The sequence below is a fragment of the Mesobaculum littorinae genome (assembly GCF_004011175.1).
GTDB classification, from domain to species: Bacteria; Pseudomonadota; Alphaproteobacteria; order Rhodobacterales; family Rhodobacteraceae; genus Tranquillimonas; species Tranquillimonas littorinae.
On record NZ_RQXX01000006.1, the window covers coordinates 113,789 to 167,315 of the forward strand.

The following is a 53,527-nucleotide window of genomic DNA, read 5'->3' on the forward strand; positions in this document are numbered from 1 at the left end:
ATCCGCTCGAACCTCTCGCTGAAAGAGATGAAGGCCTCCAGCAAGCTGCCGGTCTCAACTCCGTTCGTGTCGTGACCAAGAGTATCCATCTTATCGGTGAGGCCCAGGCGTCGTGCGTACGACGGACGTCATGACTGCCGGCTTTGACCCGCACACAGACCGTTCAGGCAAGGCGCGGCGGTTGCCTGGAAAGCCCCCTCTCTGACTGTAGAGAAGACGAACAGCGGCGGCGTCAGTCATACGCGCGTTCCGTCTTTTCGACGCTTGCCTGAAGTATGATGGAAGTTTCCAGGATCGCATGCGGACTGCATGCCTAAAGCGTCCTACAGTTCGGGTGTAGGCATCCGCTTCGCCGGAGACCTACACACCATTGGTGTTCCGCTACCGAGCTCCGTGCGCAAGAGACACCGCCTCGGGGCGGGCGCGCAGGACCAGCATGGCCCAGGTCCCAACGACAGGTCCCGGCAACAGGAAGAGGAAGGCCCACTGCCATCCTCCGATCCAGTCCGCAAAAAGCGGCAGGGCCCAGATCGAAATGACCGTCAGGCCGAAGCCGATACCCATCTGCAAGGCGAGAGCCGTCCCGACGAATGCGCTGTCGGCCAGTTCCGTCACCGCCGCCGAGAACTGGGCGCTGTCGCCGATCACGGTGATGCCCCACAGGAGTGCGAACAGCCCCAGCATGAGAGGGGGGCCGTCGAAGAAAACCCCCATGAGTGCTGCGCAGGTCCCCGAGATTATCATCATGCCGGCGCAGGTCAGACAACGACCGATCCGGTCAGAGAGCCAGCCGCCGGCGAGGCATCCGATCACCCCCGAGGCGACCACCACGAAACTCAGCATCGAGGGCGAGCCGAAAGGGAACGGGTGCATACCTGCCTCGGCCGCGGCGGCGAAGGCGAGAATCCAGGCCCACATGGCGTAGAGCTCCCACATGTGACCGAAATATCCAATATTGGCGAGCAGTAGGGGGCGGTCGGTGAAGACGGCCAGGGACTGGCGCGGGTTGAAGGTGGCGCGGCCGAAAGGGTTCGGTCCCTCGCGCACCAGAAGACCGAACACGACCGCTCCGCCGAGCGCCGTCGCGGACGTCGCCCACACGACCACGTGCCAGTCGATCCCCTCGGCCATCGCCCGCACGAGATGGGGCATGGACGACCCGAAGGTCAGCGCGCCGATGAGGAAGCCCAGCGCGAGCCCCCTACCCTTCACGAACCATGTCGCCATCAGCTTGAGTGCGGGCGGATAGACGCCGGCCAGCGCGACACCCGTCACGAAACGGGCGATCACCGCGCCTTCGGGGCCGACCACCAGAAGCGCCGCATTGGACAAGGCCGCAAGCAGTGCGGCTGCCGTCATGAGGCGGTGCATCGGCGCGATGTCGGGCAGGTTGACCAGGGAAGCCCCCACCGCGCCTATGACGAAACCCAGCTGAACGGCGTTCGTCAGCCATGCCGCCTGCCCCGGCGTGAGCTGCCAGACGCGGATAAGTTCGGGCACGATGGCGGTTGCCGAAAACCAGGTCGCGAGGACCCCGACGACACCGAGGCAGATAACCGCCAGCATCCGCCAACGGCCGATGGCCGGCGGCATCGTCGCAGCTTCCGTCACCTCAAAGCCCTTCGAGCGGCATTGTGTAGGTCGTGGCCTCGCCCTCGACGCAGACCGCGCCCTCGGCATCGACGACACTGACCTTGAGGGTACACAGCGGCTTGTCCTCGCGCACCGTGACCACCTCGACCCGGCCGGTGATCGTCTCGCCGACCCCCACCGCCTTCTTGAAGTCGAGATTGGTGTTGAGGAACACCGTACCCGGCCCGGGCAGATCCTCGGCCACGCAGGCGTTGAGGATCCCCGTCGTCACGCCGCCCTGCACGATCAGCTTGCCGAAAGACGTCTTCTTGGCCAGCTCCTCGTCGTAGTGGACCGGGTTCCGGTCGCCGGTCATGGCGGTGAAGGCGTGAATGTCCTCCAGCTGTGTGGTGCGGCTGCGCTCTGCTGACTGGCCCTCGTGCGGCATCCCGTTGACGGTTCCGGTCCATCCGTTCTTGTTATTCATGGTCCTCTACTCCACTCCGTGTTCGGGGCGGAAACAGGGCAGAACCCGTCCGCCTATGTTGGTAGGGGCCAATGTCAGCTTCATGCCGACCTCGGGCGTCTCGCCGAGAATATGGCTGAGCATGGTCGGCCCCTCGGCCAGCTCGACAAGGCCCACCGTGTAGGGCACCGCCGGTATCCAGCCCGGATGGCCGGGCTTCCAGATGGTGCTGAATGTCTTCAACCAGCCCGTCCCGCTCGCCTCCTCCCACGAAAGGGCGTCGGCCCAGCAATGCGGGCAGATTTCGCGCGGATAGAACACCGCCTCGCCACAGGCGCCGCAACGCTGGATGACAAGGCGCCCCTCGGCGGCCGCCTCCCAAAACGGCTCGGTAAGCGGGATCACGGTGGGCCCGGGCACCTTCAACGTCGAGAGATCGGTCATGCGTCGGTTCCCAGGACAAGGGCTACTGCTTCGGACATGGTGGCCCCGTTGCCCGTGACGAGAGCGAATTCGGGGTCCGCGATCTGTCGTCCCGTGGCGGCTCCGCGCAGCTGCCGGACTGCCTCGGTCACATGGGTCATGCCGCCCGCGAGGTCGGGCTGACCATAGCCCAGCTGCCCGCCGTGGGTGTTGAGCGGCATGTCGCCAGCCGGCCCGAAATCATGCGCCCGCATGAACTCTCCGAAGCCTCCCGGCGTGCACAGACCCGCGTCTTCCAGCGTCGTGGCCACCATGATCGTGTAGCAATCGTAGAGAGACAACAGCGACATCCGTTCCACGCCGAGGCCCGATTGCGCAAAGGCCCGGTCCATCGACGGCTTCAGCGGTCCCGACGTCAGGTCAGGGGCCTGGCTGACCGCCCGGTGCGTGATCTTCTCGCCAGCTCCAAGGAGCCAGGCTGCTTGACGCCCCCTGGCCCGTTCCGCCGACGTGACGATGCCGGCCTCCGCCCCCGCGACCGGCATGACGATCTCGAAGAGATGCAGCGGGCTTGCGATCATGGGCGAGGCCAGGACGTCGTCCACGCTGGCGGGGCTGCCGTGAAAGATCGCCTCGGGGCAGTTCTGGGCATTGGCCCGGGCCCAGTGCGCGATCAGCGCGAAATCCTCGTCCGTTGTCCCGTAGCGCGCCATGTGGGCCTGCTTAAGCAACGCATAGGAGACGTTGGCGCCCGAGGCACCGAAAGGCACGTCGAACTCGCGGATCGGGTTGCGGTTGGGGCTGCGCGGCGGCTCGGGGTTGCGGTGGTTGCCGATCACGCAGAGCACCGTCTCGCACATTCCCGCCTGGATGGCGGCGGCGGCGCGCCAGACCATACCGGGACCGGAGGCGCCGCCGAGATCGACGACGTTGGACATCACGGGCTGGAGGCCGAGGTATTCGGACACCGTCGCGGGGACGTGCTGCGGCGTTTCGCCGACCTGCGGACCGACGAGAAGGCCGTCGATCTCGGCCTTCTCCATCCGGGCGTCGTCGAGTGCGGCCTTGGCGGCGCGGGCAAGCATCCCGAGGGTCGATGCACCCTCGGTGCGGCGCTGCGGGGCGAGCGAACCGGCCCCGACGATGGCGGCGTGGGGTCTCATAAGGCGGTCCTTTCCGACAGGTCAGCATATTCATCCAGGCAGTCCGCATTCGCCAGCGACCCGCGGTTGGCCACTGCCTTGCCGGAAACCACGGACCGGGCGGCCCCCTCGACGCGTTTTCCGTTCACCGTCATGGGGATGTCGCGCACGCAGTAGATCGCGCCGGGAACATGACGCGGCGAACACTCAGTCCTGAGCCTGCCGCGGATGGTTCTGGCCAGATCGGCGTCGGCGCGCGCGTCATCGGCCATCTTGATGCAAAGCACGATCTCTTCGTCCCCTTCGACCGGCCGCCCGAAGACGATGAAGTCTTCCAGCTGGGGAAACTGCGCGCAGACGTTGTAAATGTCGGCGGTCCCGATACGGACGCCGCCGGGGTTCAGTGTGCAGTCCGAACGCCCGTGGATCACAGCCGTCCCGTCCGGGTTCAGCGTCGCGTGGTCGCCGTGCGTCCAGATCTCGGCGCGCTCCGAGAAATAACTCTTGCGGTAGCGCGCATCTCCGCCCGGCCCCCAGAAGGTCCGGGGCATCGAGGGGAAGGGTTCGGTGCAGACAAGTTCTCCGGGTCGGCCCAGAACGGGCGCGCCACGCTCGTCGAAGACGTTCACCGCCATGCCGAGCCCCTTCACGGTCAACTGCCCGCGGCGTACCGGGTGAAGCGGAGAGCCGAGCAGGAAGCACCCCATGATCTCGGTGCCCCCGGAAATCGAGGCAAAGCCCATGTCGCCGCTCACCGCGTCGTACATCCAGTCGTATTGCTGCGGAGAGACCGGGCTGCCGGCGGACATCAGCCACCGCAGGCTCGACAGGTCGTACGCCTCGCCGGGGCGGTAGCCCTGCTCCATCACGGAGGACAGGTACTTGGGCGATATGCCGAGATGCGTGAGCCTTTCGGTCTCGACCGCCTTCCACAAGGGGCTGCAATCGAGGCCGTCCGCGGCTTTCAGGATGGGGGCCCCGTCGTAGAGCACGGTGGTCGCGCCGCATCCCATACCGGCGACCGCCCAGTGATACATCATCCAGGCCGTGTTCGTGTACCACAGGAAACCGTCACCGGGCCTGAGGTCGCCGTGAAGCATGTGTTCCTTGAGTTGCTGAAGCAGGACGCCCCCGGTGCGATGGACGATCGCCTTCGGCGCGCCGGTCGTGCCCGAGGTGTAGAGAATGTAGCACGGGTCGTCGAAGGCGAGAGGCTCGAAGACCAGCGGACCGTGTGAGCCGAAATCCTGCCATCCGATGACGGGCACGGGCACCTGCAAGTCGCCCTCTCCGATCACGACGAGGCTTTCCAGCCCCTCGATCCGGCCGACGACGTCGGCGAGACCTTCGGTCAGGTCGATCTCCTTGCCACCATAGCGCACGCGGGGTTGCACGAACATGACTTTGGGATTCACCTGGCCGATCCGGTCCAGGATCCCCGTCGGTCCGAAATCGGGGGAACACGAGGTCCAGACCGCACCGACGGCGAGGCTCGCGAGATGCGTGACCAGGCAGCCGATGCGGTTGGGCAGAACGACACCCACGCGGTCGCCCGGCACTACACCTGCCGCGCGCAGGCCGCGCGCGACGCGGGCAACTTCGGCCCTCAGCGCGTCGGCCGACAGCTCGTCGCGGGCGCCCGTCTCGTCCAGCGCCACCACGGCGCGATCGGGATGCGCCCCCGCCAGCAAAGTCTCTGCGATGTTGAGCCGCGCTTGCGGGAAAAATCGCGCGCCGGTCATCTCAGCGGCCGGATCGCGTTCGAGGGCGACGGCCCCCCTCTCTCCCTTCACCCCGGCGAACTCCCACAGACGGGACCAGAAGGCGCCGGGATCGGCGATGCTCCACGCATGGAGTTCCTCGTAGTCGGCAGGATCGAACCCGCAGTGCCGCGCGAACCGCGCGAGCGCACTTTCCCGAAACGCCGATTCCTTCGGTCGCCAGAGTACCGATCTGTCCATACATCCCCTCCTCCCCCGATCGCCAAGCGGCGGCCCGGTAGATCTGTACTAATCGGTATACCACGATTTCCGCAAGGGTCTTCGCTGCATCACAGCCGGATCATGCTTGAGGGAAGCGCAAGAGACTGCGACCACCGCAATGGAATATAGCTATTTAACAGGGCGATATGACGTATCTGGACGAACAAACCAAAAGTCCGGTTTTGTCTCCCGTCACAAAGAGCCGGGAGCGCCCCAACGCTCGCAGACCTTTGTATACCGTTCGGTATATATTGCCCCGGAAGAAAGTCGCCTTCAGAATGGCCTTGACCGAATGGTCAAAAAAACCGGGCCAAGGCCTTCTGGGAGGAAAGGTATGCTCTATTGATCGGGCGTCGCGTGCTCGTCATTCACCCGCGCATTCATACCAAATCCATTCGTCTTCGCCATAATCCTGACGGGCCTGACGGCCCTCATCGCCATTCTCATGACGCCGACCGGCCCCCTCGAAGTGGTCGGAATGTGGTACGGTGGATTCTGGAACCTGCTTTCCTTCGCGATGCAGATGACCGTGATCCTGCTCTTCGGCTACGTCCTCGCGTCATCTCCCCCCGTCGAGCGCGGGATCGACCGCACTGCCCGCATTCCGAGATGTGCGACGCAGGCCATTGTGATGATTAAAGCCCCCGCGGTCATCTTCAGGGCGCTCAGTTGGGGGCTCGGGCTTATCGTCGGCGGCATCTCGGCCCGCAAGATCAGCAAGAACTGCCTCGAGCGCGGGATCAAGGTCCACTACCCGCTCGTCGTCCTGGTCGGTCTTGGCTACACCGCGGTGATGATGCTGTTCACGACCGTCATCTTCGGCGCGGGCGTCACGATCCTTCCGCTCATCCTTTGAGCGGACGCCCCGGCGCCGCCAGTGTGGCGCCGCGATGTTGGTGCCGGAGCCACTGGTCCGACCGGTCATCCGGTGATAGGTCCGGCGCATCATCACTGACGAGGATATCTCGATGCCGGTGCCTGCCACCGAGATCAGCGACGGCAAACGCGCCATCATGAAAACCGCCGCGGTCCTGTTCGCCCGAAAGGGCTACAGCGGCGTCGGCACGGCCGAACTATGCGCCGAGTCGGGCTACGGCAAGGGCGCGTTCTACCACCATATCCGATCGAAGGAGGATCTCCTCCTCGACATCATGACCCTCTACCTCCACGAACTCCTCGCCGATGCCGAGGCGATCCTCGCGCGCGAAACGGGGGCCGAAGCGCGGATCACCGCGCTTTCGCTCTCGCTCATGCGGGCCATAGTGCAGGATCACGACCAGATGACGGTGTGCTTCCGCGAGGTCCACGCACTGTCCCCAGACCGCCGACGCGGCATCCTGAGGCTCCACGGCGACTACTTCCGCCTGTGGGAGAGGATGATGAACGAGGCGCGGGACGCAGCACAGCTTCGATCAATAGACGCGGACGAATTGAAGGGGATCCTGGGGATGTACTTCTACTCGTTCCTCTGGGTCGGCCCCGGCCGGGAGGGCGACATCGAGGCTCTGGCCGCCAAGTTCGCAGCCCTCGTGCTCAGGGCCTGCCGCCGGGATTGACGGGGGGATTGAGGCGGGGCTGGACGCAGGGCACGCAGGCTTGTACCGTTCGGTCCATCGGACCGGAGGAGACTTGCCATGACCGAAGCCGCATACATAGTCGCCGCGCGCCGCGCACCCATCGGCCGCCTCTGCGGGGCCTATACCGGGATCGCCGCGGCCCGGCTTGGCGCACAGGTGATGCGGGCCGTGATCGAGGATGCCGGGATCGATCCGGGCATCATCGACGAGGTGATCGCGGGGCAGGTCCTGCAGGGCGGCGCGGGCCAGAACCCGGCGCGCCAGGCCGCGATCCACGCAGGCATTCCCGACCATGTCCCTGCCATGACCATCAACAAGGTCTGCGGCGCGGGCCAGAAATCCATCCATCTCGCCGCGCAGGCGATCCGCGCAGGGGACGCCCACGTCATCCTCGCCACCGGGCAGGACAGCATGACCGAGGCCCCGCACCTACTGCCGGGGGTACGTACCGGCCGCAAGATGGGCGACATGACTGCGAAGGACATGATGATCGTCGACGGCCTGTGGGACGTTTTCAACGACGTGCACATGGGGACGACCGTGGAATCCCTCGCACGCCGCTACCAGATCACCCGAGAAGAGCAGGACGCCTTCGCGCTCGCCTCCCAGGAAAAGGCCCTGGCCGCGCAATCGGCCGGTATCTTCGAGACCGAGATCACGCCGATCACCATACAGGACCGCAAGGGCGACCGGACGGTTGAGCGCGACGAGCAGCCGCGCGAGACCACGATGGAGCGCCTTGCTGGCATGACGCCCGCGTTCGACCGCGCGGGGACGATCACGCCCGGCAACGCCTCCGGCCTAAACGACGGTGCCTCGGCGGTACTGGTGGTATCGGAAAGCAAGCTTCGCGAACTGGGCCTTACGCCGATGGCCCGCATCGCCAGCTACGCGGCGGCCGCGCTCGAGCCGATGGACATGGGCCTGGGCCCGGTCGAGGCGTCGCGCAAGGCATTGGAGAAAGCGGGCTGGACCGCGAAGGACCTCGACCGCATGGAGATCAACGAGGCTTTCGCGGCGCAGTCCCTCGCCGTGAACCGCGAGATGGGTTGGGACCCGTCGGCGATCAACGTGAACGGCGGAGCGATCGCGCTCGGCCACCCGCTGGCGGCCAGCGGCAACCGCATCGTGACGACGCTTTTGCACGAGATGGCGCGCTCGGGGTCCGGCAAGGGGCTGGCCTCGCTGTGCATCGGCGGCGGCATGGGCGTCGCGATCTGCCTGGAACGGGCCTGATCACAGCCCGTCACCCGTCGTTTCCCGGCTTCGGGCGTACTCAGGTCGTTCTAAAACACTGCCCGGCGGATACACGCGCAAAAGCGTTCGTCCGTCGGGACAGGCTCGTTTTCGACGGGGCGTGCCAGCGCCAACTGCGCCGTCGATTGTCGGGCCCTGCGGCCGCTTCGGCGTCATCGGCGCGACAGGGCACCAACCCGCAGTGCCTTTCGGACGGAGCTCGGTGACGGCGGCCTGACATCCTTCCGAGACGTGCCGAGGCGCCGGACGTCACTCCGCGCCTCGGCGCACGATCGCGGTCAGGTCCAGCCGGCGGTGGACTTGACCTCGAGATAGTCGTGCAGGCCCCATTCGCCGTGCTCACGTCCGTTGCCCGACTGCTTGTAACCGCCGAAAGGCGCCCGCGCGTCCCAGTCGGCCCCGTTGATCCAGATCGAGCCGACGCGCAGGCGGCGGGCGACATGGCGCGCCTTCTCGATGTCGGCGCTCTGGATATAGCCCGAGAGGCCGTAGATCGTGTCGTTCGCGATGCGGATCGCGTCATCCTCTGTCTCGTAAGGGATCAGGGCGATGACGGGCCCGAAGATCTCCTCGCGCTCGATCGTCATGCCGGGTGTCACGTCGGCAAAGACCGTGGGCCTGACATAGAATCCCTTCTCCAGACCCTCCGGCAGACCGGTCCCACCGGTGACGAGCGTCGCGCCTTCGTCGATTCCCGACTGGATCAGCGCCTGGATGCGATCGAACTGGCCCTTGTTGACCACCGGGCCGAGAGCCACGTCCGTCGTCGGGTCGCCGACCGAATGGGCCTCGGCGGCCTCGCGCGCGAAGCGCTTGGCGTCCTCCATGCGCTCGGCCGGGACGAGCATGCGCGCCGGTGCCCGGCAGGCCTGCCCGCAATTGACGTAGCAGGCATCGACACCGTTTTTCACCGCCCGTTCGAGATCGGCGTCGCGGAGGATGATGTTGGGCGACTTGCCCCCGAGTTCCTGTGCCACGCGCTTGACCGTTTCGGCCGCCGTGCGGGCCACGGCGATACCCGCGCGGGTCGAGCCGGTGATCGAGACCATGTCCACGTCAGGGTGGGCCGAAAGCGCCTCGCCCGCCGTCTCGCCGTAACCTGTGAGGTGATTGTAGACCCCCTTGGGGAACCCGGCTTCGTGCACGAGTTCGGCGAAGAGGATCGAGGACAGGGGCGAGAACTCGGACGGCTTGGCCACCATCGTGCAGCCTACCGCCAATGCCGGTGCGGCCTTCACCACAAGCTGGTTCATCGGCCAATTCCAGGGCGTGATGAGCGCGCAGACCCCCACCGGTTCGAGCGAGATGAGCGTATTTCCCCGGATCTCCTCGAACTGCATGCGCTCGAGCGCATCAATGGCGGCTTCGAGGTGGGCACGCCCGACCCAGGCCTGAGCGGCCTTCGAGAAACCGAGCGTCGTGCCCATCTCCTTCGTCATCAACTCGGCGATGTCGTCGTAGCGCGCATTGTAAAGGTCGAGCAGTTTCCGCAACAGCCCGAGCCGTTCTTCTCGGGCGGTGAGCTGCCATTCGTCGAAGGCTCCGCGGGCCGCGGCCACGGCGGCATCCACGTCCTGTCCATTCGCCATCGGGATCTGCCCGATGACGCTTTCGTCCGCCGGGTTGATCAGCGCATGGGTTTCGGTGCCGTGGGGCGCGACCCAGGCGCCATCGATGTAGAATTTGTCTGTATCGGTCATTCTTTCCTCCAGTTGACGGGTGTCATGCGTCCGGGCCGTAGCGGTCGAGAATGGCCTCGACCCGCGCGCCGGCATCGGGCAGCGCATCCGGTCCGGCCAGCCGGTAGATCAGCGGCGTGGTCGCGCTGCGGCGCACCTTGTCCATCATCGCTTCGTCCACCTGCCCCTGCGGATCGAACCCGCCGAGACGGGCGAAGCGCAACGCCATCTCGTGCTGCTCCTGGTAGCCCGCATGGTGCATTTCGGTCCGGCAGGCTTCGAGCCCATGGCGAAGATCGCCCTCGGTGCGATCGAGAAGCCCGGCCCAGCTGTAGGCGAGGAAGCGGGCCTGCAACTCCAGCACCGACAGGTAGCCGCCGTTCTGGGACCAGAGCCCCATGAATCCGAGTCCCGGCAGATCCGGATGAAGGGTGAACTCGGACAGGGTCAGGCCCTTGCGGTCGATTTCCAGCGTATCCGCGATGTCTTGCGACAGGAACGGCAGGTTCAGGTCGAAGCCGGTTCCGAACAGGATGGCGTCGGCCTCGACCTGCCGTCCGTCGCCGAAGGTGATCGTCTGCCCGTCGACCCTGTCGAACCAGGGGACCGGGGTCAGCCGATCCTCGGCCACGAGATTCAGGTAATGTTGAGACCCGGTGAACCCCGCCTGCAGCACGTCGGGATGCGGCGCCGGGGCACCGTAGCGCGCCGGATCGCCCCCATGCGACAGGGCGAACTCCAGCATGCCGGCGCGGGCACGCTCCTTGTCCGTCGCGGGCGCGGCAGCCGCGCCATAGGTGAACCCGTAATACTCGAACGGCACGCCGCGGATCATCTTGGGCATGACATAGCGTTGCCGCCGCTGCGCGAGATGGACCGATCTCGCACCCAGCATGCTCAGGTCCGACGCGATTTCGAGCGCCGAGATCGACCCGCCCGCGACGACCACCCGCGCCCCGCGGTAGACCTCGGGGTCCTTGTAGCGATGTGCATGCGCCACGCCGAGCCGGCCGGTGAAGCCGTCGAGTCCCGGCACGTCCGGGATCGTCGGCCTGTTGTAGCGTCCCGTTGCCACGACGACCTTGGACACGCTGCGCGAAAACGGCCCCCCGGGCCCGTCGAAGCTCAGTCGATAGCCCTCCCCCTCCCGTGCCAGCGCGGTCAGGGCCGTGCCGAATTGCGCGCCTTCGAGCAGCCCGAATTTCCGGGCGTAGGCGCGCAGATACTCCAGGACTTCCCGGTTCCGGGGGAACACCGCCGTGCCATCCGCATAGTCCAGGTCCGAGAATTGCGTGGTCGCGATGAAGGTATTCGTGCGCATCTGCGGCCAGACGCCCGAAAGCGGATTGGACGTGTTCCACTGGCCGCCGACATCGTCGTGGCTGTCGTAGAGGGTCGGCACGAAACCGCGGGCCTTCAACCAGCGCGCGGCCGCAAGACCGCCCGGCCCGGCACCTATGATCGCGACGTCGCTCATGGCCATCTCAGTGAAAGTACAGGCCGCCGCAGACATTCAGTGCCTGCCCGCTCACGTACTCGGCCAATGGCGACGCGAAGAAGACCGCCGCACCCGCCACGTCCGAGGGGTCGCCCAGGCGCTTGAGCGAGGTCGCTTGCGTCCAGTGCTCGCGATCGGCGCCGACGAGCTTGTTCTTCGCCATCTCGGTCAGGATGATGCCCGGACAAATCGCGTTGACGGTGATGCCGTCTGCACCGGCCTCCTGCGCATAGACCCGCGTCAGGGTCACGACTGCGGCCTTGGTGGCGGCGTAATGCCCCTCGGTCGCGATGCCCTGCCGCGCTGCCAGCGAGGCGATGTTGATGACCCGCCCCGACTTGCGCTCGCGCATCTGCGGCAGCACCGCGTTGGTCACGAACAGGACGCCGCGGGCGTTCACGTCGAAATGCGCGTCCCAGGTCGGACCGTCCAGTTCCTCGAGCGGCATTGGCTTGAGGATGCCCGCGTTGTTTACGAGGATGTCGATGCGCCCCGCCTCGGCGACGGCCTCCTTCACGCTCGCCTCGTCGGTCACGTCCATGTGGACCAGACGGCAGGACCGTCCCATCCCCTCAACCTCGGCCTTCATGTCGGACGCCTCGTCGTCCTGCATCGGCAGGTCGGCGATCACGATGTCGGCGCCGGCCTCGGCCAGCCCGCGCACGAGCGCCGCGCCGATCCCACGGCTTCCCCCTGTGACGAGGGCGATCTGTCCATCGAGCATACCCATCGGATTCATCCTTTCAGCGGCAGGGTGTTCATGGTCTCGACCGTCTCGTCGAAGGACGTCAGCTTGCCGTCTGAGCCGAGCCCCATCGCGACCCGCGCGGCCACGGCCGAGGCGAACCGGGCGCAGTCCTTCAGTGGCCAGCCCTTGACGAGACCCACGATGATGCCCGCCGAGAAACTGTCGCCGCATCCCGTCGTATCGACGACGTCGATGTCGTGGGCGGGCAAGGTAAAGGCGTCGCCCTCGGCGGGAAGCACGTAGACCCCCTCGCCGCCCATGGTGAGGATCGTGTTCTTCACGCCCTTCGCCTGGAACCACTGCGCGATGTCCGCGGCCTCGGCCAGGCCGGACATCTCCTGCGCTTCCTCGATGGAGGGGATGAAGTAATCGATGTAGGGCAGCAGCGGCTCGACCAGTGCGGTGGTCTCGGGCGTTGCCTGGATGAGGTCGAAGGTGGTGATGCGCCCCGCATCCTTGGCAGCCTTGATGAAGGCCAGCGTCGGTGCGCCGTCGAAGGATTTCAGCAGCCCCGTGCCGCCGATATGAACGATGCCGGCGTCGAGCGCCGCCTCGTAATCCGCGGGCGCGATATCGAAGGTCGCAGCCGTGCCCGGCACGTGCAGCGCCGGCCGCTCGCCGTTGGGGCGGACCGGCAGGATGGTAGCGGAGGTCTGGACCGTGCCATCCCGCCCGACCATGGCGGTGTCCATCCCGTAGCCCTGCATCTTCGAGACGAGGAAATCCCCCAGCTCGTCGGTCCCGACGGTCGTGACCATCCGCGTCTTCAGGCCGAGGATGGCGCAATCCATCCCCGTGGCCCCGGCGGTGCCCGCGACGGTCATGCGGATTTCGTCAATGAAGTCGGCCCGACCGCCTTCGGGGATGCCCGTGACGGGGCGGCCGAGGATGTCGAGGACCGCGAAGCCCACGGAAGATACGTCGAATGTCGGCATGATCTGCCCTTTCATCAGTCGTTGCGGCGGCGCAGTCCGAAGGACACGCCGAGGACGAGGAAGACGAGCACGCCGATCCCCACCTGTTGCCAAAAGAAGTTCCATCCGATCAGCAGGAGGCCGTTGCGCATGACCGCCAGCAGCAGCACGCCCAGAAGCGTTCCGAAGACGGAGGGGCGGCGCTCGGCGCTGATGGCGGTGCCGATGAAGGTCGCGCCGATGGCGTCGAGCAGGAACGCGTCGCCCGAGAACGGGACGTAGGAGCGCACCGTCGAACTGAGCAGGATGCCCGCGACCCCCGAAATCGCCGCACAGGCGATGAAGACCATCGACATGTGCAGCGGCACGCGGATGCCGGAATAGCGCACGACGTCGGGGGCGGCCCCGAGCGCCGAGACATAGCGGCCGAACACCGACCGGTGCAGCGCGATGTAGACCGCCAGCGCGGCGACGATCAGCACGATGACCGGGGTCGGCACGCCGAAGAGGCCGGTGCGCACGATGGCGTCGAAGGGCGCGGAATACTCGCCGCGGGTCAGGTAGATCGGCACGCCCCCTTGGGTCGAGACACGCTGGACCGTCTCGCCGATGAACAGCACGCCGAGCGTCGCCAGGAAGGGATTGATCTTGAGCCGGTTGATCAGGATCGCGTTCACGATGCCGACGCAGATTGCGGCGGCAAGGCCGCCGGCCACCGCGAAGACGCCCGACATTCCGGCGGCGATCATCATGATGAAGATCATCGAGCTGAGGTCGACGGAGACCCCGACAGAAAGATCGATCCCGCCGGCGGCGATCACGAGCGTCATGCCGAGGGCGACGATGGCGAGGATGACAACCTTGTTCAGCACAAGGTTCATCAGGTTCTCGCCGCTGAGGAACCCGTCGGCGAAGATGGCGAAGAACACGACGATCAGGACGAAGGCGGCGATCACCGCGTAGTTCGAGAGGGCCTCGAAACTGAGGTTCCGCGACGGCGTGGGGGGTGTGGTGTCGGTCATGGAAGCCTCACGAGTTCTTTGCGAAGGAGGTCGCGGCGACGACGACGAGGATCAGCGCGCCCTGCACACCGCTTACCCAGTAGGAGGAGATGCCGAGAAGCTGGAAGCCGTTGGCGAGCGTCCCGATGAAGAGGGCCGCCAGAAGCGTTCCCCCGATCGTGGGGATGAGCCGGCGCGAGAAGACCGTTCCCAGAAGCGCCGCGGCGAGGACGGGCAGCAGCATCTGTCCCGTGCCGGGCGTCGAGGACGACAGCCGCGCTACGATCAGGATCGAGGTCAGCCCCGCCAGCAGGCCAGCACCGATATAGGCCCCGTAGACGTAGGACCCGTTGCGGACGCCAGCGGCGCGCGCCGCCTCGGCGTGTCCGCCCACGGCATAAAGTCTGAGGCCAGTCCGGCTGTAATGCGCGATCCAGATCAGGGCCAACGAGACGATGACGAAGACCCAGGAGAGCGTCGAGATACCCAGGAACCGCCCGAATGCCAGCGTGTCGATCAGCGGCGAGTTGACGGCGACCACCGTATTTTCGGTCAGGGTCAGTTCCAGCCCCTCGGCGATGTTCATCACCGCGAGCGTGGCAAGGAGCGGCATGATGCGCAGGGCGACGACCGCGAAGCCGTTGAGCGCGCCCACGGCCATACCGGTCACGAGCGCCGCCGGCACGGCGACGTATCCGCCGTAGCCCGCCCGCATCAGCACGGCATAGACCGCGGCGCAGAGGCCGGCATTCGCGGCGATCGACAGGTCGATGCCGCCGCGCTGCACGTCCGTGCCTGTACCGGCGAAGACAAGGGTCATGCCGTAGGCCAGGATGCCGAGGATGGTGGACTGCTCCACGATGTTAGTCAGGTTGTAGGGCGTCGTGAACCCGCGCGCGGTGAAGGCGAAGTAGATCACGATCAGCGCGAACCCCACGAAGGCGCCCAGCCGGATGACGAGCTTGGAAATATTGCGCCCCCTATGGGCGCCCGCACGGGGCGGGCCGTCTGCGATGGCGGTCATGCGGTGCTCCGTTCCTTGGGTGTTTCATCGGACGCCGCGCCTGAGGCGGCGGCGAGCAGGCGGTCGGCGTCGATGTCGCCCTTGGCATATTCGCCGATCAGCTCGCCGCGGTAGATGACGAGGGTGCGGTCGCACATCTCGACGATCTCCTCGAGGTCGGAGGAGAGGAAGATCATCGACTTCCCCTCGGCCGCGAGGCGGTTCATCAGGGTGAAGATCTCGATCTTGGCGCCCACATCCACGGCGACGGTGGGCTCGTCCATCAGATAGACCTCGCTCTCGCAGGAGAGCCACTTGGCGACGACCACCTTTTGCTGGTTGCCGCCCGACAGGTTCTTGACCAGCTGATCGCGCCCGGGGGTCTTGATGCCGAGATCGGCAATCAGGTCGTCGACCACCCGTGCCTCGTCCTTGCGCGACACGAGTCCGCGCTTCGACATGGAAAGCAGCGAGGCCAGCGAGATGTTTTCGCGCACCGACAGGGCGGTCGCCACGCCGTGCGCCCGGCGATCCTCGGGGATCTTGGCAAAGCCCTGCCCCACCGCGTCCACCGGGGAGCGCATCCTAAGGGGCTTGCCGCGCAGCAGGATCTCACCGCTATCGAGGGGAATCTGCCCGAAGAGCGCGTTCATCACCTCCTTGTCGCCGGATCCGAGAAGGCCGGTGAGACCGAGTATCTCGCCTTCGCGCAGCGTCAGTGAGACGTTGCGGAAATGAGGTTCGGCGGTGGCGTCGCGCATCTCGAGAACGACCTCACCGTGGGTCACGTCCCGGGGCGGGTACATCTCGGAGGTGTCGCGGTTCGTCATCATGTCGACGATGCGCTGAATTCCGACCTCGCGCGGGTCGACCACGCCAACGTCGGTTCCGTTGCGCAAGACCGTGACCGTGTCGCAGATCTCGCTGATCTCGCTCATGTAGTGCGAGATGAAAATGATCGCGAGGCCGTCGTCCCGCAGCCGGCGGAGCACCTCGAAGAGGTTGTCGACCTCCTTCTTGACGAGCGCGGCGGTCGGCTCGTCCAGCACGAGCACCCTTGCGTCGTTGGCCAGTGCACGCGTGATCTGTACGATCTTCTGCTGCGCGGTCGACAGATCCTGGACCAGCGTGCCGGGGTCCAGATCGAGGTTGAAATGGGTCTTGAGAAGTTCTTGGGCGCGGCGGCGCATGGTCCTGTGTTCAAGAAACGGTCCGACCCGGGGCTCGTTGCGGAGGAACACTGACTCGGCGACGGTGGCGCTCGGCACCAGGAGCCTGTCCTGATGGATGAAATGGACGCCTTTGGCCTCGATCACGGCGGGCGTGATCTGCTCGATCTGCTCGCCGAAAACGCGGACGGTTCCGCCCGTGCGCCTGTAGATCCCGGCCAGCACCTTGATGATGGTCGATTTTCCGGCGCCATTCTGGCCCACGAGCCCGTGCACCGTGCCGGGAGCGACCACGAGGTCGGCCTTGTCCAGCGCGTGGACGGGACCAAAATGCTTGTCGATGTCGCGCATCTCGATAGCGGGGGCGGTCATGCCGTCTCCTTCATTGGCGAAAGGATGGAAGTGACCGGGCCGCGAAGGACGGCCCGGTCGGGATCGCAGAAGCAGCCTCAGTTCGAGCTGCTTCCACCTTCCGTCTCGCCGCCGGAGGTCTCTCCGGCCGCGCCCGGCAGGAAGGGCGCCGCGGTCTCGTCGGCGTTGTCCTTCGTGATCAGAACCGCGGGCAGGAAGCTGAACGGGGGAATCTCCTCATCGCCGAGATACATCGCCACGTTGCGCGCGGCCTGTTGGCCGATGGCATAGGGCTGCTGCGCGGCGACAGCGCCCGCAGGGCTGTCGGGATCGGCGACCATCTCGACGTATTCCGGGCTTCCGTCCACGCCGTAGGTCTTCACGTCCGTCCGGCCAGAATCCGCGATCGCCTGCGTGGCGCCGATCATCGGCACGTCCCAGCAGCCCCAGACCGCTTTCAGTCCGCTGTCCTCGCCGTACTGGGTCAGCATGTCCGACGTGTCCGAGTATGCAGACTGCACGGTATTCGGGATGACATCGCGCAGCTCGGGCTCGATGATTTCGATTTCGGGGTAGGATTCCAGTACGTACTTGAGCTGGTCGTAGCGCACCTTGCACACGGGCACCGAGTAGAAGCCATTGAAGACCGCGATCTTACCCTCGCCGTTCATATCCTTGACGATCTGCAGGGCGAGCTGGGCGCCGATAGAGTAATTGTCCGAGGTGGACTGGTTCACGGCATAGGGCGTGGCCGTATCCACCGTGAAAAGCGGAATGCCGGCCTGTTCGATGCGCTTGAGCCAAGGGTCCAGCACGTCGATATTGCCGAGCTGCTGGATGATCGCGTCGGGACGCTGCGCGATCAGAGTCTGGATCTGGCTTACCTGCGTCTGGTCGCTACGGCCGGCGTCGAGCGCGATCACCTCGGCGCCAAGGCTTTCAAGTTCGTCGATCTGGCCGCGATAGGCCATGAGATCCCAGTGATGGTCGGTGCCGATGACGGTGACGCCGATCGTCTTGCCATCAAGCGACGGAACGTCTGCCGCCGGAAGCTCGGCATCCTGCGCCATGATCGGAGCGGCAGTCAGAAGGACCGTAGCGGCAATGGTGGTGTTCAGGAAAGTCTTGATAGTCATGTGGTCTCCTCCCACGAATTTTCCTCAAGATTGCGATCCGGCACGATCCCGCGCCGGCCGAAATCAACCAGAGTGGCCGTACCCGGCTATCCGATCGATGACGTTCTGGATCTCGGCGTCGCTCAGCACGGGCGGCTCGCCCATCGGCAGGCAGTCGAGATACTGACGGGACAGGGTCTCGACCTCGACGGCACGCCACATCGCCTGCTCGAGCGAGGTGCCGCAGGCGATCATCCCGTGATGCGCCAAGAGGCATGCCGTACGCCCTTCGAGCGCGGCGACCGCATTGCGCGACAGATCCTGAGTGCCGAAGGTCGCATAAGGGGCGCAGCGGATGTCCGGCCCGCCGCAGACCGCGATCATGTAGTGGATCGCGGGAATACCCTTCTCCATGATGGAGAGGCTCGTGGCCGCATTCGGATGCGCATGGACCACCGCCTCGACGTCGCGGCGCTCGCGCAGGATATCAAGATGGAAGCGCCATTCCGACGACGGGCGCCGCTTGCCGATCACCTCTCCCGAGAAACCGATCCACACGATATCCTCGGGCACCAGCGTGTCGTAGGGCATGGAGGTGGGGGTCACCAGAATACCCTCCCCCGAACGGACCGAGATATTCCCCGAAGTACCCTGATTGATTCCCGAACGATTCATCTCGATGCAGGATTCAATGATCTGGCGGCGTAGCTCGGTATCGTCTTGCGCAACCATCTGCGTTGTCATTCTAATTCCCTCAAAGGCAAGTGTAGCCACCGTCCACCGCGAGGATGGAACCGGTCATGTAACTGGAGGCGCGGGAGGCCAGGAAGACTACGGTCGCGGCGACCTCGGCAGGCTCGCCGCAACGGCCCATCGGCGTCATTTCGAGCCACTTGTCGAAAAGCTCGGGCTGCGCGCGCATTTCGAGCGTCATTTCGGTGCCGATATATCCGGGCGCGAGGGCATTCACGCGCACTCCTGTCCTGGCCCATTCCACGGCCAGGGCCCGGGTGATCTGGTGGACCGCCCCCTTGGAGGCCATGTAGCTGGACGCGTATTGCGGCGTGTTCACGATGGAGCCCGACATCGAGCCCATGTTGACAATGGATCCCCGCCCCTCGGCGACCATGCGGGCGCCGAAACTGCGGCAGCACCAGAAGGTGCCGTTGAGATTGACGTCGATCACCCTGCGCCATTCGGCATCCGGGACCTCCGCCGCCGCATGGAGCCGCGCGATTCCGGCCGACGACAGCAGCACATGAGGCACGCCGGAGCGCCCGCAGATCGCGTCCGAGGCGGCGCGCACAGCGTCCGGGTCGGTTACGTCCAGAACCGAAGTGCGGACCTCGGCCCCCTCCGCGCGCAGGATTTCAGAGGCCCGGTCCAGCGCTTCGCCGTCCGTGTCCATCAATTCGAGGCTGGCGCCGTGGGCCGCCAGCGCACGGGCGCTTTCGAGACCGATCCCGCTGGCCCCTCCGGTCACGGCGGCAAGCTGACCGGTCAGGTCAAACAGGTTGGCGTAAGACATAGCCCCTCCGGGCGCGGCCCCCGCCCTTTCCGGCGGCTCCGCGTTCGTTCTCGATCCTCATGGGGAACGGATCCCCCTCCCGGCACCGAGTGTGGCTCATCGTCCGCAAACCTGTCAATCTAGTTATGATCAGAAATAGATCATTCCTGGATGACTGTTCAGAAAGATATATTTTTCAATTAGTTGGAGAAGGCGCCCGTCGAGACATGAATGCGCGCAACGTCTGAGTTGTAGTAGGCCCGGTAGTATTCGAGGGGGGCGTCGAAGGCGTCGTAGGCGACCGACTCGATTGAAATCAGGGGATGTCCGGGAGGCACCTCGAGGCGTCCAGCCACATCTTCTGGAGCGAGCGCCGCGGTGAACCACCGTTCGGCCCGCTGCGCCGTCAGGCCGTAATGGGTGTTCAGAATCTCAAAGATCGAGCGCCCCTGAATATCGACTGCCTCCATCCGCGGAACCTTGTGCCCCGGCAGCGAGATCACCGTGTGCGTAATCGGCTGGCTATCCGAACGATAGATGCGCCCGATCCGTATGACCGTCCCGTCAGGAGGCAGGGAAAAAATACGCTGCTCGTCCTCGTCCGGGGCACAGCGCTCGAAAAGGAAGGCCTGTGCCTCCACCAGGTGCCCGCGCGCTTGAAGATCCGAGTGGACAGACACGTTGGAGGTGAGAAAGCTCGTTTCGGACCTGGGCTGGGTCACAAAGATGCCCCTCCGGGGCACCTTGGCGACCAGTCCCTGGTCGGACAGCGCATCGAGAGCGGCACGTACAACCGGGCGCGAAACCTCAAGTAGCTCGGCGATAGTCTGTTCGGCCGGCAGACGCATTTCCGGCTTGAGTGCGTGACGGCCGATCTCGTCCGCAAGGGCGTTCTTGAGCTGCACCCAAAGCGGAGTGTCAGAGCTGCGCCGAATGACACCCCGTGACGCGATCCTCTGGATTACATCCAAAGAAGCCTTGTCGTTATTTCGCGGCCGGCCGCGTAGCTTTTTTGTGGCCTCTTCAGCCATGGGCGTCCACCTCTGCACTCATCCATTTTGGTCCGGCCTAAATGGCGTGGCGGTTTATGGGACGATCTCTGGGCCTTGTACAGCTTGGAGCATTAATCATGACCTGCCACTCGCTTTTCCTCCATCGTCGATCAGAGTCCATCCCAACTCGAGGACGGACAATGAAGCGCACGGGATTCCGGGCGAACAGATCATCGGCAATTTGGGCGAACGCGAGGCGGGCGTATCGGCGCTTTGCTACGTGCTGAACCAGGGTCAGGACCCATAGATTTGGTCGGGCGAGCCTATTTCACCGTTCGAACACGAGCGGTGAACATGTCTGATCTTCTCTGGTCGAGCGACGCACAGCTGGCACGTCTGGAACCTTGCTTTCCGAAGTCGCATGGCAAGCCCCGGATTGACGACCGACGTGTTCTGAGCGGCATTATCCTCATCAATCGCAACGGGTTGCGGTGGCGCAACGCCCCAGGGGGGGCATGGCCCCCACAAGACACTCTACAACCGTTGGAAACGATGGAGCGATAAAGGCGTCTTCGCCCGGATCATGGCAGGACTGGCGGCCGAGCACGGCGAGGAAAGCACTGTGATGAACGACGGTGAGGCCGAAGGCGCCATTGGTTCGAGCCCCGGCCGAACGATCCGAAGGCCCACCGCACGGCGTCCAGCCTGGGCGTCAAAGGGGGGGCGTGGACGCCTGATTGGCCGAACCAAGGGGTTTGAGGGGTGAAGAAACTCTCCAGTGGATAGTTTCGCCCGAAAACGGACCATGAAACTGCCCGCCACTTGGGACAGATGAGCCATGTCGCGCCATTGGTCCGAGCGACAATGGCGACAGCCGCGCCAGCGACCTGTTCCTGACCGCCGGCCCCGTCAGCGATTACATCGGAGCGCGTGGGCTGGTCAGCGGGTTACCCTTTGTAAAGCAGCTGCTTGGAGATCGTGGCTTTGATGCCGACCTGTTCAGCGAAGCCTTGCAAGACAAGAAGATATTCTGCTGCATTCCGGGCCGAAAGAAGCGGAAGACGCCCGTCCGGTACGACAAGCGCAGGTATAAACGGCGCAACCGGACCCGGATCATGTTCGGCAGGCTCAAGGACTGGAGACGGGTGGCGACCCGTTATGACCGATGCCCAAAGACCTTCTTCTCAGCGATAGCACTCGCTGCGACAGTAATCGTCTGGCTTTGAGAGGGAACGAGTCCTGACCCTCCCAAATTTCCGATCGGGCAAAGATGCAGACTATTGTTGCGAAACCGATTTGACGCCCAAAAGGATCGCGGCGACGATCATGAAGCTGCCACCAGCGCGTTCGATCCAGATTTTTGCTGAGCCTCTGAAGCGGTTTGCGATCCAACTCGCACTCGCGCCGTAGGCTGATAAGAACAGCCCATCCATGACAACGTAAGTTACGGAGAGGATCAGGAACTGCGGCCAGAAGGCCTGGTGTGCAGTTATGAATTGAGGAAAGAGCGCGGCGAAGAAAACGACAGCCTTTGGGTTGGCTGCCGATGTCAAAAATCCCTGCATGTATAGCTTGCGCAAGGATGGGTTCGAACGAGCATGAGCCGGCCCTGCCTGTTCCGGCCCCGCTTTTCTGATCATGCGAACGCCCAGCCAGATGAGGTAGGCAACGCCGGCCCACTTGATCGCAGCGAGTGCAGTGCCCGAAGCGGCGATGATTGCTGCCAGTCCAAAGCCTGCAGCAAGCATCTGAAGGATGTTTGCTGACAGATCGCCCGCTGCTGTCGACAACGATCGGGCGAACCTGTGGGCGCCACTATTGGCCAGCATCAGCAATTGGCTTGGCCCAGGGGTGCTCATCAATGCGAGAACGGTTGCGACGTAGACCAACCAGACATCCAAACTCATGATCTTGGTTCCTTTGGTGCGACGGCTTCCTGCGATCCGGGGTAGCCTTGTCACGTTCTGCCATAACGACCGCGCCCTCGTCCAAAGCGGTCAGGAAAACACTATCTGAAGAAAGACCGGTTCCACCCATAGCCGAGAGGCAACCGTCCGTGCGTCGAGGCTATGGCACGGAAAACATCGTGCTCGCCGAGACGTCATACCCGATAACACTTGCTACCCATTGCCGCTTTGGAGCGGCTACGCCGTGGTCAGGACACGCAGATGCCGGGCACGTCGACCTTGCGGAAAAGATGCGGGCTCGCGGTCGTGGTGTCCGGATAATCTTCAAGCTGCGTCTGAAACTCGGCTTTGCTGAAGGCCGCGCGGAAGTGGGCGGTCGACTGCCAGACGGCGTAGTTCAAGAACGTCCCGCTTCCCGCGATGCCCCGGTGAAGCTGGGTCGAGATGAAGCCCGGCTGCCGTTTCATGAGGGCAGCGTCTTTTGCCCAGGCCTCGAGAAGCGCGTCGGCGTCTTCTGGCGGAACGGTGAAGGTGTTGATCAGGACCACGGGGCCACCCTCATCCTCCAGTTGCGAAGCGAGCGTGACTGTCTCGTCCATCTCTGCGAATTTTATCATTTCAAGCTCGTTTGTTTGTGGCAGGACGGGCATTTGCGCGCCGCCGGAAACGGCCGGTCATCTTCAAGCCGTCCCGCATGTTCAGGCCAAGCAGCGTGATGTTGGCGGCGCCGGCGATGAGTTCGAGTGCCTGGATCGCGTAGAAAACGGCATCGAGCTCACCGGCGCGCGCCTTGAAGGCGAGAAACACCGCGGAAGGGACGAGAACCAGAAGGCCGTTGGCGGCACAGGCAGCGGTACGCTTGATCTTCGTGGTGATCAGCTTGGGCCGTCGTCCTTTCGCTAGGTTGAACCCCGTCCCGCCGGTCGCCGCGAGCGCCGGAATGAGCAGCAGAAAGCCCCACGGTATCGCGCTCTTGATGGCCACGATCGTGCTGACCGACCCGAACAGCTCGCCGAGCGCGGTCGCCAGCCAGAAGATTGCGATGGTGAGGAGGGCGATCCCGCCCGCGACGGGATGTATGATCTTGACCATGGCTGCCGTTTCAATATGGTGTTACGATGTCATTATGAACATGACAGATACGACTTTGACATCATGTTGTCAATCAGGGTGAATGTTTCCAAATGACAAACTCGAAACGGACCCCGTCCGGAGCCGCCTTGAGCGATACGATCTTCGATCTGTTGCAACTCAACAGTCGCATCCTCACGGCGGGTGACAGGCTCGTTGCGGGCCTCGGACTGACCAGCGCCCGCTGGCAGGTCCTCGGGACGATGATCGCAGCGCAGCGCCCGCAACCGGTTGCCTGGATCGCCCGCGACATGGGCGCGAACCGTCAGAATGTTCAGCGCATCGTCAACGACCTCGCACGGGACGGACTGGTCGAGTTTCAGCCCAATCCCCATCACCGGCGCGCGCAGCTCGTCGTTCTCACCGACAAGGGGATGACAGCTTACGACGACGCCATGCAGCTGCAGACGCCCTGGGTGAACGATCTTGCCGAAGGCCTTCAGCCCGAGGATATCGAGGTGACCCGAAAGGTAATCACCGCCCTGCGGCTCAAGCTGGAAGACGGCGGCGCTGCGGACGCCTAGGCGCACCCAAAAGTTCACAGCACAGCCGGCTATTCCGTAAGATCAGCGCCGACACTGACGCAGGTGGTCGATAAGGGCCATGAGCTTCGGCGCCATATGCCGGCGCTGCGGGAGATAGAGCGGGAACCCTGCGAAGGGCGGCAGATACTTTTCGAGGAGCGGCACCAGCGCGCCACTGTCGCAATACGGCTCGAAACAGTCCCGGGGACCGACGGTGATGCCGCTGTCGGCCTGCACGCCTTCGAAACCGGGTCCGCGGCTCGCGCAGGCATCGGCAAATGGATAACCTTCTACAACACCAAGAGCCCGCATTCGGCACTGCGAGGCAGAACCGCGGTCGAGGCCCATCTGGCCCCGTCCCCAAAGCGCAAGCATGATCAACAGGCTGCTCTGCCCCCTGAAAACTGGATTTGGAGACACACACAAGCTGCTCAATTTCGACCGATCTGCCTTGGCTCTCGATGCTGCTATCGGTGGTCACGGCGTTGCAATCGCGCCGACCTACATGGTGGAGAGTGATCTTCGGTCAAAGAAGCTGGTGGAGTTTTGGGTCGATCCCAATCCCTCTGGTAATGGGATCTATATCTCATGGTCAAAGGAGCATCTGGGCCAGACGCGCATCACGCGGATCGTTGATTGGATTGCGTTTGAATTCGAGTGAAGCAGACCTTCGGTTCGGGAAAGCAAACGGAAGCAAAGTCCCGCGGTGCGGACCTTCGACTATCGCAAGGATTCGCAAGCGCAGCGAACAGCTGCTTTGATGAGCCGCGCAGCTCGGCCAGCACCTTTTCGAACCGGCGGGCGCGGACTCGCGGGTCGTTCTTCCGGTACGCATGGCCCTCTCTGCGGGTCGGAACAGCACGGACGATCCCGGCTCGAACGCGGCATACGGCTCAGTCAGCGACAGCTAAGGAAAGGTATTTCCGGGCATGGCAGGGAGGGCTTGGCCAAACGAGATGTCCGGGATCAGACAAAGGCAGGGATGTCCTGGCCTTACGATCGAGAGCTCACCTGGGAAAGACCATTTAGCATCAGTAGATCCGGCCTGCGGGGTAAGGCACCTGACCTGAAAGTCGGTTTTGCCTAAAACCTAATAAGGGTGAAGTGGCGCGCTGGGGAGGATTCGAACCCCCGACCCCTTGATTCGTAGTCAAGTACTCTATCCAACTGAGCTACCAGCGCGTGGGGTGAGGGCGATGTACCTAGTGTGGCGCGGGGATGCAAGGCGGTTTTTGTCATTCCGCGGCGGCATCCACGCTCAGCACCGTCTTGGGCAGGACGACGCGGAACACCGTGCCCTCGGGGCCTGTCCGCTCAAGGTCCAGCCTTCCACCGTGTCCGCGCACCAGTTCCGCCGCGATCGTCAGGCCCAGGCCCGCCCCGCCCTTGGTCGCTCCGCCCTGGAACGGAGTGAATAGATGTTCACGGGCGCGTGGCGGCAGGCCCGGTCCGGTGTCCGAAACGGTGACGCACCACGCGTTTTCGTCCTCTTCGCCGTGGATCGAGATCTCGCCCGGCTCGCCCGTCGCCATGATCGCCTGCCGCGCGTTGCGTACGAGGTTCGACAGGACGCGGTAGAGCTGCTCGCCATCGGCGCGCACCACCAGCCCCGCGGGGACATCCTCGGAGAAGCTGAGGTCGTGCTCGCCCGCGGCCAGCCGCTCTCCGTCGACCACGTCGCCTACCACGCGCGACAGCGCCACGCGGTCCAGCGCCGGGGGCGGCTCTTCCGCGCGGCCGAAGGCCAGCGTGGTTTCGCACAGGTTCACCGCCCGGCTGATCGAGGCAATGAGCTTGGGCGCCATCCGCGCCACCGAGGGGTCGGCCGAGCTTTCCAGCCTGTCGGCGAATAGCTGGGCCGAGGTCAGGATGTTGCGCAGGTCGTGGCTGACCTTGGCGACCGCGCCGCCCAGCTGGGCCAGCCGCTCTTTCTGGCGCAGGGCGCCGGTCAGCTGGGTCTGCAGCGATTGCAGCGCCGTCTCGGCCTCGTTCAGTTCGAGCACCTTGGCCGAGGGCTGGATGATCCGCCGCGCATCCTCGGGCGCGGCGGCATAGCTGGTCATCGCCTCGACCACGCCGCGAATCGGCCGCAGCATGAAGTGTCGCACTGCCAGGAAGAGCAGGATCGCGGTCAGGATAGACACCACGGCCGACAGCACCAGGATGCGCAGGCCGTAGTCCAGCATCGCGGTCTTGAGCGGCCCGGTATCCATCGTGACCTCGATCAGAAGCCCCGCCTCGCGCACGGGGTCACCGATCACCCGGATCACGCCGTCCCCCGGCGTGACCAGATCGACGATCGCGTCACGCATCAGCTGCACCGGCCCGATCGACCGCAGGTCGTAGGTCGCCTCGATCGGCGTGGGGATGGGCGAGGACAGCACCAGCTGGCGCACCTGATCGCGCAGCAGCACGACGTTAAAAACCTCGGCATTGCGCAGCAGCTCGGCCTCGAGCGTCTCGTCGATCATGTCGTTGGCCAACAGCGAAAGCGACGCGATCTGCGCCCGCTCCAACCGGGATTCGAGGTAATCGACCCGGAACCGCGCCAGCGACGGCACGAGAACCAGAACCTCGGCCAGAAGCACGAAGGCCGTGGTCAGAAGCAGGAAACGCCCGGAGAGGGACCTGAAATACATATGCCGACCATGTCGGGCGCTGCTGGTCAGGGCAGCACCCTCTGCACCAGACCGCCGGCCCGCTTCACCCAAGGGTTATCGAAGAGGCGCTTGGAGAAATACGCCCCCGCGGCCTTTTTAGATACCTCGTTCAGCGTCGGATAGGGGAGAACGGTTCCGGAAATCGCCTGAAGCTTCAGCTTTTGGGAAATCGCCAGAGACCAGAGCCCGATCAGCTCACCGGCCTGCGCGCCCACCATCGTCACGCCGATGGGATAGCCGTCCACGACCATCACCTTCACGAAGCCTTCGGTCTCTCCGGCGGCGATGGCGCGGTCGTTCTCGTCGAAGGCCGCGCGGACGACCTCCAGCTTATCGCCGTGGACCTGGCGCGCCTCGGCCTCGGTCGGGCCGATCTGGGCAAGCTCGGGCGCTGTGTAGGTCACCCGGGGGATATGCCGCGTCTCGGCGGTGGCGCGGAGGCCGAACATGATCGACCGCACAACCTGGCCCCCGTGATACCCTGCGAGGTGGGTGAACTGCATGCCGCCGGCCGCGTCACCCACCGCGTAGACCCGGCTGTTGGTCGTGGACCGCAAGCGGTCGTCGACGGTGATACCCCTGTCATGCGCCACGTTCGCGGCATCGAGGTTCAGCCGGTCCAGATTGATGCGCCGCCCCACCGCCACCAGCAGGTGGCTGCCTTGATGTGTCTGGCCGCCGGCGGTGACGGCGATGTCTCCCGCCCGCCCCTCTACCTTCTCGGCCTGCGCGTCCGAAAACACCTTGACCCCTTCTGCCCGCATCCGGGCCAGCACGACCTGCGCGGCCTCGGCATCCTCCTTGCCCAGGGCCGCGCCGCCCTCGATCACCGTAACCTCGCACCCGAGGCGCCGGTGCGCCTGCGCCATCTCGCAGCCAATCGGGCCGCCGCCGATGACGATCAGGTGCCGCGGCCTTTCGCGGTTCTCAAAGAGCGTCTCGTTCGTCAGGTATGGCACGTCGCCCAACCCGTCGATCGGCGGCACCATCGGGGATGACCCGGTGGCGATCACGAAGCGGCGGGCGCGGATGCGGGCGCCCCCGGCCTCGACCTCTTCGGGCGAGGTAAAGCGCGCCCAGTCGCGGATCACGCGGACGCCCAGCCCTTCGAACCTTTCCTGGCTGTCGACGGGGGCAATGGTGCGGATCGCAGCCTGCACGTGATCCATCGCCGCGGCGTAGTCGATCTGCGGCTCGACCGGGGCCACGCCATAGGGCCCGCCGCTGCGCAGGGCATGGGCGTGCTCGGCCGCGGCGATCAGCGCCTTCGAGGGCACGCAGCCGTAGTTGAGGCAATCGCCCCCCATCTCGCCGCCCTCGATCAGCACGGTCTTTGCGCCCATCTGCGCGGTGCCCGCGGCCACCGACAATCCGCCGGATCCGGCCCCGATCACGCAGACATCCGTTTCGATCAGATCCATCAGAGTCCTTTCCGCCCGCGCAGGGCCTTGAGCAGGATCGGCAGGGCCGCCAGCACACAGAGCCCCAGAATTGGAAGCAACACGCGCGGCTCGAAAATGATCCCCAGGTCGGGACGCCCGCCGCTGGCAAAGACGGCGCCCAGCCCTGCCCCGACCGAGGTGAAGACCAGCGTGCCAGGGATGATGCCCAAGAAGGTGGTCACCACGAAACGCCACAGCGGAACGGCCACGAAAGCCGGCACGAGGTTGGCGACGAAGAAGGGGACGGCCGGCACCAGACGGATCAGGAACAGCATCTCCCACTGCGATTCGTCGATGCCCGCCTTGATCCGCCGGATCAGCCCGTCGCCGGCCTCCATCCGCCGCGCAAGCCTGTCGCCCAGGCCCCAGCGCGCCGCCAGAAAGATCGCCGTGGCGCCGATGGTCGCGGCGGTGACGTTGAAGACAACTCCGGGAAAGGTCGAGAACAGGAAGCCGCCGGTCAGCGTGGCGATGGTGCCCCCGGGCAGAGAAAACGCCACCACCGCGATGTAGGCGGCCATGAAGACCAGCACGCAGGCAAGGTAGTTCGCGTCGCGAAACTCCAGAAGCCGCGTGCGGTTCTGCGCCAGTGTCTCAAAGCTCAGCCAGTCGCGCAGAAGCACGGCGCCCAGCACCGCGACGACGGCGATCACGAGGATCGGCAGCCTGCGAAGCCATCCGCGCCCCGGACCTGCGGTCCCCGCGTCCGGCCGCGTGTCCGGCTCCCTGCCGGGTGTCGTGCCGGGGCCGGTCCTCGGGCCGTCTTGCATCCGGTTGCCTCTCCTGCTTCCCCTGCGCGGGGGTCGGGGGCGCCGCGATGCGCGCCCTGCCCTGCATCTATGCGCCGGACCGCGAATGTCGAACCTTTGCTTGGCCGTTAAGGCCCGGGGACGGTTGACAGCGCGCCATCGCCCCCCTAGAGAGCGGGCTTCGAACGTGACGGGCCCTTGAACCGCGTCCTGCGGGTCGGGCTGCTGACGGAGACAAGAGAATGAAACGTACTTTCCAGCCTTCGAACCTCGTCCGCAAGCGGCGGCACGGGTTTCGCGCGCGCATGGCCACCAAGGCCGGCCGCAAGATCCTGAACGCGCGCCGCGCCCGCGGCCGGAAGTCGCTCAGCGCCTGATCCCCGTTACAGGGAGGCATGCGATGACGCCGCCCCTCGCCCCCGCATCCCCGACACGCTCCGGGGCCGCGGAGCCGGTCGGGGCGGTTTCGTCATGCGCGCCTGATGGAACGGCCACCGCGACAGTGGAAACGCTGCGAAAACGGGCCGATTTCCTCAAGGCCTCGCGGGCGCGTCGACAGGCGACGCCGGGTTTCGTCCTGCAGGCCCGTCGCCGCGGCGACGCCGAGCCCGCTGCCGGGTTACGCGTCGGTTACACCTGCTCGAAAAAGGTCGGCAACGCCGTCGCCCGCAACCGTGCCAAGCGCCGGCTGCGCGAAATCGCCCGCGCCCTGCTGCCGTGTCACGGCCACCCGGGGTGGGACTACGTGCTGATCGGGCGGCGCGACACGACGGCCACCCGCCCCTTTCCCCAGCTTCTCGCCGATCTCGAAACCGCGCTGGACCGGGTGCACAAGTGACCTTCGCGGCCCGGATCGCGGCCCTTCCGGTCCGCGCCTACCGCATCGTGTTCAGCCCGTGGGTCGGCTACAACTGCCGGTATCACCCGACATGTTCGGCCTATGCGCTGGAGGCGCTGGAGCGTCACGGCGCGCTGCGTGGCAGCTGGCTGGCCCTGCGGCGAATCCTCCGCTGCCACCCCCTGGGCGGGTCGGGCGTCGACCCGGTGCCCGAACGGCGCCGTTGACGCTGCGCCGCGCCCGCGCGTAAGCCGAACCTATAGTTTCAGGAGACCCGCGCCCGTGCTCGACGACGCCGACGATATCCATCCGCTTTTCGCTGGCGCGCCCCGCACCACCGAATTTCGCAAGCTGCGCAAGCGGATCATCCGCGAAACCCGCGAGGCGATCGACCGCTACGGCATGATCGAACGCGGCGCCCGGTGGCTCGTGTGCCTGTCGGGCGGCAAGGACAGCTATACCCTGCTCGCCGCGCTGACCGAGCTGCAGTGGCGTGGCGTGCTGCCGGTCGACATCCTGGCCTGCAACCTCGATCAGGGACAGCCGGGATTTCCCGCGACCGTCCTGCCCGAGTTCCTGCAGAAGATGGGCGTGCCGCACAGGATCGAGTACCAGGACACCTATTCCATCGTGATGGACAAGGTGCCGCAGGGCCGGACCTATTGCGCGCTCTGCTCGCGGCTGCGGCGCGGCAACCTCTATCGCATCGCGCGCGAGGAAGGGTGTTCTGCCGTCGTGCTGGGCCATCACCGCGACGATATCCTGGAAACCTTCTTCCTGAACCTCTTTCACGGTGGCAAGCTCGCGACGATGCCACCGAAACTGGTAAATGACGAAGGCGACCTGTTCGTCTATCGCCCTCTCGCCCACGTGGCCGAGGCCGACTGCGACCGGTTCGTCCGCGCGCTCGACTATCCGATCATCCCCTGCGATCTCTGCGGCAGCCAGGACGGCCTGCAACGCCAGCAGATCAAGGGCCTTCTGGACCAGTGGGAGACGAATGCGCCGGGGCGACGGCAAAAGATCTTCTCGGCACTGATGAACGCCCGCCCGTCGCACCTGCTCGACCCGGGCCTGTTCGATTTTACCGGGCTCAGCCGCGGCAACCTATCCGAATTTGCCGCGAACTATACGGGAAAACACGAGCCTGATTAACACTTCCCGCGCTATGTCCGCCTAGACTGCTTTCCATGCGGGAAGGTCCAGGATGGAGAAGACTGCACATGCAGAGGCCGACTGGCAAAGACCGACGCGGGACACGTACCTGGTCCCGTGCCATGCCGATCATGTTTGCCCTGATGCCGGCCCTGCTGCTGACCGCCTTCCATACGGGCGGCGAAACGGCGCTTGGGCTGACGGCCGGGCTTTGCTGCCTGATCTCCATCGCGGCCCTGCGGCTGGGCCTGCCCGCGGAACGGGGCGCCAATGCGGACAGGGACGAACGCACCCAGTTCGAAGCCGCGCTGGCCCGCCGCCTGTCTGATCCCGCCTCCGCGTCCGGGCTGACTGTGTTCGTCTGCGGCATCGACGATTACGCCACCTTGACGAAGCGGCTGGGGGAAGAGCGTGCCGGGCGGCTGGTGCAGGACATCCTGCAAAGGCTCAGGGGCACCTTCCTCTCCTCCGAGGAAGTCGTCTGCATGCGCCCGCCCCGGATCGTGGTCGCCCCCGCGCAGATGCTGGACCTAGAAACCAGCGTCCAGTTCGCGCTGGACCTGCAGCGCATCTGCGCCCGCCCCTTCCGCGAGGCGGACGAGACGCTGACCCTGACCGTCTCGGTAGGCTTTGCCCCTGCGGGTCGACTGTCCAGGCCAGCGCCCGAATCGCTGATCGGGGCCGCCACGCACGCGCTGGACATCGCGTCGCGACAGGGCCCGGGGCGACTGCGCGCCTTCGACCTTCCGGCCGACGGACGCCGGATCGAGCCGCGGTTCGACACGGCATCGGTTCTGCGCGCGCTGGAGAACGGCGAAATCCGCCCCTTCTTCCAGCCGCAGATCTCGACCGACACCGGCGACCTGACGGGGGCAGAGGCCCTGGGGCGCTGGGTCCATCCCCGTCTTGGCGTGCTGCCGCCGGGCGAGTTCCTTCCCGTCATCGAGGCGCAGGGCCTGTCGCGGCGGCTGTCCGAAACCATGCTGGTGCAGTCGCTTGGCTGCCTGCTGGACTGGGATCAGGCGGGTCTGAACGTGCCGCGCATCTCGGTCAATTTCGGCGAACGCGAACTGGCCGATCCGCATCTGGCCGACCGCGTCCAGATCGAGCTGGAGCGGCATGGCCTGTCGCCCGATCGCCTGTCGATCGAGATCCTCGAAACCGTGCTCGCCGCGGGGCCCGAGGATACGGTGACGCGCAACCTGCAATCGCTGAACGCGCTCGGCTGCCATATCGAGCTTGACGATTTCGGCACCGGTCATGCCGCCATCACCACGATCCGGCGCTTTCCCATCTCCGGGATCAAGATCGACCGCAGCTTCGTCAAATCGATGGATACCGCCCGCGACCAGCAGAACATGGTCGCCGCGATCCTGACCATGGCGGAACAGCTGTCGCTCGAAACCATTGCCGAGGGGGTGGAGACTGCCGGAGAACACGCCATGCTGTCGCAGCTGGGCTGCGCCCACGTGCAGGGCTTCGCCATCGCCCGGCCGATGCCGGCCGAGGCCCTGCCCGAATGGATAGCCCGCCACCGGGCAGCCCTGCCCCGCCCCGGCGGCATGGCCCCCGTCCTGTTTCCCCAACGAGAGTCGCCTCCACCGCTGCGCAGCCGGCGGGACGGCACCGGCGGAGGCAAGCCTGCCTAGGCGTTTCCTGCTTGACCTTTCCCAATCCGACCTATTGAACCGGGCTGACCCGAAAAAGTCATCAGGCCCTCCCCCACATGGACGATCAGAACAAGAATCTCATTCTTGCGACGGCACTGAGCTTCCTCGTCATTCTTGGCTGGTTCTTGCTCTTTCCGCCCGAACAGCAGGCGCAGGACCCCTCGGAGCCCGAGATCCAGTCGGCCGAAACGTCCGAGGCGGTCCGTGCGCCAGATGGCAGCGCGGCGGAAACCTCGGGCACGGCGGGCGGCGCGACGCCCGTGGCGGATGCCCCCCGCATCGCCATCGATACGCCCAGCCTCGAAGGCTCTATCTCGCTCGTGGGCGGCCGTATCGACACGCTCGAACTCAAGACCTACCGCGAGACGCTGGACCCGGATTCGCCCCCGGTGCGCCTGCTGTCCCCGGCCGGCGGGGACGATCCCTATTACGCGATGTTCGGCTGGGCGCCCGGTGGCTCTCTCGACTTCGCCGACGTGCCGGGTGCGGATACCGAATGGCAGGTCGTGCAGGAGAATGCCGACAGCGACCCGGTCCTGACGCCCGCGAGCCCCGTCACCCTGACCTGGGAGAATGCCGACGGCCTGGTCTTCCGCCGCCAGATCTCGATCGACGAAGACTACATGTTCCGCGTCACCCAAGAGGTCGACAACACCTCGGGTGAGACGATCCGGCTGGCCCCCTACGGCGTCGTCGTGCGCGAGGGCGAGCCGCAGACCACCGGGTTCTTCATCCTGCACGAAGGCGTCGTGCGGATGTCCGACGGCGAACTGCAGGAAGTCGATTACGACGACATGCCCGAGCTGGAGGCCGACGACCGCTGGGGTCCCAGCGCCGACGTGACCTCGGTCGCTGAAAACGGCTGGGTTGGCTTTACCGACAAGTACTGGATGACCACGCTGATCCCTGAACCGGGCCAGTCCTTCACCTCGGTCGTGCAATACGTGGCGGCGCGCGACGTCTACCAGACCGAAGCCCGGTTGCCGACGATGGACGTGGCCGCGGGCGAAACCGCCGCGACGACGACGCTGATGTTCGCAGGCGCCAAGGAATGGGAGACCATTCGCCACTACCAGAACGACACCGGCATCGCGGGCTTCGTGGACTCGATCGACTGGGGCATGTTCTTCTTCCTCACCAAGCCGATCTTCGCGATCCTGCACTGGCTGAACGGTTTCCTGGGCAACATGGGCTGGTCGATCATCACGCTCACGCTGATGATCAAGGCGATCCTCTTCCCGCTCGCCTACAAGTCCTACGTCTCGATGGCGAAGATGAAAGAACTTCAGCCCGAGATGGAGAAGATCAAGGAGCGCTCCGGCGACGACCGGATGAAGCTCCAGCAGGAAATGATGGCGCTCTACAAGAAGGAAAAGGTGAACCCCGCCTCGGGCTGCCTACCCCTTCTGCTGCAGATCCCGATCTTCTTCTCGCTCTACAAGGTGATCTTTGTCACGATCGAACTGCGGCACGCGCCGTGGATCGGCTGGATCCGCGACCTTTCTGCGCCCGACCCGACCTCGGTTCTGAACCTCTTCGGTCTTCTGCCCTACGCCGCCCCCAGCCCGGAATCATTCCTGGCCATCCTGTCGCTGGGCGTGCTGCCTATTCTCCTGGGCGTGTCGATGTGGCTGCAGCAAAAGCTGAACCCCGCCCCGCAGGACCCGACGCAGGCGATGGTCTTCGCGTGGATGCCGTGGGTGTTCATGTTCATGCTGGGCCGGTTTGCCAGCGGGCTGGTGCTGTACTGGATCGCGAACAACACGATCACCTTCTCGCAGCAGTACCTGATCATGCGCAGCCAGGGCTACAAACCCGACGTCTTCGGCAACATCCGGCGCAGCTTCAGCCGCAAGAAGAAGGCCGAAAAGGAATGATCGCGCGGCGCGCCCGCTTCGGCGCCGCGGCGGCGGGGCGCAGGCCGACAGTGGCCTGCGCCCCGGTTCCTCGTGTGACGCGGACCGCGCACCAATGAACCTGCCCTTCCCCTTGGCCGAACCCGCCCCCGAGGCGCTGGAAACCGGGCGCAAGATGTTCGCGCGCGAAACCCAGTTCCTAAAGGGCGTGGTCGCAATGGACGGCCTGCCCGCCGCCGACCGGCCCGAGGTCTGCTTCGCCGGGCGCTCGAACGTTGGCAAGTCGACCCTGATCAACGCGCTGACCGGGCGCCGCGCCCTGGCGCGGGCCTCCAACACGCCGGGCCGCACACAAGAAATCAACTTTTTCGAGATTCCCGATGGGCCCTACCTGGTCGACTTGCCGGGATATGGTTTCGCCAACGCGCCCGTCGCCGTCGTCGGCGCGTGGCAGCGGCTGCTCAAATCCTACCTCTCCGGCCGGCAAAGCCTGCGGCGCGCCTTCGTGCTGATCGATGCGCGCCACGGCGTGAAGGCGGTCGACGAAGAGATCCTCGCCCTGCTCGACCGCTCGGCCGTGACGTTCCAGGCCGTGCTGACCAAGGCCGACAAGGTAAAGGCGTCCGAACGCGAGAAGATGCTGCAACAGGTGCGCGGCAAGCTTTCGGCCCACCCCGCTGCCTACCCCGAGATCGTCCTGACCTCGTCCGAGACCGGTCTGGGCATCGACACGCTGCGCGGCATCATCGCCGATCTTTCCGCAGAGTAACGCGCGCGGCCTTGAGTGCCCGCGCGGTTCCGCCTAAAGGAAGCCGCGATTTGCCACAGGACCCGACGCCGATGAAGAAACAGACCTTCAGCCAGCGCGACTGGATCGCCGCGGCCCGCACCCTGAACGCCGCTCTGCCGAACCTGCAGAAATACGATGGCGCGACCGTTGTCATCAAGCTGGGCGGTCACGCCATGGGCAGCGACGAGGGCATGGAGAGCTTTGCCCGCGACGTGGTCCTGATGCAGCAGGTGGGCGTCAATCCGGTGATCGTCCACGGCGGCGGCCCGATGATCAACGACATGCTGTCGCGGCTGGCGATCCCCTCGACCTTCGTCCGCGGCAAACGCGTCAGCGATGCCGCCACGGTCGAGGTGGTCGAGATGGTGCTGTCCGGCCTTGTCAACAAACGTATCGTGCAGGCCATCAACGCCGCTGGCGGACGCGCGGTCGGCCTGTCCGGCAAGGACGCCAACCTCATGGTGTGCGAAGCGCGCGAGCCAGACCTGGGCTTCGTCGGCACGCCGGTGGACTTCAACCCCGACTTCCTGCGCTCGCTGCACGCGGCCGAGATCATTCCCGTGATTGCCCCCATCGGCGCCGGCCGCGCGGGCGAGACCTTCAACGTCAATGGCGACACGGCGGCGGGCGCCATCGCCGCGTCGCTCGACGCTGATCGCCTGCTGCTTCTGACCGACGTTGCGGGCGTGAAAGACTCCAACGGCGATGTGGTCAGCGAAATCACCCCCGCCCAGATCCGCGAAATGACCGAGGCCGGCGTGATCGCCGGCGGCATGATCCCCAAGACCGAAACCGCGCTCGAGGCGATCGAGAACGGCGTGCGCGCGGTGGTGATCCTCGACGGACGGGTGCCCAATGCCTGTTTGCTCGAACTCTACACCGACCACGGCGCCGGCAGCATGATCCGCCCGCGCCGCTGATCCCCCCTCCCCCCCTTCTTTCCAGCAGACCCGAGTGAGCCCCGCATGGCCCTACGCCTGATCCTTGTCCGGCACGCGAAGTCCAGTTGGGACAACCCCACCGTCGACGACCATGATCGCAGCCTGAACGGCCGCGGACGCGAGGCCGCACCGCGCATGGGCGCCTGGATGGCAGAACGCGGGCACGTGCCAGACTGCGCCGCGGTCTCGACCGCCCGTCGCGCGGTCGAAACCTGGGAGGGGCTGTGCAGCGCATGGCCGACGGTGCCGCAGACCGCGTTCAAATCCTCGCTTTATCACGCCGGCCCCGACAGGATGCTCAGCGTCCTCAGGCTGGCCCGCGGCACCCGGCTTCTGATGGTGGGCCACAACCCCGGGATCGGCGCTTTCGCCACGCAGATCCTGCGTCACCGACCGACGCACGAGGCCTTTACCCGCTTTCCGACGACGGCGGTCCTTGTCGCGGATTTCGATATCGACAGCTGGGAAGACGCCGCCTTCGCGGGCGCCGAAACCGTCGACTTCGCCGTCCCCCGCGACCTCCCCTGATCCGACCTGCCGAATGCGAAAGGGGGCCCGTCCGACGCGCCCCCCTTCTTCTCTTGTCAAAATACTCCCGCCGGAGGCATCCCCGGCCGAAACCCGCACCACCCGCGGGATCAGTGCCCCAGTATCTGGCTCAGGAACAGCTTCGTGCGCTCCGACTGCGGGTTGCCGAAGAATTCCTCGGGTTCGTTCTGCTCGACGATCTGGCCCTGGTCCATGAAGATCACGCGGTTCGCCACCTGCCGGGCAAAGCCCATCTCGTGGGTCACGCAGAGCATGGTCATCCCCTCTTCGGCCAGCTCGATCATGGTGTCGAGCACCTCCTTGATCATCTCTGGGTCCAGCGCCGAGGTCGGCTCGTCGAACAGCATGATCCGCGGCCGCATGCACAGTGACCGGGCGATGGCCACGCGTTGCTGCTGCCCGCCTGACAGCTGGCCGGGATACTTGTTGGCCTGATCGGGAATCTTGACCTTGGTCAGGTAGTGCATGGCCGTCTCCTCGGCCTCGCGCTTCGGCACCTTGCGCACCCAGATCGGGGCCAGCGTGCAGTTCTCCAGAATCGTCAGGTGCGGGAAGAGGTTGAAGTGCTGGAAGCACATGCCGACCTCGGACCGGATCTTGTCGATGTTCTTGAGATCGTTCGACAGCTCGATGCCGTCGACGACGATCCGACCGGCCTGGTGCTCTTCGAGGTGGTTGATGCATCGGATCAGCGTCGACTTGCCCGACCCCGAGGGGCCGCAGATCACGATGCGTTCGCCGCGATAGACCGTCAGGTCGATATCGCGCAGCACGTGGAACTGGCCGAACCACTTGTTCATGTCGGTGATCTGGATCGCCACCTCGTCGGAAACCTGCATCTGGCTCCGGTCGATGGCGCGGCTCGTCTGCATCTCGTGGGCGACGTCGCTCATGGGGGTCTCCTTACCGGTGCTCACGCTGGAGCTTCTTTTCGAGGGCGATCGAATAACGGGACATGCTGAAGCAGCAGATGAAGAACATCAGCCCGATGAACACGAAGAGTTCGAAGTAGACGCCGTTCCAGTCGGTCGAGGCGCGGATCGCGTTCGACAGGCCGATCGGGTCGAGCAGCCCGATGAAGACCACCAGCGTGGTGTCCTTGAAGAGCCCGATGAAGGTATTCACGATCCCGGGGATCGAGATCTTCAGCGCCTGCGGCAGGATGATGAGCCGCATCGACTGCCAGTAATCGAGGCCCAGGCTGTCGGCGCCCTCGTACTGCCCCTTGGGCAGCGCGGCGAGCCCGCCGCGCACCACTTCGGCGATGTAGGCGGCCGAGAAAAGGGTGACCATGATGATGACGCGCAGCATCAGGTCAAAGTTCGTCCCCGGCGGCAGGAAGTAGTTCAAAAGCAGCGATGCGGTGAAGAGCCACACGATCAGCGGCACGCCACGGATCAGCTCGATGAAGGCGACCGAGACCTTGTTGATGAAGAACAGGTCCGACTGCCGCCCCAGCGCCAGCAGGATGCCCAGCGGCAGCGACAGGATGATCGCAGAGACGCCGATGATGAAGGACAGCATGAAGCCGCCGAAGTCGTCCGAGCCTACGGCCCGCAGGCGGATCGGCAGGATCCGCGACATGTCCGTGGTCAGCGGCCCGGCCAGAAGCCCCCAGCACAGCACCGCCACCGCCACACCCGCCAGCATGGCAAGTACGGGTGAGACGAAGCGCGACGCGATGCGGAAGGCCACGTAGGCCAGAACAATGCCCAGAAGCACCGACAGCGGCGCCCAGACCGACCCGCCCCAGAGCAGCCAGAACATGATGAAGGGCGAAATCGCGCTGAACCACAGCGCCTGGCGCGGCAGCCGGGGAAACAGCACGGGCGACGCGGCGATCAGGAACACGATCAGTGCAGTGACCGGCCGCCAGTAAAGGGTCTGCGGGTAGAAGCCGAAGACCAGTTGGTGCCAGCGGTCGGTGATGACCGCGAAACAGGCTGATGAGGCCCCGGGGCCGAAGGCCTCGTCCCGGATTTCGCGGCACTGCGACAGCGACCCCGCCTTCCAGACCGAGTTCCAGAACCACGGCACGATGTGCAGGAGGATCCACCCGATCACCACGGCGGACACCACCGTCAGCAGGATGTTGAGCCAGCCCGAGAACAGGTTCTCGCGCACCCACTTCACCGCGCCGACCTCGGCCAGCGGCGGTTCGCGCTCGGGCAGCATCGACTCGCGGACGAAGCGCGCGGTCTGGGCGTGTGTATCGCTCATCTCAGCGCTCCTTCAGCTTCATGCGGGCGTTGAAGACGTTCATCGCCCCAGAAATGATCAGCGACAGGACAAGGTAGAACAGTCCCAGCAGCAGCATGCCCTCCAGCTCGCGCCCGGTCTGGTTGATGGTGATGCCGCCCAGGGTCGATCGGGCGTCCATGTACCCCACCGCAATGGCGAGCGAGGAGTTCTTGGTCAGATTGAGATATTGCGAGATCAGTGGCGGGATGATGACCCGCATCGCCTGCGGCAGGATGACCAGGTTCATCGTCCGCGACGGCCGCAGGCCCAGGGCAAAGGCGGCCTCGGACTGGCCCTTGGCCACCGACAGGATGCCGCCACGCACGATCTCGGCGATGAAGGCCCCCGTATAGAGGGACAGGGCCAGCCACAGCGCGATCAGCGAATTGCGCATGTGCAGGCCGCCCTGGAAGTTGAAGCCGCCCAGTTCGGGGTAGGCCAGCGACACCGGCCCGCCCAGCACGAAATAGGCCAGGATCGATGGCAGGAAGAACAGAGCCAGCGACACGGGCAGGATCGGCAGCAGCACGCCCGTCGCTTCCTGCCGGCGGAAGGCGTAGCGGCGAAAGCCGATGATGGCCGCGATCGACAGCACGAAGACAATGATCAGGGCGGTCGACCCCGGGCCCCAGACCGGCGCGGGAATATAGACGCCGCGGTTCGAGACGGCGACGCTGTCCCACAGCCACATCGAGGCGGTGCCCCCCTCGCGGAAGTCGCGGGGCTGGGGGGTGGCTTCGGTCATCATCGCGAAGATCGCGATGATCCACAAAAGCAGCGGAACGTTGCGGAAGCCTTCGACGTAGACGGTCATCAGCCGGGCGACCAGCCAGTTCTTCGACAGCCGCAGGACCCCGGCGATGACACCCACGATGGTGGCCAGGATACAGCCCAGGAAAGCGACGAGCAGCGTGTTGAGGATGCCGACGATGGCGGCCCGCGCGTGGCTGGAGCCCGAGGTATAGGGGATCAGCGTCTGGTTGATGTCGTATCCGGCGCGCTGGCCGAGGAACCCGAAATCGAAATCCTTGCCCAGGTCCGAAAGGTTCTGAACGGTGTTCGAGACGAGCCACGACAGGAACAGGACCAGCAGGGCCATGGCAATGGCCTGGATGGTCAGGGATCGGTATCGGGTGTCGTAGATAAGCTGGCTGAGCTTGAAGCCCTGTCGCGACGAGGCGTCGACCGTGCTTGCCATAGAAAGCGCTCCCCTAAGGCCCGTTGTCGCGCCTCCTTTCGGGGAACGCGCCGGGCTTCGTTATCGTTGGGTACTGCAGGTAGCAAAGGGGCGCGGGCCTTTCGGCGCCGCGCCCCTTCGATGGTCGTCTTACCGGAACGGCGGTGCGTAGAGCAGGCCGCCGTCGGTCCACTGCGCGTTCAGGCCGCGGGCCAGGCCGACGGGGGTCGACTCGCCCAGGTACCGCTCGAAAAGCTCACCGTAGTTGCCGCCCGCCATGATGGCGCGCTTGGCCCATTCGGCGTCGAGGCCGATCATCTCGCCCAGGTTGCCCTCGGTGCCCAGCAGGCGGTTCACCTCGGGGTTCTGGGTGCCTTGGCTCAGCTCTTCGATGTTGGCCGAGGTCACGCCGTATTCTTCGGCAGCGATCAGCGCGTTCAGCGTCCAGCGCGCGATGTCGCCCCATTCGTTGTCGCCGTGGCGGACCAGCGGGCCCAGCGGCTCTTTCGAGATGATCTCGGGCAGGATCACGTGATCGCCCGGGTTTTCAAAGCTGGCGCGGGTCGCGGCCAGGCCGCTGGCGTCGGTCGTGTAAACGTCGCAGGCGTCAGCCAGGTACTGCTGCTGCGCCTCGGCGTTGGTTTCGATCGGGACCGGCTCGTACTCCATGTTGTTGGTACGGAAGAAGTCGGCGAGGTTCAGCTCGGTCGTCGTGCCGGTCTGGATGCAGACCGTCGCGCCGCCAAGATCCTTGGCCGAGGTCACGCCCAGCTCTTTCGGGACCATGAAGCCCTGACCGTCGTAGTAGTTCACGCCGACGAATTCGAACTTGAGGTCGTTGTCGCGGCTGAAGGTCCAGGTGGTGTTCCGGGCCAGCAGGTCGATTTCGCCCGACGCCAGTGCGGTAAAGCGGGTCTGGCCGGTGGTGGGGACGAACTCGACGGCTTCGGGATCTTCGAGCACGGCGGCAGCGACGGCGCGGCAGACGGCAACGTCGAAACCTTCCCAGTTGCCGTTGGCATCGGGGGCCGAGAACCCGGTGAGGCCCGTCGACACGCCGCAGTTCAAAGTGCCGCGGTCACGGACGTCGTCGAGCGTGGCGGCGGCTGCGGCGCCGGCGGCAAGGCCGGTTACCGTCAGTGCACCGAGAAAAGCGGTTTTATTCATATCTACCTCTTTTTGAGTTTTCCGTTTCGTTCGGAAACGGCTCGGCCCTCCCTGGACCTCATTCTCGTAGATCAGGGATATGCGCTCCCCAAGCAGCCGCAAGTGTGGGCGCAATCAGAGCGAGAGGTCAAGGCAAGGTTAGTCACGTGCGATGAAACTCGCGGCGGGTTTCCCCGGGTTATTGCCCGTTTATTGGGCAATTGCTACACCATGACGTGTGCGGGATTCAGACGCTTTCGCCGACCAGATCGAAGAACTTCGCGGCGTTCAGAAAGGCCTCGCGCTTGATTTCCGCGGTGGCCGCAGCCTCTTCGTCGTGGCCCCACTGGTCTGCCTGCCATGATTCGTCGAGCCGGGAGGCCGTCCAGAGGTCCTCGGGCGCGGCGGCGTGCCGACCGGCCGCCAGCCCCATGACCAGAGAGCCGGTCAGCGCGACCAGGTCGTGAAACGGCGCCAGGGCAAAGGGCGACAGCGCCAAGACCGGTGCGGTCAGCCGTGCGAGCGCCTCGGGCGACTGCGCAACCGGCACGATCCCCGCCGTCGGCATAAGCCGGGCGCCATAGGTTTCGTGCGCCCAGTCCAGCAGCGGATCCCACGCCTCGGCCTGCACCCGGGTCAACGCCTCGGGCGCGTCGGCACGGTGGCACAGAAGGTCGGTTTCGCCATAGGCCGCGAGCATCTGCGCGACCTCGGCCCGCTGCGGCGCGATCTTGTCGATGGCTGCGTTTGCCGCGCGCGTCGCGGGCATGGTATCGGGACGGATCACCCCCTCCTGCGCGCGCCACTCCGCGGCGATCTCGTCGGCGAAGGCGGCGGTCGGGACGTTCAGGGGGGCCTTGGCGGGGGTGCGCACCGCGCGCCCGTCCAGCCGCACACCGAACAGCCCGACCTCTTCCACCACCGTCACGTCGGTCCAGAACCGTTTGACCGCCCATTCGCTCATGCGGGCCTCCTGAAACAGATGTCGATATGGGCGCGCAGGGCGGGGAAATCCGGCAGGACCTGCGCCGCGCCAGCCGCGCGCAGCTGCACCTCGGGGTGGTAGCCCCAGGCGACGCCCAAGGGCATCACGCCTGCCGCGCGCGCCATCTCCATGTCGTAGGAGGTGTCGCCCACCATCGCCGCCCGCGCCGCGGCCACGCCGGTTTCGGCCAGCGCGGCCGCGATCATCGCGGGATGCGGTTTCGATGGGTGGTCGTCGGCGCATTGCAGGGTCAGGAAATAGCCCTCAAGCCCATGCGCCTCGATTACTTGGGCAAGCCCGCGCCGGGATTTGCCCGTGGCGACGCCCAGCAGGACGTGATCCTGCGCCGCCAGATGGTCGAGCGTGGCGCGTGCCCCGGGATAAAGCGGCGAGCTGTCGACGCTGCCTACCGTGGCGCGCAGGCCGGCATAGGCGTCCTTGTATCCCTCGACCAGGCTGTCCAGTTGCGCGGCGTCCAGCCCCGCCGCCAGAAGGCCGACGGCCTGCGGCAGCGACAGCCCGACGATCGACAGAGTCTGCGCCCGGCTGGGCGGGGTCAGCCCTTCGGCCAAGAAGGCCGCCGCCATCGCCTGCACGATATGCGCCTGGCTGTCGACCAGGGTGCCGTCGACGTCGAAGATCACGAGGACCGGATCGGCCGGGGATGCGGCGTCGGCGCTCACGCCTCCTCCTCGAAGGGATCGGCGGGCACGTCGTCGGCCCGCCATTCCAGCGTCTCCCACGTCCGGGCCATGTGCTCGGGCAGTGCGGCGGTCAGGATCAGCGGCTGGCGCGTCACCGGATGGCGCAGGCGGATCGACCGGGCATGCAGGTGCAGCTTGCGGCTGATCTCGCCGCCCAGCTGCGCGCCCCAACCGTCGCCCAGGTTCTCCTGCCCCGATCCGCCGTACTTGCCGTCGCCGATGATCGGGTGCCCCAGCTCTGCCATATGGGCCCGCAGCTGGTGCGTGCGGCCCGTCACGGGCACGAGCGCCGCCCAGGCCGCCCGGGTGCCGAGCGCGGTCAGCACGGCATAATCCGTCGTCGCCCGCTTGGCGCCCGGGGTCGCGTCGATCTCGCCGGGGTGGACGCAGTGCATCTTCTCGGCCTCGCCCTTGGCCCCGTGGCCTGGCGCCTTGACCAGCCCGAACCGGATCGTGCCCATGCGCGGCAGCGGCACGCCGGCAATGGCGGCCCAGTAGATCTTGCGCGTCTCGCGGGCACGGAACGCTTCGGTCAGGGCGCCGGCAACCTGCCGCGTGCGCGCCAGAAGCAGGATGCCCGAGGTATCCTTGTCCAGCCGGTGCACCAGCCGGGGTTTCTCGTCCAGGTCGAAGCACAGCGCCTCGGCCAGCCCGTCGACATGGCGGGTCTGGCCGCTGCCCCCCTGCACCGGCAGGCCGGGGGGCTTGTTGAGCGCGATGATGTGATCGTCGCGGTAGATCACCGCGCGGCGGATCATCTCGGCATCCGCGTCGGATACCTTGGACCGGGTGGGCGTGGGGGCGCCTGCATCGTCGGGCAGCGGCGGAATGCGCACCTCCTGCCCCTCTTCCACGCGGGTCGCGCCCTTGACCCTGCCGCCATCGACGCGGATCTCGCCCTTGCGGCACATCTTCTCGACCCGGCCCTGCGGCACCTGCGGGAACCGACGCTTGAACCACCGGTCCAGCCGCTGATCCCCTTCGCCCGGGCCCACGATGACGGTCTGCACCCGGCTCATGCCCAGATCCCCCGTGCCAGCATCAGCCCCGCGAAGAGCGCCACGAGAGACACCAGGACCGAGGCCACGACATAAAGCGCAGCCGACCCCGTCTGCCCGCGTTCCAGCAACGTCACGGCGTCCAGGGAGAAGGTCGAGAAGGTGGTGAACCCGCCCAGCATCCCTGTCATCAGAAGGGGCGACAGATGCGTCGCCTGGCGTTCGGCAGCAAAGACCACGAAGACCCCCATCAGGAACGAGCCCAGGATATTGACGCCAAGCGTCGCGAAGGGAAAGCCGGGACCGGCCAGGCGCATCACGCCCACCCCGGCAAGATACCGGGCCGAAGCCCCGAGCGCGCCGCCCAGGGCGACCTGAAGAACCGTTGCGAACATGGCCACTTCCTCGGGCGCGGCGGGGGGCTTGTCAACCATCCTCGCCCGAGGCCTGCCGCCGCGCGCGCAGGCCCACGAACCAGTCCAGACGCTTCTTCAGATCCCGTTCGAAGCCGCGTTCGACGGGCTGGTAGTAGACCCCGCGTTTCATCCCGTCGGGAAAGTAGTTCTGGCCCGAAAACGCATCCTCGGCATCGTGGTCGTAGGCGTAACCCTGGCCGTAGCCTTCCTCTTTCATCAGCTTGGTGGGGGCGTTGCGGATGATCTTCGGTGGTGGCTCGGACCCTGTCTGCTTGGCCGCACGCCGCGCGGCCTTGTAGGCGGCATAGCCCGCGTTGGATTTCGGCGCGAGCGCGAGGTAGATCACCGCCTGCGCCAGCGCCAGTTCGCCCTCGGGGCTACCCAGCCGTTCGTAGGTTTCCCAGCCCTGCACGCAGACGGTCTGGGCCTGCGGATCGGCCAACCCGATATCCTCGACCGCCATGCGGGTGATGCGGCGCGCCAGATAGCGCGGGTCCTCGCCCCCCTCCAGCATCCGCGCAAACCAGTAAAGGCTGGCGTCCGGGTCCGAGCCGCGCACCGATTTGTGCAGCGCCGAGATCAGGTTGTAATGCGCCTCGCCCGACTTGTCGTATTGCGCGGCTCGGCGGCTCAGGCGTTGCTGCAGGCCCTGGGGATCCAGCTTGCGCTCCGGCGTCCAGGCGGCCACCTGCTCGACCAGGTTCAGAAGCGCGCGGCCGTCACCATCGGCCATTTCCAGAAGCGCCTCGCGCGCCGCGCCGTCGAGCGGCAGCTTGGTTTCCAGCTCGGCCTCGGCCCGCTGCGCCAAGCGTTCCAGATCCGCCAGGCTCAACCGGTCGAGCACGAGGACCTGCGCCCGGCTGAGAAGCGCGGCATTCAACTCGAATGACGGATTTTCCGTCGTGGCGCCGACCAGGAGGATCGTGCCATCCTCCATGTGCGGCAGGAAACTGTCCTGCTGCGCCTTGTTGAACCGGTGGATCTCGTCGACGAACAGCAGCGTCCCCTGCCCGTTCCGGCGCCGCAGCTTGGCGGCTTCGAACACCTTGCGCAGCTCGGGCACGCCGGTGAAGATCGCCGAGATCTGGACGAAGGCGAGGTCCGTCTCGTCGGCCAGCAGCCGCGCGATCGTCGTCTTGCCGACCCCCGGAGGGCCCCAGAACACCAAGGACGACAGGGAATTCGACTTCAGCATCGTGGTCAGCGGCGCGTCGGGCCCAATGACCTTGGGCTGTCCGATGACCTCGGCGATGCGGGTCGGGCGCAGACGGTCGGCCAGCGGACGTGGCGCCGACTTGGGCGCGGGCGCGGCAGAAGGAGCGCCGGGATCCGGCGGCGTGTCGAAGAGATCGGCCATGGCAGGGACATAGGCCGGGAAGGCCGACGAGGGAAGGCCGGGACACCGACCGCGCGCAGCCATCACCGCCAGGATTGCCCAATGACCGGCGAGTGCCCCCCTGAAACGACGAAACCCCGCCCTGGTGGGGCGGGGTTTCCGAATGGGCCAGGCGACCGAGGGCGCGGAAATTACTCCGCGGCTTCCTCGGCGGCGACGCGTTCGCGGTCGGCCTTGCCCTTGGCGTCGACGTCGCGGTCGACGAATTCGATGATCGCCATCGGCGCCATGTCACCATAGCGGAATCCGGCCTTCAGGATCCGGACGTAGCCGCCCTGACGGTCGGCATAGCGGGGGCCCAGGATGTCGAACAGCTTGGCGACATAGGCGTCCTGCTTCAGCTGCGACGCGGCCTGGCGACGGGCGTGCAGATCGCCGCGCTTGCCGAGGGTGATGAGCTTTTCGACGATCCGGCGAAGTTCCTTCGCCTTGGGCAGCGTCGTCTTGATCTGCTCGTGTTCGATGAGGCTGCCGGCCATGTTCGCCCAAAGCGCCTTGCGGTGCTCGTGGGTGCGGTTCAGGCGGCGGTATCCGCGGGCGTGACGCATGTGTCTTCTCCTTGGTTGCCCTCTACGGGCGGTTTTGCTTTGTCTGGCCGTCGTGCGTGGCGACGGCTCTCCTTGGGGCGGGATGCCCGGGTCGGTGGGTGTGGGTCACGCCGCACCAGTATCTCAGACGGCGTGACCCGGGGTATCAGAACTGGTCTTCGAACTTCTTGGCCAGGTCCTCGATGTTCTCGGGCGGCCATTCCTCGACGTCCATGCCGAGATGCAGCCCCATGCCCGAAAGCACTTCCTTGATCTCGTTCAGCGACTTGCGACCGAAGTTCGGGGTGCGCAGCATCTCGGCTTCGGTCTTCTGGATCAGGTCGCCGATATAGACGATGTTGTCGTTCTTCAGGCAGTTCGCCGAGCGCACGGAAAGTTCGAGCTCGTCGACCTTCTTCAGCAGCAGCGGGTTGAACTCGAGCCCCTCGTCGTCGCCTTCCGAGCGTGCCGATTCCGGCTCGTCGAAATTGACGAAGATCGACAACTGGTCCTGCAGGATGCGCGCGGCGTAGGCCACGGCATCGTCCGGCGAAACCGACCCGTCGGTGTCCAGCTTCAGCGTCAGCTTGTCATAGTCCAGCACCTGCCCTTCACGGGTGGGCTGAACGTCGTAGCTGACCTTGCGGACCGGCGAATAGATCGCGTCGATCGGGATCAGGCCGATGGGCGCGTCCTCGGGGCGGTTCTTGTCGGCCGCGACGTAGCCTTTGCCGGTGTTCACGGTAAGCTCCATGAACAGGTCCGAGCCCTCGTCGAGGTGGCAGATCACGTGATCCTTGTTCAGGACCTCGATCCCGGCCGATTCCGAGATGTCGCCGGCGGTGACGATCTGCGGGCCGCGTGCCTGGATCGACAGACGCTTGGGCCCCTCGACCTCCATCTTCAGGGCAACGCCCTTGAGGTTCAGGACCACGTCGGTGACGTCTTCCCGGACGCCCGAGATGGACGAAAACTCGTGCAGAACATTGTCGATCTGAACGGAGGTGATGGCAGCGCCCTGCAGGGACGACATCAGAACGCGGCGCAGCGCGTTGCCCAGCGTCAGGCCGAAGCCACGCTCGAGCGGTTCCGCGATGACGGTGGCCTGGCGGTTCCGGTCATTGCCGGGCTTGACGACCAGCTGCGTGGGCTTGATCAGTTCCTGCCAGTTCTTGTGGATCATGCGTGTCTCCTCAATCCCAGGCCGTTACCCATGTCCAAGGCGGCGGCCACCCGAGGTTCAAAATGACAGTGCCGGACCGCGGGAAGCCCCCGCGATCCGGTCTTGAAAAGTCGTTCGGTCAGACCCGGCGGCGCTTCGGCGGACGGCAGCCGTTATGCGCGATCGGCGTGACGTCGCGGATCGAGGTGATGTTGAACCCGACGGCGGCCAGGGCGCGCAGGGCGCTTTCCCGACCGGACCCGGGGCCCTGAACCTCGACTTCGAGCGTGCGGACACCATGTTCCTGCGCCTTCTTGCCCGCGTCTTCGGCGGCCATCTGAGCGGCGTAGGGGGTCGATTTCCGCGAGCCCTTGAACCCCATGGTGCCGGCGGACGACCACGAGATCGCGTTGCCCTGCACGTCGGAGATCAGGATCTTGGTGTTGTTGAACGAGGAGTTCACATGAGCAACGCCAGCGGCGATGTTCTTGGAAACCTTTTTCTTCGGAGCGCGACGGTCGCGTGCCATATTCCGTGTCCTCCCTTACTTCTTCTTGCCGGCGATCGGCTTCGCGGGGCCTTTGCGGGTCCGCGCGTTCGTGTGCGTGCGCTGGCCGCGCACGGGGAGGTTGCGGCGATGACGCAGGCCGCGGTAGCAACCCAGATCCATCAGACGCTTGATGTTCATCTGGTTTTCACGACGCAGGTCCCCTTCGACGAGGAAGTTGGCGTCGATATGTTCACGGATCTGCAGCACTTCCGCGTCAGACAGTTCGTTGACGCGGCGGGTCGGGTCGATGCCGACCGCTTCGCAGATCTGGGAAGCCGAATTCCGGCCAATGCCGGTGATGTAGGTAAGCGCGATGGGAACCCGTTTGGCGGTCGGGATGTTCACGCCGGCGATACGTGCCACGTTACATGTCCTTTCGTTGCGGTTCCGTAGTGCCGGAACCTTTTTTCACAACGGAAGCCCGAGGCGACAGGCCACGGGCTGCTGCTGAATTCTGGGGCCGATGCGGTGGGTTGCCCCGCCTCGCCGGCTGCGATTCTCAAAAGAGAAGCCGTCAACTAGGGGGGATCCGGCGTAACGTCAAGGGCCATTGGTGAATCCATCCCTTGCGATGTGGGGACGGACCACCCCGGCGGGACGGCCCGTCACACATAGCCCTGCGCCGTCAGGAAAGGATCGCGCCGATCTCCTGCGAGACGCTGTCGATCTCGGCCATGCCGTCGACGCCGCGCAGCTCGCCCTTGGCATAGTAATAGCCCAGAAGCGGCGAGGTCTTCTTGTAATACTCGAGAAGCCGCTGCTTGAGGCTTTCGGCATTGTCGTCGGCGCGGCGACGGATGTCGTCCGATCCGCAGACAGCACATTTGCCATCCGCCGGGACGGGCTTGGTCACGTCGTGATAGACCTCTCCGCAATTTCCGCAGGTGGCCCGGCCCGAGATGCGTTCGACCAGCGCCGCGTCATCGACACGGATCTCGATCACCGCGTCCAGTTCCTGGCCCTTGCGGGTCAGCAGCTCGGCCAGCGCATCGGCTTGCGGCAGGGTCCGCGGAAAACCGTCGAAGATGAAGCCAGTGCCCTCCTCGTGGTCCAGCTTCTCCTCGATCAGGCCGATGACGATCTCGTCCGTGACAAGCTCGCCGCGGTCCATCACGTCGGCGACCTTGCGCCCCATCTCGGTGCCCGAGGTCCGTGCCTCGCGCAGCATGTCACCGGTCGACAGCTGCACCATTCCCCGTTCGTCCACCAGTCGGCGGGCCTGTGTGCCTTTACCGGCACCCGGCGGGCCGAGCAGTATGATATTCATCGTCTCGCTGTCCCCCTCTTGCCGCGCCGTTTGCCGCGCAGCTGCGATTTCTCGATGAGCCCCTCGTACTGGTGTGCCAGCATGTGGGACTGAACCTGCTGGATCGTGTCCATCGTCACCGACACCACGATCAGCACCGATGTGCCGCCGAAGTAGAACGGGATCGACAACTGCGAACGCAGGATTTCGGGCAGAAGACAGACCGCCGTCAGGTAGGCCGCCCCCAGCACCAGAACCCGGGCGACCACGTAGTCGAGGTACTCCTCGGTCCTCTTGCCCGGACGTACGCCGGGAATGAACCCGTTCTGGTTCTTCAGGTTGTCGGCGACATCATCCGTCTTGAACGCCACGTTCGCGGTGTAGAAGTAGGTGAAGAAGACGATCATCGCCCCGAAGAACAGCAGGTAAAGCGGCTGACCCGGCCCGAAATAGGCCAGCACCGTCGACATCACCGGCCCGGTGTCGTTGCCCGAGAACGTGGCGATGGTCGTCGGCAGCAGCAGCAGCGACGAGGCGAAGATCGCCGGGATCACGCCCGCCGGGTTCACCTTGATCGGCAGGTGCGACGATCCGCCGTCATAGACCTTCATGCCGACCTGCCGGCGCGGATACTGGATGTGGATCTTGCGCAGGGATCGCTCCATGAACACCACGAAGGCGATCACGGCCACGATCATCAGCAGGACCCCGATGATGATCGCGGGGCTGATCGACCCGGCACGACCGGAGGCGAGGAACTGCGCCAACGCGGCCGGAACCTCGGCGATGATGCCGACGAAGATGATCAGCGAAATGCCGTTGCCGATGCCGCGGTTGGTGATCTGCTCGCCCAGCCACATCAGGAACATGGTGCCGCCCACCAGCGTGATCACGCAAGCCGCGCGGAAGAACCAGCCCGGATCATGCGCCAGGCCGCCCGCTTCCAGGCTGACGGCCAGCCCGTAGGCCTGGAAGGTGGCCAGGAAGACCGTCCCGTAGCGGGTGTACTGGTTGATCTTCTTGCGGCCCTGCTCGCCCTCTTTCTTCAGCTGCTCAAGCTGCGGGACCATCGCGGTCAGCAGCTGCACGATGATCGAGGCCGAGATGTAGGGCATGATGCCAAGCGCGAAGATCCCCATCCGCCCCAGCGCGCCGCCGGTGAACATCGACAGGATGCCGCCGAGCCCGGTGGCCGCCTGCTCCATGAAGTCGCGCAGGGCGCCGCCGTCGATGCCGGGAACCGGGATGTAGGTGCCCAGCCGGTAGACGACGAGAAGCCCGAGGGTAAAGAGGATGCGGGCGCGAAGCTCGGTCGCCTTGCCGAAGGCGCCCCAGCTCATGTTCGCGGCCATCTGCTCTGCTGCTGAAGCCATGCGGGGTCTCTTTCATGAAAGCGCCGCGCCGATCGGTCTCCCGGATCGCGCGGCGCCTTGGAAAACAGGGTCAGGTGTAAGCGGCGCGATCACCGCTCACAACCGATTATTCGGCCGCTTGAGCCGCCTGGACGGTCAGGCTGCCGCCGGCCTTTTCGACCGCGTCGATCGCCTGCTTCGAGGCGCCGGACACGGTGAGCGTGACCTTGGTCGTCAGTTCGCCCTTGGCCAGAACCCGGATACCGTCCTTGCGACGACGCACGAGGCCCGAATCGACCAGTTCGTTTTCGGTGATCTCTTCGCCCAGCTTGCCGGCATCGATGAACTTCTGGATCAGGCCCAGGTTCACGATGGCATAGCTTTTGCGGTTGGGCTTGTTGAAGCCACGCTTGGGCAGACGCTGGTAGAGCGGCATCTGGCCGCCCTCGTAGCCCTTAATCGCGACGCCCGAACGGGATTTCTGACCCTTGATACCACGGCCAGCGGTCTTGCCCTTGCCCGAGCCCGGGCCGCGGCCGACGCGCATCCGCTTTTTCGTGGCACCTTCGTTGTCGCGAAGTTCGTGAAGTTTCATGTCGCTCTCTCCTTGCCGGACGCATCCCACGAGCGATGACGGGACGGACACGGCCTAAATATGTCAACGAGTCGCGGCCCGCCGAGCGGGACCACCCGGGGCGTATAGACGGCCTCGCCCCCCGGTTCAAGGGGGCCGGCCGCCACCCCCTCCGCGGGCCCCCGCACCCTGCCCCGCCGGTGGCGATGTCGGCACGTCATCCCGGCCGTGTCTTGATTGCGCGCGCAGCCACCATAGCCTTTGAAGACGAATGATCGCCGCCCCGCCGGGCGGCACGAATAGCGAAAGGACAGGACATGCGTGCGATCAGGGTTGAAAAACCGGGCGGGCTCGACCGTCTGAAGCTGGTCGAGATGGAGGACCCCGGTGAACCCGGGCCGGGCGAGGTCAGGGTGCGGGTCCGCGCCTCGTCGCTGAACTTCCACGACTATGGCGTGGTCTCCGGCACGATGGAGACCGAGGACGGGCGCATCCCTATGGCCGACGGCGCGGGCGAGGTCGAGGCGATCGGCGAGGGTGTGACCGAGTTCGCGCCGGGCGACCGCGTTGTGTCGCACTTCTTTCCCGGGTGGATCGACGGGCCAGCACGCGTTGCCGACTTCAAGACAACGCCTGGTGACGGGGTCAATGGCTATGCCCGCGACCTGATCGTGCGACCCGCGACCTGGTTCACCAGGGCGCCAAAGGGCTGGAGCCACGAAGAAGCAGCCACCATCACCACCGCGGGCCTGACCGCGTGGCGCGCGCTGGTGGCCGATGGCGGGCTGAAGGCCGGCGACGACGTGCTGGTGCTGGGCACCGGCGGCGTGTCGATCTACGCACTGCAGATCGCACGGGCGATGGGCGCGCGGGTCTTCGCCACCTCGTCTTCGGACGAGAAGCTTGCGCGCCTGACCGACATGGGTGCCGCGGGCGTCGTGAACTACAAGGACGACCCCGACTGGGGCCGGACGATCTGGGACATGACCGGCGGCCGCGGCGTCGACCACGTGGTCGAGGTTGGTGGCCCGGCGACCCTGCCGAACTCGATCCGCGCGGCGGCCATCGGCGGCCACCTGCATCTGATCGGTGTGCTGACGGGCATCGGCGGAGAGATCCCGACCGTCAACCTGATGCGCAAGCAGCAAAGGCTGCAGGGCCTGATCGTCGGCAGCCGCGTGCATCAGATCGACATGGTGCGCGGGATGGAGACCACGGGCCTGCGCCCAGTGCTCGACCGCAGCTTCGGGCTGGACGAGATCGCCGACGCTTTCCGCCATGAAGAAAGCGGCAAGCACTTCGGCAAGATCACCCTGTCTTACTAGGGTCGGTGGGGCGCCATCGGCGCCCTCCCCCCCGCTCGCCCTTTACACGCCGATAGGCACAGAGCGGAGTTCTGAAACGAAAACGCCCCGGCCGATGGACCGGGGCGTTTTGCAATCTGCTGTCGAGCGGGGCTTAGCCGCGCTCTTCCACGATCTGCACGAGGTGCGGGATCGAGTTCACCATTCCGCGGACCGAGGGGGTATCCTCAAGCTCGCGGGTGCGGTGCATCTTGTTCAGGCCCAGGCCGACCAGCGTGGCACGCTGGATGGCGGGGCGGCGGATCGGCGAGCCGATCTGCTTGACGACGATGGTCTTGGCCATGGTTTACGCCTCCTCTGCGACCTGGACGGACGCCTCGGGCGCCTCGTCACGCTTGGGCAGGATGTCGGCCACCTTCTTGCCGCGACGCTGCGCGACCGACCGGGGGCTGGCTTCCTGCGTCAGGCCTTCGAGCGTGGCGCGGATCATGTTGTAGGGGTTCTGCGAGCCGAGGCTCTTGGCCACCACGTCATGAACGCCAAGCATCTCGAACACAGCCCGCATCGGGCCGCCGGCGATGATGCCGGTCCCGGTGGGGGCCGTCCGCATCACGACCTTGCCGGCGCCGTGGCGACCGTAGACGTCGTGGTGCAGGGTGCGGCCGTCACGCAGCGGCACGCGGATCATGCCGCGCTTGGCTGCCTCGGTCGCCTTGCGGATCGCCTCGGGGACCTCTTTGGCCTTGCCCTTGCCGAAGCCGACGCGGCCCTTCTGGTCGCCCACGACTACGAGCGCGGCAAAGCCGAAGCGTTTACCACCCTTCACGGTCTTGGAGACGCGGTTGATCGCCACGAGACGATCGGCGAATTCCGGAGTTTCGTCGCGGTCGCGACGGTTCCGGCGGTTATCACGTTCTGCCATTATCGTCTCTCCTCAGAATTTCAGCCCGCCCTCGCGGGCGGCATCGGCGAGCGCCTTGACGGTTCCGTGGTAGAGGAACCCACCACGATCGAAATAGCACTCTTCGACACCCGCCTTCTTGGCGCGCTCGGCGATCGCCGACCCCACCTTGGCAGCGGCATCGACGTTGTTCTTGCCGACGAAGCCCAGATCCTTCTCGAGCGTCGAGGCAGAGGCGAG

General features: G+C 65.6%; 56 protein-coding genes, 1 tRNA gene and 3 pseudogenes (2 of these 60 cut by a window edge). 18 read left to right on the top strand and 42 right to left on the bottom strand.

Annotated features, from left to right (window positions below; genetic code table 11):
- Window positions 1-75: the end of an Lrp/AsnC family transcriptional regulator gene (locus EKE94_RS15530; RefSeq protein ID WP_268878293.1), read on the top strand. Its footprint begins 387 nt before the window's first position; only the last 75 of its 462 coding nucleotides appear in the window; its start codon lies beyond the left edge, outside the window; its stop codon occupies window positions 73-75.
- A gap of 306 nt (window positions 76-381) precedes the next feature.
- Here the strand turns inward: EKE94_RS15530 and EKE94_RS15535 are convergent, their stop codons facing one another.
- The 5 genes from EKE94_RS15535 to EKE94_RS15555 are packed head-to-tail and all read right to left on the bottom strand — an operon-like array spanning window position 382 to window position 5,564.
- The gene (locus tag EKE94_RS15535) at window positions 382-1,593 is read right to left on the bottom strand and encodes an MFS transporter (RefSeq protein ID WP_127907546.1); all 1,212 of its coding nucleotides are present in this window, start codon (window positions 1,591-1,593) and stop codon (window positions 382-384) included.
- 19 nt (window positions 1,594-1,612) lie between these two features.
- Window positions 1,613-2,059 carry a MaoC family dehydratase gene (locus EKE94_RS15540; protein WP_127907547.1) on the bottom strand — a complete coding sequence of 149 codons (447 nt, stop codon included), beginning with the start codon at window positions 2,057-2,059 and terminating at the stop codon, window positions 1,613-1,615.
- Window positions 2,060-2,065: 6 nt separating this feature from the next.
- Window positions 2,066-2,482, bottom strand: coding sequence for a Zn-ribbon domain-containing OB-fold protein (locus tag EKE94_RS15545; protein WP_127907548.1), 417 nt, complete (start codon window positions 2,480-2,482; stop codon window positions 2,066-2,068).
- Window positions 2,479-3,624 carry a thiolase family protein gene (locus EKE94_RS15550; protein ID WP_127907549.1) on the bottom strand — a complete coding sequence of 382 codons (1,146 nt, stop codon included), beginning with the start codon at window positions 3,622-3,624 and terminating at the stop codon, window positions 2,479-2,481. Before EKE94_RS15550 ends, EKE94_RS15545 begins: the two co-directional genes overlap by 4 nt.
- Window positions 3,621-5,564, bottom strand: coding sequence for an acetoacetate--CoA ligase (locus EKE94_RS15555; RefSeq protein ID WP_127907550.1), 1,944 nt, complete (start codon window positions 5,562-5,564; stop codon window positions 3,621-3,623). The genes EKE94_RS15550 and EKE94_RS15555 overlap by 4 nt, the downstream gene beginning before the upstream one ends.
- Before the next feature lie 388 nt (window positions 5,565-5,952).
- Between EKE94_RS15555 and EKE94_RS15560 the strand changes: the two are divergent.
- The 3 genes and pseudogenes from EKE94_RS15560 to EKE94_RS15570 all read left to right on the top strand — a co-directional run.
- Window positions 5,953-6,441 (top strand): annotated as a pseudogene (locus EKE94_RS15560) (TIGR00366 family protein); the annotation flags it as partial.
- Window positions 6,442-6,553: 112 nt separating this feature from the next.
- Window positions 6,554-7,141, top strand: coding sequence for a TetR/AcrR family transcriptional regulator (locus EKE94_RS15565; protein WP_127907552.1), 588 nt, complete (start codon window positions 6,554-6,556; stop codon window positions 7,139-7,141).
- A 78-nt stretch (window positions 7,142-7,219) separates the two neighbouring features.
- Window positions 7,220-8,398, top strand: coding sequence for an acetyl-CoA C-acetyltransferase (locus EKE94_RS15570; protein WP_127907553.1), 1,179 nt, complete (start codon window positions 7,220-7,222; stop codon window positions 8,396-8,398).
- Between the two features lie 299 nt (window positions 8,399-8,697).
- On the opposite strand, the gene EKE94_RS15575 is transcribed toward EKE94_RS15570, so the two are convergent.
- The 11 genes from EKE94_RS15575 to EKE94_RS15625 form a co-directional block, all read right to left on the bottom strand.
- On the bottom strand, window positions 8,698-10,119 hold the full coding sequence (locus EKE94_RS15575; protein WP_127907554.1) for an aldehyde dehydrogenase family protein: 1,422 nt from the start codon (window positions 10,117-10,119) through the stop codon (window positions 8,698-8,700).
- A gap of 22 nt (window positions 10,120-10,141) precedes the next feature.
- Window positions 10,142-11,575, bottom strand: a complete 1,434-nt coding sequence (locus EKE94_RS15580; protein WP_127907555.1) for a flavin-containing monooxygenase — start codon at window positions 11,573-11,575, stop codon at window positions 10,142-10,144.
- A gap of 7 nt (window positions 11,576-11,582) precedes the next feature.
- Window positions 11,583-12,326, bottom strand: a complete 744-nt coding sequence (locus tag EKE94_RS15585; protein ID WP_127907556.1) for an SDR family NAD(P)-dependent oxidoreductase — start codon at window positions 12,324-12,326, stop codon at window positions 11,583-11,585.
- Window positions 12,327-12,331: 5 nt separating this feature from the next.
- On the bottom strand, window positions 12,332-13,279 hold the full coding sequence (locus tag EKE94_RS15590) for a carbohydrate kinase family protein (RefSeq protein ID WP_127907557.1): 948 nt from the start codon (window positions 13,277-13,279) through the stop codon (window positions 12,332-12,334).
- Between the two features lie 14 nt (window positions 13,280-13,293).
- A complete protein-coding gene (locus tag EKE94_RS15595; RefSeq protein ID WP_127907558.1) occupies window positions 13,294-14,280 on the bottom strand; it encodes an ABC transporter permease in 987 nt (328 codons plus the stop codon).
- A 7-nt stretch (window positions 14,281-14,287) separates the two neighbouring features.
- Window positions 14,288-15,283, bottom strand: a complete 996-nt coding sequence (locus EKE94_RS15600; protein ID WP_127907559.1) for an ABC transporter permease — start codon at window positions 15,281-15,283, stop codon at window positions 14,288-14,290.
- Window positions 15,280-16,803, bottom strand: coding sequence for a sugar ABC transporter ATP-binding protein (locus EKE94_RS15605; RefSeq protein ID WP_127907560.1), 1,524 nt, complete (start codon window positions 16,801-16,803; stop codon window positions 15,280-15,282). The genes EKE94_RS15600 and EKE94_RS15605 overlap by 4 nt, the downstream gene beginning before the upstream one ends.
- A gap of 77 nt (window positions 16,804-16,880) precedes the next feature.
- Window positions 16,881-17,918 carry a sugar ABC transporter substrate-binding protein gene (locus EKE94_RS15610; RefSeq protein ID WP_127907561.1) on the bottom strand — a complete coding sequence of 346 codons (1,038 nt, stop codon included), beginning with the start codon at window positions 17,916-17,918 and terminating at the stop codon, window positions 16,881-16,883.
- A gap of 63 nt (window positions 17,919-17,981) precedes the next feature.
- Window positions 17,982-18,641, bottom strand: a complete 660-nt coding sequence (locus EKE94_RS15615; RefSeq protein WP_235856058.1) for a class II aldolase/adducin family protein — start codon at window positions 18,639-18,641, stop codon at window positions 17,982-17,984.
- Window positions 18,642-18,651: 10 nt separating this feature from the next.
- Complete coding sequence (locus EKE94_RS15620; protein WP_127907562.1) at window positions 18,652-19,425, bottom strand: SDR family NAD(P)-dependent oxidoreductase; 774 nt, start codon at window positions 19,423-19,425, stop codon at window positions 18,652-18,654.
- Between the two features lie 179 nt (window positions 19,426-19,604).
- The gene (locus EKE94_RS15625; protein ID WP_127907563.1) at window positions 19,605-20,435 is read right to left on the bottom strand and encodes a GntR family transcriptional regulator; all 831 of its coding nucleotides are present in this window, start codon (window positions 20,433-20,435) and stop codon (window positions 19,605-19,607) included.
- Between the two features lie 315 nt (window positions 20,436-20,750).
- Here EKE94_RS15625 and EKE94_RS19245 point away from each other — a divergent pair.
- Window positions 20,751-21,622 (top strand): annotated as a pseudogene (locus EKE94_RS19245) (transposase).
- Window positions 21,623-21,673: 51 nt separating this feature from the next.
- On the opposite strand, the gene EKE94_RS15640 reads toward EKE94_RS19245, so the two are convergent.
- From EKE94_RS15640 to EKE94_RS15650, 3 genes are all read right to left on the bottom strand, one after another.
- Window positions 21,674-22,303 carry a LysE family translocator gene (locus tag EKE94_RS15640; protein ID WP_127907564.1) on the bottom strand — a complete coding sequence of 210 codons (630 nt, stop codon included), beginning with the start codon at window positions 22,301-22,303 and terminating at the stop codon, window positions 21,674-21,676.
- A gap of 248 nt (window positions 22,304-22,551) precedes the next feature.
- Window positions 22,552-22,902, bottom strand: coding sequence for an antibiotic biosynthesis monooxygenase family protein (locus tag EKE94_RS15645; RefSeq protein WP_235856059.1), 351 nt, complete (start codon window positions 22,900-22,902; stop codon window positions 22,552-22,554).
- A gap of 19 nt (window positions 22,903-22,921) precedes the next feature.
- The gene (locus EKE94_RS15650; RefSeq protein ID WP_127907566.1) at window positions 22,922-23,395 is read right to left on the bottom strand and encodes a hypothetical protein; all 474 of its coding nucleotides are present in this window, start codon (window positions 23,393-23,395) and stop codon (window positions 22,922-22,924) included.
- A 128-nt stretch (window positions 23,396-23,523) separates the two neighbouring features.
- Here EKE94_RS15650 and EKE94_RS15655 point away from each other — a divergent pair, with 128 nt between their 5' ends.
- The 3 genes and pseudogenes from EKE94_RS15655 to EKE94_RS15665 all read left to right on the top strand — a co-directional run bounded on the left by EKE94_RS15655 (window position 23,524) and on the right by EKE94_RS15665 (window position 24,619).
- Window positions 23,524-23,958: a MarR family winged helix-turn-helix transcriptional regulator gene (locus EKE94_RS15655; RefSeq protein ID WP_235856060.1), complete on the top strand. Its 435-nt coding sequence runs from the start codon at window positions 23,524-23,526 to the stop codon at window positions 23,956-23,958.
- Between the two features lie 231 nt (window positions 23,959-24,189).
- Window positions 24,190-24,306 (top strand): annotated as a pseudogene (locus tag EKE94_RS15660) (integrase core domain-containing protein); the annotation flags it as partial.
- A 25-nt stretch (window positions 24,307-24,331) separates the two neighbouring features.
- Complete coding sequence (locus EKE94_RS15665; RefSeq protein ID WP_127907568.1) at window positions 24,332-24,619, top strand: LysR substrate-binding domain-containing protein; 288 nt, start codon at window positions 24,332-24,334, stop codon at window positions 24,617-24,619.
- Window positions 24,620-25,063: 444 nt separating this feature from the next.
- Here EKE94_RS15665 and EKE94_RS15670 read toward each other — a convergent pair.
- From EKE94_RS15670 to EKE94_RS15685, 4 genes are all read right to left on the bottom strand, one after another.
- Window positions 25,064-25,140: transfer RNA gene (locus EKE94_RS15670), tRNA-Arg, on the bottom strand.
- 53 nt (window positions 25,141-25,193) lie between these two features.
- Window positions 25,194-26,597, bottom strand: coding sequence for a sensor histidine kinase (locus EKE94_RS15675; protein WP_127907569.1), 1,404 nt, complete (start codon window positions 26,595-26,597; stop codon window positions 25,194-25,196).
- A gap of 26 nt (window positions 26,598-26,623) precedes the next feature.
- Entirely contained in the window at window positions 26,624-28,039 is a 1,416-nt protein-coding gene (locus EKE94_RS15680) for a dihydrolipoyl dehydrogenase family protein (protein ID WP_127907570.1), read from the bottom strand.
- The gene (locus EKE94_RS15685) at window positions 28,039-28,713 is read right to left on the bottom strand and encodes a TVP38/TMEM64 family protein (protein WP_235856061.1); all 675 of its coding nucleotides are present in this window, start codon (window positions 28,711-28,713) and stop codon (window positions 28,039-28,041) included. The genes EKE94_RS15680 and EKE94_RS15685 overlap by 1 nt, the downstream gene beginning before the upstream one ends.
- A 338-nt stretch (window positions 28,714-29,051) precedes the next feature.
- On the opposite strand from EKE94_RS15685, the gene rpmH reads away from it, so the two are divergent.
- The 9 genes from rpmH (at window position 29,052) to EKE94_RS15730 (ending at window position 36,587) form a co-directional block, all read left to right on the top strand.
- The gene (rpmH, locus tag EKE94_RS15690; RefSeq protein ID WP_012177012.1) at window positions 29,052-29,186 is read left to right on the top strand and encodes a 50S ribosomal protein L34; all 135 of its coding nucleotides are present in this window, start codon (window positions 29,052-29,054) and stop codon (window positions 29,184-29,186) included.
- A gap of 23 nt (window positions 29,187-29,209) precedes the next feature.
- Window positions 29,210-29,647: a ribonuclease P protein component gene (gene rnpA / locus EKE94_RS15695; protein WP_127907572.1), complete on the top strand. Its 438-nt coding sequence runs from the start codon at window positions 29,210-29,212 to the stop codon at window positions 29,645-29,647.
- Window positions 29,644-29,874, top strand: coding sequence for a membrane protein insertion efficiency factor YidD (gene yidD / locus EKE94_RS15700; protein WP_127907573.1), 231 nt, complete (start codon window positions 29,644-29,646; stop codon window positions 29,872-29,874). Before rnpA ends, yidD begins: the two co-directional genes overlap by 4 nt.
- A 55-nt stretch (window positions 29,875-29,929) precedes the next feature.
- Entirely contained in the window at window positions 29,930-30,802 is an 873-nt protein-coding gene (gene ttcA, locus EKE94_RS15705) for a tRNA 2-thiocytidine(32) synthetase TtcA (protein WP_127907574.1), read from the top strand.
- Between the two features lie 347 nt (window positions 30,803-31,149).
- A complete protein-coding gene (locus EKE94_RS15710) occupies window positions 31,150-32,451 on the top strand; it encodes an EAL domain-containing protein (RefSeq protein WP_407940926.1) in 1,302 nt (433 codons plus the stop codon).
- 77 nt (window positions 32,452-32,528) lie between these two features.
- The gene (gene yidC / locus EKE94_RS15715) at window positions 32,529-34,349 is read left to right on the top strand and encodes a membrane protein insertase YidC (RefSeq protein ID WP_127907576.1); all 1,821 of its coding nucleotides are present in this window, start codon (window positions 32,529-32,531) and stop codon (window positions 34,347-34,349) included.
- Window positions 34,350-34,443: 94 nt separating this feature from the next.
- Window positions 34,444-35,097 (top strand): ribosome biogenesis GTP-binding protein YihA/YsxC, encoded by a 654-nt coding sequence (yihA, locus tag EKE94_RS15720; protein WP_127907577.1) that lies wholly within the window; start codon window positions 34,444-34,446, stop codon window positions 35,095-35,097.
- A gap of 71 nt (window positions 35,098-35,168) precedes the next feature.
- Window positions 35,169-36,038, top strand: a complete 870-nt coding sequence (gene argB / locus EKE94_RS15725) for an acetylglutamate kinase (protein ID WP_127907578.1) — start codon at window positions 35,169-35,171, stop codon at window positions 36,036-36,038.
- A 45-nt stretch (window positions 36,039-36,083) separates the two neighbouring features.
- Complete coding sequence (locus EKE94_RS15730) at window positions 36,084-36,587, top strand: SixA phosphatase family protein (RefSeq protein WP_127907579.1); 504 nt, start codon at window positions 36,084-36,086, stop codon at window positions 36,585-36,587.
- Window positions 36,588-36,697: 110 nt separating this feature from the next.
- Here EKE94_RS15730 and EKE94_RS15735 read toward each other — a convergent pair whose 3' ends face one another.
- The 16 genes from EKE94_RS15735 to rplO form a co-directional block, all read right to left on the bottom strand.
- The gene (locus EKE94_RS15735) at window positions 36,698-37,501 is read right to left on the bottom strand and encodes an amino acid ABC transporter ATP-binding protein (protein WP_328590506.1); all 804 of its coding nucleotides are present in this window, start codon (window positions 37,499-37,501) and stop codon (window positions 36,698-36,700) included.
- Between the two features lie 10 nt (window positions 37,502-37,511).
- Window positions 37,512-38,828 carry an amino acid ABC transporter permease gene (locus tag EKE94_RS15740; protein WP_127907580.1) on the bottom strand — a complete coding sequence of 439 codons (1,317 nt, stop codon included), beginning with the start codon at window positions 38,826-38,828 and terminating at the stop codon, window positions 37,512-37,514.
- Window position 38,829: 1 nt separating this feature from the next.
- The gene (locus EKE94_RS15745; RefSeq protein ID WP_127907581.1) at window positions 38,830-40,047 is read right to left on the bottom strand and encodes an amino acid ABC transporter permease; all 1,218 of its coding nucleotides are present in this window, start codon (window positions 40,045-40,047) and stop codon (window positions 38,830-38,832) included.
- A gap of 129 nt (window positions 40,048-40,176) precedes the next feature.
- A complete protein-coding gene (locus EKE94_RS15750; protein WP_127907582.1) occupies window positions 40,177-41,193 on the bottom strand; it encodes an amino acid ABC transporter substrate-binding protein in 1,017 nt (338 codons plus the stop codon).
- Window positions 41,194-41,419: 226 nt separating this feature from the next.
- Window positions 41,420-42,136: an ATP12 family chaperone protein gene (locus EKE94_RS15755; protein ID WP_127907583.1), complete on the bottom strand. Its 717-nt coding sequence runs from the start codon at window positions 42,134-42,136 to the stop codon at window positions 41,420-41,422.
- On the bottom strand, window positions 42,133-42,840 hold the full coding sequence (locus EKE94_RS15760) for an HAD-IA family hydrolase (protein ID WP_235856062.1): 708 nt from the start codon (window positions 42,838-42,840) through the stop codon (window positions 42,133-42,135). The genes EKE94_RS15755 and EKE94_RS15760 overlap by 4 nt, the downstream gene beginning before the upstream one ends.
- Window positions 42,837-43,880, bottom strand: coding sequence for an RluA family pseudouridine synthase (locus tag EKE94_RS15765; RefSeq protein ID WP_127907585.1), 1,044 nt, complete (start codon window positions 43,878-43,880; stop codon window positions 42,837-42,839). Before EKE94_RS15765 ends, EKE94_RS15760 begins: the two co-directional genes overlap by 4 nt.
- Window positions 43,877-44,254, bottom strand: coding sequence for a fluoride efflux transporter CrcB (gene crcB / locus EKE94_RS15770; protein ID WP_127907586.1), 378 nt, complete (start codon window positions 44,252-44,254; stop codon window positions 43,877-43,879). Before crcB ends, EKE94_RS15765 begins: the two co-directional genes overlap by 4 nt.
- Before the next feature lie 31 nt (window positions 44,255-44,285).
- Entirely contained in the window at window positions 44,286-45,632 is a 1,347-nt protein-coding gene (locus tag EKE94_RS15775) for a replication-associated recombination protein A (protein WP_127907587.1), read from the bottom strand.
- A gap of 170 nt (window positions 45,633-45,802) precedes the next feature.
- On the bottom strand, window positions 45,803-46,219 hold the full coding sequence (rplQ, locus tag EKE94_RS15780; RefSeq protein ID WP_127907588.1) for a 50S ribosomal protein L17: 417 nt from the start codon (window positions 46,217-46,219) through the stop codon (window positions 45,803-45,805).
- Window positions 46,220-46,364: 145 nt separating this feature from the next.
- On the bottom strand, window positions 46,365-47,381 hold the full coding sequence (locus tag EKE94_RS15785; RefSeq protein ID WP_127907589.1) for a DNA-directed RNA polymerase subunit alpha: 1,017 nt from the start codon (window positions 47,379-47,381) through the stop codon (window positions 46,365-46,367).
- Window positions 47,382-47,499: 118 nt separating this feature from the next.
- The gene (gene rpsK / locus EKE94_RS15790; protein WP_127907590.1) at window positions 47,500-47,889 is read right to left on the bottom strand and encodes a 30S ribosomal protein S11; all 390 of its coding nucleotides are present in this window, start codon (window positions 47,887-47,889) and stop codon (window positions 47,500-47,502) included.
- 15 nt (window positions 47,890-47,904) lie between these two features.
- Window positions 47,905-48,273 carry a 30S ribosomal protein S13 gene (gene rpsM, locus EKE94_RS15795; RefSeq protein WP_127907591.1) on the bottom strand — a complete coding sequence of 123 codons (369 nt, stop codon included), beginning with the start codon at window positions 48,271-48,273 and terminating at the stop codon, window positions 47,905-47,907.
- 262 nt (window positions 48,274-48,535) lie between these two features.
- The gene (locus tag EKE94_RS15800) at window positions 48,536-49,177 is read right to left on the bottom strand and encodes an adenylate kinase (RefSeq protein WP_127907592.1); all 642 of its coding nucleotides are present in this window, start codon (window positions 49,175-49,177) and stop codon (window positions 48,536-48,538) included.
- Window positions 49,174-50,529 (bottom strand): preprotein translocase subunit SecY, encoded by a 1,356-nt coding sequence (gene secY / locus EKE94_RS15805; RefSeq protein ID WP_127907593.1) that lies wholly within the window; start codon window positions 50,527-50,529, stop codon window positions 49,174-49,176. Before secY ends, EKE94_RS15800 begins: the two co-directional genes overlap by 4 nt.
- A 106-nt stretch (window positions 50,530-50,635) precedes the next feature.
- On the bottom strand, window positions 50,636-51,103 hold the full coding sequence (gene rplO, locus EKE94_RS15810) for a 50S ribosomal protein L15 (protein ID WP_127907594.1): 468 nt from the start codon (window positions 51,101-51,103) through the stop codon (window positions 50,636-50,638).
- Window positions 51,104-51,399: 296 nt separating this feature from the next.
- Here rplO and EKE94_RS15815 point away from each other — a divergent pair, with 296 nt between their 5' ends.
- Window positions 51,400-52,407 (top strand): zinc-dependent alcohol dehydrogenase family protein, encoded by a 1,008-nt coding sequence (locus EKE94_RS15815; protein WP_127907595.1) that lies wholly within the window; start codon window positions 51,400-51,402, stop codon window positions 52,405-52,407.
- A gap of 133 nt (window positions 52,408-52,540) precedes the next feature.
- Here the strand turns inward: EKE94_RS15815 and rpmD are convergent, their stop codons facing one another.
- The 3 genes in view from rpmD to rplR are tightly spaced (at most 12 nt apart) and all read right to left on the bottom strand, a layout consistent with a single transcriptional unit that may run on beyond the window.
- Window positions 52,541-52,729, bottom strand: a complete 189-nt coding sequence (gene rpmD / locus EKE94_RS15820) for a 50S ribosomal protein L30 (RefSeq protein ID WP_127907596.1) — start codon at window positions 52,727-52,729, stop codon at window positions 52,541-52,543.
- A gap of 3 nt (window positions 52,730-52,732) precedes the next feature.
- Complete coding sequence (gene rpsE, locus EKE94_RS15825) at window positions 52,733-53,308, bottom strand: 30S ribosomal protein S5 (protein WP_127907597.1); 576 nt, start codon at window positions 53,306-53,308, stop codon at window positions 52,733-52,735.
- Between the two features lie 12 nt (window positions 53,309-53,320).
- On the bottom strand, window positions 53,321-53,527 hold the 3' portion of the coding sequence (gene rplR, locus EKE94_RS15830) for a 50S ribosomal protein L18 (protein ID WP_127907598.1). Its footprint extends 153 nt past the window's final position; 207 of the gene's 360 nt are visible here — the last part of the coding sequence; its start codon lies off the right edge, out of view — the gene reads right to left on this strand; its stop codon occupies window positions 53,321-53,323.

What these genes read in the sequence shown, in the direction of transcription:
- EKE94_RS15535 (WP_127907546.1), bottom strand. Translation starts at nt 1,593, where the DNA reads ATGCCGCCGGCCATCGGCCGTTGGCGGATGCTGGCGGTTATCTGCCTC.
- EKE94_RS15540 (WP_127907547.1), bottom strand. Translation starts at nt 2,059, where the DNA reads ATGAATAACAAGAACGGATGGACCGGAACCGTCAACGGGATGCCGCAC.
- EKE94_RS15545 (WP_127907548.1), bottom strand. Translation starts at nt 2,482, where the DNA reads ATGACCGATCTCTCGACGTTGAAGGTGCCCGGGCCCACCGTGATCCCG.
- EKE94_RS15550 (WP_127907549.1), bottom strand. Translation starts at nt 3,624, where the DNA reads ATGAGACCCCACGCCGCCATCGTCGGGGCCGGTTCGCTCGCCCCGCAG.
- EKE94_RS15555 (WP_127907550.1), bottom strand. Translation starts at nt 5,564, where the DNA reads ATGGACAGATCGGTACTCTGGCGACCGAAGGAATCGGCGTTTCGGGAA.
- EKE94_RS15565 (WP_127907552.1), top strand. Translation starts at nt 6,554, where the DNA reads ATGCCGGTGCCTGCCACCGAGATCAGCGACGGCAAACGCGCCATCATG.
- EKE94_RS15570 (WP_127907553.1), top strand. Translation starts at nt 7,220, where the DNA reads ATGACCGAAGCCGCATACATAGTCGCCGCGCGCCGCGCACCCATCGGC.
- EKE94_RS15575 (WP_127907554.1), bottom strand. Translation starts at nt 10,119, where the DNA reads ATGACCGATACAGACAAATTCTACATCGATGGCGCCTGGGTCGCGCCC.
- EKE94_RS15580 (WP_127907555.1), bottom strand. Translation starts at nt 11,575, where the DNA reads ATGAGCGACGTCGCGATCATAGGTGCCGGGCCGGGCGGTCTTGCGGCC.
- EKE94_RS15585 (WP_127907556.1), bottom strand. Translation starts at nt 12,326, where the DNA reads ATGGGTATGCTCGATGGACAGATCGCCCTCGTCACAGGGGGAAGCCGT.
- EKE94_RS15590 (WP_127907557.1), bottom strand. Translation starts at nt 13,279, where the DNA reads ATGCCGACATTCGACGTATCTTCCGTGGGCTTCGCGGTCCTCGACATC.
- EKE94_RS15595 (WP_127907558.1), bottom strand. Translation starts at nt 14,280, where the DNA reads ATGACCGACACCACACCCCCCACGCCGTCGCGGAACCTCAGTTTCGAG.
- EKE94_RS15600 (WP_127907559.1), bottom strand. Translation starts at nt 15,283, where the DNA reads ATGACCGCCATCGCAGACGGCCCGCCCCGTGCGGGCGCCCATAGGGGG.
- EKE94_RS15605 (WP_127907560.1), bottom strand. Translation starts at nt 16,803, where the DNA reads ATGACCGCCCCCGCTATCGAGATGCGCGACATCGACAAGCATTTTGGT.
- EKE94_RS15610 (WP_127907561.1), bottom strand. Translation starts at nt 17,918, where the DNA reads ATGACTATCAAGACTTTCCTGAACACCACCATTGCCGCTACGGTCCTT.
- EKE94_RS15615 (WP_235856058.1), bottom strand. Translation starts at nt 18,641, where the DNA reads ATGACAACGCAGATGGTTGCGCAAGACGATACCGAGCTACGCCGCCAG.
- EKE94_RS15620 (WP_127907562.1), bottom strand. Translation starts at nt 19,425, where the DNA reads ATGTCTTACGCCAACCTGTTTGACCTGACCGGTCAGCTTGCCGCCGTG.
- EKE94_RS15625 (WP_127907563.1), bottom strand. Translation starts at nt 20,435, where the DNA reads ATGGCTGAAGAGGCCACAAAAAAGCTACGCGGCCGGCCGCGAAATAAC.
- EKE94_RS15640 (WP_127907564.1), bottom strand. Translation starts at nt 22,303, where the DNA reads ATGAGTTTGGATGTCTGGTTGGTCTACGTCGCAACCGTTCTCGCATTG.
- EKE94_RS15645 (WP_235856059.1), bottom strand. Translation starts at nt 22,902, where the DNA reads ATGGACGAGACAGTCACGCTCGCTTCGCAACTGGAGGATGAGGGTGGC.
- EKE94_RS15650 (WP_127907566.1), bottom strand. Translation starts at nt 23,395, where the DNA reads ATGGTCAAGATCATACATCCCGTCGCGGGCGGGATCGCCCTCCTCACC.
- EKE94_RS15665 (WP_127907568.1), top strand. Translation starts at nt 24,332, where the DNA reads ATGATCAACAGGCTGCTCTGCCCCCTGAAAACTGGATTTGGAGACACA.
- EKE94_RS15675 (WP_127907569.1), bottom strand. Translation starts at nt 26,597, where the DNA reads ATGTATTTCAGGTCCCTCTCCGGGCGTTTCCTGCTTCTGACCACGGCC.
- EKE94_RS15680 (WP_127907570.1), bottom strand. Translation starts at nt 28,039, where the DNA reads ATGGATCTGATCGAAACGGATGTCTGCGTGATCGGGGCCGGATCCGGC.
- rpmH (WP_012177012.1), top strand. Translation starts at nt 29,052, where the DNA reads ATGAAACGTACTTTCCAGCCTTCGAACCTCGTCCGCAAGCGGCGGCAC.
- rnpA (WP_127907572.1), top strand. Translation starts at nt 29,210, where the DNA reads ATGACGCCGCCCCTCGCCCCCGCATCCCCGACACGCTCCGGGGCCGCG.
- yidC (WP_127907576.1), top strand. Translation starts at nt 32,529, where the DNA reads ATGGACGATCAGAACAAGAATCTCATTCTTGCGACGGCACTGAGCTTC.
- yihA (WP_127907577.1), top strand. Translation starts at nt 34,444, where the DNA reads ATGAACCTGCCCTTCCCCTTGGCCGAACCCGCCCCCGAGGCGCTGGAA.
- argB (WP_127907578.1), top strand. Translation starts at nt 35,169, where the DNA reads ATGAAGAAACAGACCTTCAGCCAGCGCGACTGGATCGCCGCGGCCCGC.
- EKE94_RS15730 (WP_127907579.1), top strand. Translation starts at nt 36,084, where the DNA reads ATGGCCCTACGCCTGATCCTTGTCCGGCACGCGAAGTCCAGTTGGGAC.
- EKE94_RS15735 (WP_328590506.1), bottom strand. Translation starts at nt 37,501, where the DNA reads ATGAGCGACGTCGCCCACGAGATGCAGACGAGCCGCGCCATCGACCGG.
- EKE94_RS15740 (WP_127907580.1), bottom strand. Translation starts at nt 38,828, where the DNA reads ATGAGCGATACACACGCCCAGACCGCGCGCTTCGTCCGCGAGTCGATG.
- EKE94_RS15745 (WP_127907581.1), bottom strand. Translation starts at nt 40,047, where the DNA reads ATGGCAAGCACGGTCGACGCCTCGTCGCGACAGGGCTTCAAGCTCAGC.
- EKE94_RS15750 (WP_127907582.1), bottom strand. Translation starts at nt 41,193, where the DNA reads ATGAATAAAACCGCTTTTCTCGGTGCACTGACGGTAACCGGCCTTGCC.
- EKE94_RS15755 (WP_127907583.1), bottom strand. Translation starts at nt 42,136, where the DNA reads ATGAGCGAATGGGCGGTCAAACGGTTCTGGACCGACGTGACGGTGGTG.
- EKE94_RS15765 (WP_127907585.1), bottom strand. Translation starts at nt 43,880, where the DNA reads ATGAGCCGGGTGCAGACCGTCATCGTGGGCCCGGGCGAAGGGGATCAG.
- crcB (WP_127907586.1), bottom strand. Translation starts at nt 44,254, where the DNA reads ATGTTCGCAACGGTTCTTCAGGTCGCCCTGGGCGGCGCGCTCGGGGCT.
- EKE94_RS15775 (WP_127907587.1), bottom strand. Translation starts at nt 45,632, where the DNA reads ATGGCCGATCTCTTCGACACGCCGCCGGATCCCGGCGCTCCTTCTGCC.
- rplQ (WP_127907588.1), bottom strand. Translation starts at nt 46,219, where the DNA reads ATGCGTCACGCCCGCGGATACCGCCGCCTGAACCGCACCCACGAGCAC.
- EKE94_RS15785 (WP_127907589.1), bottom strand. Translation starts at nt 47,381, where the DNA reads ATGATCCACAAGAACTGGCAGGAACTGATCAAGCCCACGCAGCTGGTC.
- rpsK (WP_127907590.1), bottom strand. Translation starts at nt 47,889, where the DNA reads ATGGCACGCGACCGTCGCGCTCCGAAGAAAAAGGTTTCCAAGAACATC.
- EKE94_RS15800 (WP_127907592.1), bottom strand. Translation starts at nt 49,177, where the DNA reads ATGAATATCATACTGCTCGGCCCGCCGGGTGCCGGTAAAGGCACACAG.
- secY (WP_127907593.1), bottom strand. Translation starts at nt 50,529, where the DNA reads ATGGCTTCAGCAGCAGAGCAGATGGCCGCGAACATGAGCTGGGGCGCC.
- rplO (WP_127907594.1), bottom strand. Translation starts at nt 51,103, where the DNA reads ATGAAACTTCACGAACTTCGCGACAACGAAGGTGCCACGAAAAAGCGG.
- EKE94_RS15815 (WP_127907595.1), top strand. Translation starts at nt 51,400, where the DNA reads ATGCGTGCGATCAGGGTTGAAAAACCGGGCGGGCTCGACCGTCTGAAG.
- rpmD (WP_127907596.1), bottom strand. Translation starts at nt 52,729, where the DNA reads ATGGCCAAGACCATCGTCGTCAAGCAGATCGGCTCGCCGATCCGCCGC.
- rpsE (WP_127907597.1), bottom strand. Translation starts at nt 53,308, where the DNA reads ATGGCAGAACGTGATAACCGCCGGAACCGTCGCGACCGCGACGAAACT.